This window comes from Burkholderia pyrrocinia (assembly GCF_003330765.1).
GTDB lineage: Bacteria > Pseudomonadota > Gammaproteobacteria > Burkholderiales > Burkholderiaceae > Burkholderia > Burkholderia pyrrocinia_B.
Genome location: NZ_CP024903.1, coordinates 2,283,145 through 2,339,105, shown reverse-complemented (window position 1 = coordinate 2,339,105; position 55,961 = coordinate 2,283,145). Strand labels below are relative to the sequence as shown.

54 protein-coding genes (2 of these 54 only partly in view) are annotated in these 55,961 nt (G+C 68.1%); 30 read left to right on the top strand and 24 right to left on the bottom strand.

Going from position 1 to position 55,961, the window contains the following annotated elements:
* The 7 genes from CUJ89_RS28195 to CUJ89_RS28165 all read left to right on the top strand — a co-directional run.
* A protein-coding gene (locus CUJ89_RS28195) for a YciI family protein (RefSeq protein ID WP_114180581.1) crosses the window boundary here: on the top strand, positions 1-291 show its 3' portion. It extends 132 nt beyond the left edge of the window; the window shows 291 of its 423 coding nt (coding positions 133-423); its start codon lies beyond the left edge, outside the window; the stop codon is at positions 289-291.
* Positions 292-317: 26 nt separating this feature from the next.
* Complete coding sequence (locus tag CUJ89_RS28190; protein WP_114180580.1) at positions 318-734, top strand: VOC family protein; 417 nt, start codon at positions 318-320, stop codon at positions 732-734.
* On the top strand, positions 731-1,999 hold the full coding sequence (locus tag CUJ89_RS28185; protein ID WP_114180579.1) for an RNA polymerase sigma factor: 1,269 nt from the start codon (positions 731-733) through the stop codon (positions 1,997-1,999). The genes CUJ89_RS28190 and CUJ89_RS28185 overlap by 4 nt, the downstream gene beginning before the upstream one ends.
* Before the next feature lie 238 nt (positions 2,000-2,237).
* Positions 2,238-2,660 carry a rubrerythrin family protein gene (locus tag CUJ89_RS28180; RefSeq protein WP_114180578.1) on the top strand — a complete coding sequence of 141 codons (423 nt, stop codon included), beginning with the start codon at positions 2,238-2,240 and terminating at the stop codon, positions 2,658-2,660.
* Positions 2,661-2,782: 122 nt separating this feature from the next.
* Positions 2,783-4,120 (top strand): heterodisulfide reductase-related iron-sulfur binding cluster, encoded by a 1,338-nt coding sequence (locus CUJ89_RS28175; protein ID WP_114181606.1) that lies wholly within the window; start codon positions 2,783-2,785, stop codon positions 4,118-4,120.
* Positions 4,121-4,151: 31 nt separating this feature from the next.
* Positions 4,152-4,733, top strand: a complete 582-nt coding sequence (locus tag CUJ89_RS28170; protein WP_114180577.1) for a DUF3501 family protein — start codon at positions 4,152-4,154, stop codon at positions 4,731-4,733.
* Positions 4,734-5,455: 722 nt separating this feature from the next.
* Positions 5,456-6,397, top strand: coding sequence for a transposase (locus CUJ89_RS28165; RefSeq protein WP_114180576.1), 942 nt, complete (start codon positions 5,456-5,458; stop codon positions 6,395-6,397).
* A gap of 123 nt (positions 6,398-6,520) precedes the next feature.
* Here CUJ89_RS28165 and CUJ89_RS28160 read toward each other — a convergent pair whose 3' ends face one another.
* Positions 6,521-8,047: a mannose-1-phosphate guanylyltransferase/mannose-6-phosphate isomerase gene (locus CUJ89_RS28160; protein ID WP_114181605.1), complete on the bottom strand. Its 1,527-nt coding sequence runs from the start codon at positions 8,045-8,047 to the stop codon at positions 6,521-6,523.
* 428 nt (positions 8,048-8,475) lie between these two features.
* Here CUJ89_RS28160 and CUJ89_RS28155 point away from each other — a divergent pair, with 428 nt between their 5' ends.
* The 10 genes from CUJ89_RS28155 (at position 8,476) to CUJ89_RS28110 (ending at position 21,297) form a co-directional block, all read left to right on the top strand.
* Entirely contained in the window at positions 8,476-9,849 is a 1,374-nt protein-coding gene (locus tag CUJ89_RS28155; RefSeq protein ID WP_114181604.1) for an undecaprenyl-phosphate glucose phosphotransferase, read from the top strand.
* 75 nt (positions 9,850-9,924) lie between these two features.
* Complete coding sequence (locus CUJ89_RS28150; RefSeq protein WP_114180575.1) at positions 9,925-11,337, top strand: UDP-glucose dehydrogenase family protein; 1,413 nt, start codon at positions 9,925-9,927, stop codon at positions 11,335-11,337.
* Positions 11,338-11,367: 30 nt separating this feature from the next.
* A complete protein-coding gene (locus CUJ89_RS28145) occupies positions 11,368-11,811 on the top strand; it encodes a low molecular weight protein-tyrosine-phosphatase (protein WP_114180574.1) in 444 nt (147 codons plus the stop codon).
* Positions 11,805-12,983 carry a polysaccharide biosynthesis/export family protein gene (locus tag CUJ89_RS28140; RefSeq protein WP_114180573.1) on the top strand — a complete coding sequence of 393 codons (1,179 nt, stop codon included), beginning with the start codon at positions 11,805-11,807 and terminating at the stop codon, positions 12,981-12,983. The genes CUJ89_RS28145 and CUJ89_RS28140 overlap by 7 nt, the downstream gene beginning before the upstream one ends.
* A gap of 50 nt (positions 12,984-13,033) precedes the next feature.
* Positions 13,034-15,259 carry a polysaccharide biosynthesis tyrosine autokinase gene (locus tag CUJ89_RS28135; RefSeq protein WP_114180572.1) on the top strand — a complete coding sequence of 742 codons (2,226 nt, stop codon included), beginning with the start codon at positions 13,034-13,036 and terminating at the stop codon, positions 15,257-15,259.
* Between the two features lie 62 nt (positions 15,260-15,321).
* Entirely contained in the window at positions 15,322-16,281 is a 960-nt protein-coding gene (locus tag CUJ89_RS28130; RefSeq protein WP_114180571.1) for a glycosyltransferase family 2 protein, read from the top strand.
* Between the two features lie 43 nt (positions 16,282-16,324).
* The gene (locus CUJ89_RS28125) at positions 16,325-17,473 is read left to right on the top strand and encodes a glycosyltransferase family 4 protein (protein ID WP_114180570.1); all 1,149 of its coding nucleotides are present in this window, start codon (positions 16,325-16,327) and stop codon (positions 17,471-17,473) included.
* Between the two features lie 10 nt (positions 17,474-17,483).
* The gene (locus tag CUJ89_RS28120) at positions 17,484-18,950 is read left to right on the top strand and encodes an O-antigen ligase family protein (RefSeq protein WP_114180569.1); all 1,467 of its coding nucleotides are present in this window, start codon (positions 17,484-17,486) and stop codon (positions 18,948-18,950) included.
* Positions 18,947-20,131, top strand: coding sequence for a glycosyltransferase family 4 protein (locus CUJ89_RS28115; protein WP_114180568.1), 1,185 nt, complete (start codon positions 18,947-18,949; stop codon positions 20,129-20,131). Before CUJ89_RS28120 ends, CUJ89_RS28115 begins: the two co-directional genes overlap by 4 nt.
* The gene (locus CUJ89_RS28110) at positions 20,131-21,297 is read left to right on the top strand and encodes a glycosyltransferase family 4 protein (RefSeq protein WP_114180567.1); all 1,167 of its coding nucleotides are present in this window, start codon (positions 20,131-20,133) and stop codon (positions 21,295-21,297) included. Before CUJ89_RS28115 ends, CUJ89_RS28110 begins: the two co-directional genes overlap by 1 nt.
* A gap of 131 nt (positions 21,298-21,428) precedes the next feature.
* Here the strand turns inward: CUJ89_RS28110 and CUJ89_RS28105 are convergent, their stop codons facing one another.
* Positions 21,429-22,661, bottom strand: a complete 1,233-nt coding sequence (locus tag CUJ89_RS28105; protein WP_114180566.1) for an MFS transporter — start codon at positions 22,659-22,661, stop codon at positions 21,429-21,431.
* 153 nt (positions 22,662-22,814) lie between these two features.
* On the opposite strand from CUJ89_RS28105, the gene CUJ89_RS28100 reads away from it, so the two are divergent.
* Entirely contained in the window at positions 22,815-23,285 is a 471-nt protein-coding gene (locus CUJ89_RS28100) for a winged helix-turn-helix transcriptional regulator (RefSeq protein ID WP_201752339.1), read from the top strand.
* 92 nt (positions 23,286-23,377) lie between these two features.
* Here the strand turns inward: CUJ89_RS28100 and CUJ89_RS28095 are convergent, their stop codons facing one another.
* The 3 genes from CUJ89_RS28095 to CUJ89_RS28085 all read right to left on the bottom strand — a co-directional run bounded on the left by CUJ89_RS28095 (position 23,378) and on the right by CUJ89_RS28085 (position 26,166).
* Positions 23,378-24,826: an MFS transporter gene (locus CUJ89_RS28095; RefSeq protein WP_114180564.1), complete on the bottom strand. Its 1,449-nt coding sequence runs from the start codon at positions 24,824-24,826 to the stop codon at positions 23,378-23,380.
* 198 nt (positions 24,827-25,024) lie between these two features.
* Positions 25,025-25,798, bottom strand: coding sequence for a helix-turn-helix transcriptional regulator (locus CUJ89_RS28090; RefSeq protein WP_114180563.1), 774 nt, complete (start codon positions 25,796-25,798; stop codon positions 25,025-25,027).
* Positions 25,799-25,824: 26 nt separating this feature from the next.
* The gene (locus tag CUJ89_RS28085) at positions 25,825-26,166 is read right to left on the bottom strand and encodes an FKBP-type peptidyl-prolyl cis-trans isomerase (protein WP_048250201.1); all 342 of its coding nucleotides are present in this window, start codon (positions 26,164-26,166) and stop codon (positions 25,825-25,827) included.
* A gap of 583 nt (positions 26,167-26,749) precedes the next feature.
* Between CUJ89_RS28085 and CUJ89_RS28080 the strand changes: the two genes are divergently transcribed.
* Together CUJ89_RS28080 and CUJ89_RS28075 are read left to right on the top strand one after the other, a co-directional pair.
* Entirely contained in the window at positions 26,750-27,667 is a 918-nt protein-coding gene (locus CUJ89_RS28080) for a metal-dependent hydrolase (protein ID WP_114180562.1), read from the top strand.
* A gap of 453 nt (positions 27,668-28,120) precedes the next feature.
* A complete protein-coding gene (locus CUJ89_RS28075) occupies positions 28,121-29,593 on the top strand; it encodes a sigma-54 dependent transcriptional regulator (protein ID WP_114181603.1) in 1,473 nt (490 codons plus the stop codon).
* Between the two features lie 1,079 nt (positions 29,594-30,672).
* Here the strand turns inward: CUJ89_RS28075 and CUJ89_RS28060 are convergent.
* Positions 30,673-31,455 carry an ABC transporter substrate-binding protein gene (locus CUJ89_RS28060; RefSeq protein WP_114181601.1) on the bottom strand — a complete coding sequence of 261 codons (783 nt, stop codon included), beginning with the start codon at positions 31,453-31,455 and terminating at the stop codon, positions 30,673-30,675.
* Positions 31,456-31,689: 234 nt separating this feature from the next.
* Here CUJ89_RS28060 and CUJ89_RS28055 point away from each other — a divergent pair, with 234 nt between their 5' ends.
* Positions 31,690-32,109, top strand: coding sequence for an MbcA/ParS/Xre antitoxin family protein (locus CUJ89_RS28055; RefSeq protein WP_114180560.1), 420 nt, complete (start codon positions 31,690-31,692; stop codon positions 32,107-32,109).
* 2 nt (positions 32,110-32,111) lie between these two features.
* Positions 32,112-32,807, top strand: coding sequence for an RES family NAD+ phosphorylase (locus CUJ89_RS28050; RefSeq protein ID WP_114180559.1), 696 nt, complete (start codon positions 32,112-32,114; stop codon positions 32,805-32,807).
* 37 nt (positions 32,808-32,844) lie between these two features.
* Here the strand turns inward: CUJ89_RS28050 and CUJ89_RS28045 are convergent, their stop codons facing one another.
* On the bottom strand, positions 32,845-33,576 hold the full coding sequence (locus CUJ89_RS28045) for a metallophosphoesterase (protein ID WP_114180558.1): 732 nt from the start codon (positions 33,574-33,576) through the stop codon (positions 32,845-32,847).
* Between the two features lie 137 nt (positions 33,577-33,713).
* Between CUJ89_RS28045 and CUJ89_RS28040 the strand changes: the two genes are divergently transcribed.
* On the top strand, positions 33,714-34,367 hold the full coding sequence (locus CUJ89_RS28040; RefSeq protein WP_114180557.1) for a DUF1345 domain-containing protein: 654 nt from the start codon (positions 33,714-33,716) through the stop codon (positions 34,365-34,367).
* Between the two features lie 6 nt (positions 34,368-34,373).
* Here CUJ89_RS28040 and CUJ89_RS28035 read toward each other — a convergent pair whose 3' ends face one another.
* On the bottom strand, positions 34,374-35,042 hold the full coding sequence (locus CUJ89_RS28035; protein WP_114181600.1) for a glutathione S-transferase: 669 nt from the start codon (positions 35,040-35,042) through the stop codon (positions 34,374-34,376).
* An 85-nt stretch (positions 35,043-35,127) separates the two neighbouring features.
* On the bottom strand, positions 35,128-35,835 hold the full coding sequence (locus CUJ89_RS28030) for a methyltransferase (protein WP_114180556.1): 708 nt from the start codon (positions 35,833-35,835) through the stop codon (positions 35,128-35,130).
* Positions 35,836-36,139: 304 nt separating this feature from the next.
* Between CUJ89_RS28030 and CUJ89_RS28025 the strand changes: the two genes are divergently transcribed.
* Complete coding sequence (locus CUJ89_RS28025; RefSeq protein ID WP_114181599.1) at positions 36,140-37,792, top strand: DUF3459 domain-containing protein; 1,653 nt, start codon at positions 36,140-36,142, stop codon at positions 37,790-37,792.
* Between the two features lie 71 nt (positions 37,793-37,863).
* On the opposite strand, the gene CUJ89_RS28020 is transcribed toward CUJ89_RS28025, so the two are convergent.
* From CUJ89_RS28020 to CUJ89_RS28000, 5 genes are all read right to left on the bottom strand, one after another.
* Positions 37,864-38,448, bottom strand: a complete 585-nt coding sequence (locus CUJ89_RS28020; protein ID WP_114180555.1) for a thiamine phosphate synthase — start codon at positions 38,446-38,448, stop codon at positions 37,864-37,866.
* Positions 38,449-38,470: 22 nt separating this feature from the next.
* Positions 38,471-39,814, bottom strand: coding sequence for a hemolysin family protein (locus CUJ89_RS28015; protein WP_114180554.1), 1,344 nt, complete (start codon positions 39,812-39,814; stop codon positions 38,471-38,473).
* Between the two features lie 76 nt (positions 39,815-39,890).
* On the bottom strand, positions 39,891-40,670 hold the full coding sequence (locus tag CUJ89_RS28010) for a sensor histidine kinase (protein WP_114180553.1): 780 nt from the start codon (positions 40,668-40,670) through the stop codon (positions 39,891-39,893).
* Positions 40,671-40,737: 67 nt separating this feature from the next.
* Positions 40,738-41,661 carry a DMT family transporter gene (locus tag CUJ89_RS28005; protein ID WP_114180552.1) on the bottom strand — a complete coding sequence of 308 codons (924 nt, stop codon included), beginning with the start codon at positions 41,659-41,661 and terminating at the stop codon, positions 40,738-40,740.
* A gap of 41 nt (positions 41,662-41,702) precedes the next feature.
* A complete protein-coding gene (locus CUJ89_RS28000; protein WP_114180551.1) occupies positions 41,703-42,560 on the bottom strand; it encodes a LysR family transcriptional regulator in 858 nt (285 codons plus the stop codon).
* 109 nt (positions 42,561-42,669) lie between these two features.
* On the opposite strand from CUJ89_RS28000, the gene CUJ89_RS27995 reads away from it, so the two are divergent.
* From CUJ89_RS27995 to CUJ89_RS27985, 3 genes are all read left to right on the top strand, one after another.
* A complete protein-coding gene (locus CUJ89_RS27995) occupies positions 42,670-43,053 on the top strand; it encodes a tautomerase family protein (RefSeq protein ID WP_047901420.1) in 384 nt (127 codons plus the stop codon).
* A gap of 126 nt (positions 43,054-43,179) precedes the next feature.
* Positions 43,180-44,796 (top strand): CHAD domain-containing protein, encoded by a 1,617-nt coding sequence (locus tag CUJ89_RS27990; protein ID WP_114180550.1) that lies wholly within the window; start codon positions 43,180-43,182, stop codon positions 44,794-44,796.
* A gap of 48 nt (positions 44,797-44,844) precedes the next feature.
* The gene (locus CUJ89_RS27985) at positions 44,845-45,681 is read left to right on the top strand and encodes a TOBE domain-containing protein (protein ID WP_114181598.1); all 837 of its coding nucleotides are present in this window, start codon (positions 44,845-44,847) and stop codon (positions 45,679-45,681) included.
* A gap of 171 nt (positions 45,682-45,852) precedes the next feature.
* Here CUJ89_RS27985 and CUJ89_RS27980 read toward each other — a convergent pair whose 3' ends face one another.
* The 4 genes from CUJ89_RS27980 to CUJ89_RS27965 form a co-directional block, all read right to left on the bottom strand.
* Positions 45,853-46,554, bottom strand: a complete 702-nt coding sequence (locus CUJ89_RS27980; RefSeq protein WP_114180549.1) for a sulfate/molybdate ABC transporter ATP-binding protein — start codon at positions 46,552-46,554, stop codon at positions 45,853-45,855.
* A gap of 64 nt (positions 46,555-46,618) precedes the next feature.
* Positions 46,619-47,296, bottom strand: coding sequence for a molybdate ABC transporter permease subunit (gene modB, locus CUJ89_RS27975; RefSeq protein WP_114180548.1), 678 nt, complete (start codon positions 47,294-47,296; stop codon positions 46,619-46,621).
* 10 nt (positions 47,297-47,306) lie between these two features.
* Positions 47,307-48,107 (bottom strand): molybdate ABC transporter substrate-binding protein, encoded by an 801-nt coding sequence (modA, locus tag CUJ89_RS27970; protein ID WP_114180547.1) that lies wholly within the window; start codon positions 48,105-48,107, stop codon positions 47,307-47,309.
* A gap of 136 nt (positions 48,108-48,243) precedes the next feature.
* Positions 48,244-48,942 carry a phosphatase PAP2 family protein gene (locus CUJ89_RS27965; RefSeq protein WP_114180546.1) on the bottom strand — a complete coding sequence of 233 codons (699 nt, stop codon included), beginning with the start codon at positions 48,940-48,942 and terminating at the stop codon, positions 48,244-48,246.
* Positions 48,943-49,190: 248 nt separating this feature from the next.
* On the opposite strand from CUJ89_RS27965, the gene CUJ89_RS27960 reads away from it, so the two are divergent.
* Positions 49,191-50,300 carry a PHB depolymerase family esterase gene (locus CUJ89_RS27960; protein WP_114180545.1) on the top strand — a complete coding sequence of 370 codons (1,110 nt, stop codon included), beginning with the start codon at positions 49,191-49,193 and terminating at the stop codon, positions 50,298-50,300.
* Positions 50,301-50,381: 81 nt separating this feature from the next.
* On the top strand, positions 50,382-50,558 hold the full coding sequence (locus tag CUJ89_RS27955) for a DUF3563 family protein (RefSeq protein WP_114180544.1): 177 nt from the start codon (positions 50,382-50,384) through the stop codon (positions 50,556-50,558).
* Between the two features lie 108 nt (positions 50,559-50,666).
* Here CUJ89_RS27955 and CUJ89_RS27950 read toward each other — a convergent pair whose 3' ends face one another.
* The 5 genes from CUJ89_RS27950 to CUJ89_RS27930 all read right to left on the bottom strand — a co-directional run bounded on the left by CUJ89_RS27950 (position 50,667) and on the right by CUJ89_RS27930 (position 54,180).
* Positions 50,667-51,086 carry an organic hydroperoxide resistance protein gene (locus CUJ89_RS27950; RefSeq protein ID WP_114180543.1) on the bottom strand — a complete coding sequence of 140 codons (420 nt, stop codon included), beginning with the start codon at positions 51,084-51,086 and terminating at the stop codon, positions 50,667-50,669.
* Positions 51,087-51,243: 157 nt separating this feature from the next.
* The gene (locus tag CUJ89_RS27945; protein ID WP_114180542.1) at positions 51,244-51,696 is read right to left on the bottom strand and encodes a MarR family winged helix-turn-helix transcriptional regulator; all 453 of its coding nucleotides are present in this window, start codon (positions 51,694-51,696) and stop codon (positions 51,244-51,246) included.
* A gap of 187 nt (positions 51,697-51,883) precedes the next feature.
* On the bottom strand, positions 51,884-52,693 hold the full coding sequence (locus CUJ89_RS27940) for a BPSS1780 family membrane protein (RefSeq protein ID WP_114180541.1): 810 nt from the start codon (positions 52,691-52,693) through the stop codon (positions 51,884-51,886).
* Entirely contained in the window at positions 52,684-53,682 is a 999-nt protein-coding gene (locus CUJ89_RS27935) for a homoserine kinase (protein WP_114180540.1), read from the bottom strand. The genes CUJ89_RS27940 and CUJ89_RS27935 overlap by 10 nt, the downstream gene beginning before the upstream one ends.
* Positions 53,683-53,784: 102 nt before the next feature.
* The gene (locus CUJ89_RS27930; RefSeq protein WP_114180539.1) at positions 53,785-54,180 is read right to left on the bottom strand and encodes a hypothetical protein; all 396 of its coding nucleotides are present in this window, start codon (positions 54,178-54,180) and stop codon (positions 53,785-53,787) included.
* A 129-nt stretch (positions 54,181-54,309) separates the two neighbouring features.
* Between CUJ89_RS27930 and CUJ89_RS27925 the strand changes: the two genes are divergently transcribed.
* Positions 54,310-55,836, top strand: coding sequence for an AMP nucleosidase (locus CUJ89_RS27925; protein WP_114181597.1), 1,527 nt, complete (start codon positions 54,310-54,312; stop codon positions 55,834-55,836).
* Positions 55,837-55,950: 114 nt separating this feature from the next.
* Here CUJ89_RS27925 and CUJ89_RS27920 read toward each other — a convergent pair whose 3' ends face one another.
* Positions 55,951-55,961, bottom strand: partial view of a hypothetical protein gene (locus CUJ89_RS27920; RefSeq protein WP_114180538.1) — the 3' end only. 289 nt of this gene lie beyond the right edge of the window; only the last 11 of its 300 coding nucleotides appear in the window; its start codon lies beyond the right edge, outside the window — the gene reads right to left on this strand; the stop codon is at positions 55,951-55,953.

Below are 55,961 nucleotides of genomic sequence, written 5' to 3'. Positions count from 1 at the left end.
GGGCTGAGACCGAGCGCGCGTGGCTGGCGCGTGCGCTATACGGGCGGCAAGGGCACGGTGGTCGACGGCCCGTTCACCGAAACGAAGGAGCTGATCGCCGGCTATACGCTGATCCAGGTGCGTTCGCGCGACGAGGCGCTCGAATGGACGCGCCGGTTTCCCGCGCCGTTCGGCGCCGAGATGGATTGCGAGATCGAGGTGCGGCCGCTGTTCGAGCTCGACGACCTCACGCCGAGCGACGCGGTCGAGCGGTTCCGCGAACTCCACGTTGGCCGCAACAACGCCGCCTGAATCCATTACCACCGGGAGCACCCGTCATGCACAAAATGATCTTCGTCAACCTTCCCGTGACCGACCTGCCGCGCGCGAAGGCGTTCTACCAGGGGCTCGGCTTCGAGGTCGTGCCGGCTTACACGAACGACCAGGCCGCCTGCCTCCGGATCAGCGACACGATCTTCGCGATGTTGCTCGTGCGGCCGTTTTTCCAGACCTTCACCGACAAGACCATCGTCGAACCCGCGACGCACGTGCAGGTGTTGTCGTGCCTGTCGTGCGAAAGCCGTGCCGAAGTCGACGAGGTCGTCGCGAAGGCGCGTGCGGCCGGCGGCACCGCGCCGCGTCCTCCGCTGGAGTATCCGGGCATGTACGGCCACGGGTTCACCGATCCGGACGGTCACGCGTGGGAGCTGATGTACATGGAGCAGGACGCGTCCACCCAGGGGCCGGCGTCGTGACGCATGAGGCGACTCATCGTGCGATCGAAGCGGTCTGGCGGATCGAGGCGCCGAAGATCATCGCGCGCGCCGCGCGCGTGGTGCGCGACGTCGGCGTGGCCGAGGAACTGGCGCAGGACACGCTCGTCGCGGCGCTCGAGCACTGGCCCGTCGACGGCGTACCCGACAACCCGGCCGCGTGGCTGATGACGGCCGTGAAGCGTCGCGCGCTCGATCGGGTCCGGCAGGAGTCGCTCCACGCGGCGAAGCGCGACCGGCTCGGCCACGAGATGGATGCGCTCGAAGCGCATGTCGTCCCCGACATCGCGGATGCGCTCGCCGACGCGAGCGAAGACGACATCGGCGACGATCTGCTGCGGCTGATCTTCACGTCGTGCCACCCGGTGCTGTCGACCGATGCACGCGTCGCGCTGACGCTGCGGCTGCTCGGCGGATTGACGACGGGCGAGATCGCGCGCGCGTTCCTGACGCCCGAGCCGACAATCGCGCAGCGGATCGTGCGGGCGAAGCGCACGCTTGCGGCGGCGCGCGTGCCGTTCGAGGTGCCGGCCGCCGATGCGCGGCCCGCGCGGCTCGCGTCGGTGCTCGAAGTGATCTACCTCGTGTTCAACGAAGGCCATGCGGCGACGGCGGGCGACGACTGGACGCGTCCGGCGCTGTGCGACGAGGCGCTGCGGCTCGGTCGCGTGCTGGCCGGGCTCGCGCCGGACGAGAGCGAAGTGCTCGGGCTCGTCGCGCTGATGGAACTGCAGGCGTCGCGCATGCATGCGCGCACCGATGCACAGGGCCGGCCCGTGCTGCTGCTCGACCAGGACCGGAGCCGCTGGGATCCGTTGCTGATCCGGCGCGGTCTCGCGGCGCTCGAACGGGCGACGAAGCTGGGCGGCGTGCGCGGGCCGTATGCGCTGCAGGCCGCGCTGGCCGCCTGCCATGCGCGCGCGCGTCGCGCGTCGGACACGGACTGGGCGCAGATCGTCGCGCTGTATGACGCGCTCGTCGAAGTCGCGCCGTCGCCCGTCGTCGAGCTGAATCGCGCGGTGGCCGTGGGGATGGCGTTCGGGCCGGCCGCAGCGCTCGAAATCGTCGACGTGTTGCGCGCCGATCCCGCGCTCGCGCGCTATCACTGGCTGCCGAGCGTGCGCGGCGACCTGCTGGCGAAACTCGGCCGCGCCGACGAGGCCAAGCTCGAGTTCCGCCGCGCGGCGGAGCTGACGCGCAACGAGCGCGAACGCGAGTTGCTGCTCAAGCGCGCGACGGATGCGTGACGCCTGACACGCGCGCGAGCGCGCTGCCCGGCGCGCCGAACCCGCCCTCCCGACGATCCCCGCTTCCCGTTTCCCGCCCGGCACTATCGCGCGGATTGAAAAAGTCTATTGGGGGATGCGAACGCGAGCGCCTAGATTAAAGAGCACGATGCGCGCGCCCCCGGCAAACGCATCGCTCCCCACATATATCATCGGCCCGGCTTCGCACGCGGCTGCGCCGACTCGAACGGAGGCGCAAATGGCTCAACTCAAGGGCAGCAAAACCGAAGAGAACCTGAAGGCCGCATTCGCGGGCGAATCGCAGGCGAACCGGCGCTATCTGTATTTCGCTTCGAAGGCCGACGTCGAAGGCCAGAACGACCTCGCCGCGCTGTTCCGCTCGACCGCCGAAGGCGAAACCGGCCATGCGCACGGCCATCTCGAATATCTGGAAGCTGTTGGCGATCCGGCCACGGGCTTGCCGTTCGGCTCGTCGCGGCTGAATCTCGAATCGGCGATCGCCGGCGAAACGCACGAATACACCGACATGTATCCGGGCATGGCGAAGATGGCACGCGACGAAGGCTTCGACGAAATCGCGAACTGGTTCGAGACGCTCGCGAAAGCCGAACGCAGCCACGCGAACCGTTATACGAAGGCGCTGGACAGTCTCGTCGATTGACGGGCCGCCGCAGGCCGCACGGCACGACCGTGTGACCGGCAAGCGGCCGGCTATTCGTTCATCGCTGCCCGCATCGCGCGGGCGGCGTGCTCGCGCGCATGCGCGCCACGCTGGAGCGCCCCATGCCCCACAAGGAAGGCAGTCTCGAAGCCCCGACCCGGCATCCGCTCGACTGGCAGTCCGATGCGTTCTACGACCAGGCCGCGATCGATGCGGAAATGACGCGCGTGTTCGACATCTGCGCCGGATGCCGGCGCTGCGTGTCGCTGTGCGGCGCGTTTCCGACGTTGTTCGATCTGGTCGACGACACGTCGATGGGCGACATCGAGGAAGTGCCGAAGGACGCGTTCGGCAAGGTCGTCGACCAGTGCTATCTGTGCGATCTCTGCTACATGACGAAATGCCCGTACGTGCCGCCGCACGCGTGGAACGTCGACTTCCCGCACCTGATGCTGCGCGGCAAGGCCGCGCGCTACCAGCGCGGCGAAGCGCCGCTGCGCGACAAGCTGCTGTCGAATACCGATGCGCTCGGCCATTTCGCGGGCATTCCGATCGTCACGCAGACGGTGAACGCGGTGAACCGCACGCCGCCCGCGCGCCATGCGCTCGAAGCGGCGCTCGGCGTCGACCGCAACGCGTGGCTGCCGGAGTTTGCGCCGCGCAAGTTCCGGCGCGCTGCGAAGCGCTCGGACAACCCGCCCGTGCGCGACGGCGAACGCACGCCCGGCAAGGTCGCGATCTACGCGACGTGCTACGTGAATTTCAACGAACCCGGCATCGGCCACGACCTGCTCGCGATTCTCGCGCACAACGACATCCCGTACGAACTCGTCACGCGCGAAGCCTGCTGCGGGATGCCGCTGCTCGAGCAGGGCAACCTCGCGGGCGTCGCCGCGAAGAAGGCCGTGAACATGCCGGTGCTCGAACGCTATGCGCGCGAAGGCTATGCGCTGATCGGCGCGATTCCGAGTTGCGTGCTGATGTACAAGAGCGAACTGCCGCTGATGTTCCCCGGCGACGAAGCCGTGCGCGCGGTGGCCGACGCATTCTGGGATCCGTTCGAATACGTGATCGCGCGGCATCGCGACGGGCTGCTGAAGACCGATTTCAAGACCGGGCTCGGCACCGTGTCGTATCACGTGCCGTGCCATGCGCGCGTGCAGAACATCGGCCGCAAGACGGCCGATGCGCTGTCGCTCGTGCCCGATACGCGCGTGAATGTCGTCGAGCGCTGCTCGGGCCACGCGGGCACGTTCGGCGTGAAGAAGGAATTCCATGCGGCCGCGATGCGGATCGGCGCGCCCGTGTTCAAGGCGATGGCCGAGCCGAAACCGGATTTCGTGTCGTCCGACTGCGCGCTGGCCGGCCATCACATCGTGCAGGGCATCGACGAGAAGGGCCTGCCGTCCGCGCCGCTCGCGCATCCGCTCACGCTGCTGCGTCGCGCCTACGGCATCTGAGCCGATGCCGGCCGACCCACGAGGACATCCCATGACGCTGACCCGCGACTCCCTGCTGACGCTCGAAGCGTACGCGAAGATCCGCAAGACCGAACACGCGCGGCTCGTCGCGTACAAGCGCCGCCGTGCGGTGGCGCTCGGCAACCACCTGCGTTTTTTGTTCGAGGACGAGACGACGATCCGCTATCAGATCCAGGAGATGCTGCACATCGAGAAGATCTTCGACCAGGCGGGCATCGAAGGCGAACTGGAAGCGTATTTGCCGCTCGTGCCCGACGGCACCAACCTGAAAGCGACGATGCAGATCGAATACGAGCACGAGATCGAACGGCGCGCGGCGCTCGCACGGCTGATCGGCGTCGAGGATCGCGTGTACCTGCGGGTCGACGGGCATGCGAGCGTCTATGCGATCGCCGACGAGGATCTCGAGCGCGACACCGCCGAGAAGACATCGGCCGTGCACTTCGTGCGCTTCGAACTCGACGCGCCGATGCGCGCGGCGCTCAGGGGCGGGGCGGCGCTGTCGATCGGCTGCGATCACCCGGCCTACGCGATGCCGCCGCAGCGCGTGGCGGCGGACGTGGCCGCATCGCTGGCCGGCGATCTGCACTGACGCAACCGTTGCGCGTCCTGCGCGCCGGTTTCTGCTTTTCCGTTCCGACCCGAAACAGGATTTCCGCACGCGATGCGGCGCGTGTGCTCGCCGGTCGCCGCGAAGATGTAACAGACGTCACGAGTTTGCATGCAAGGAAATAATTGCATCGCACGTCACCATGCTTTCATCACTCGCAGAGAAACAATAAAAAGATTGTGCACGGAGATAATCGGGTTGAACGGAAATCGAACGATTTACCGATTCGTGAATATATTGTTACGAAATTTCCCCTGATTTACCGATTTTAGGCAGCGATTCACGGGATTGTTTCGGCAAGGGTCGGAGCAGCCCGCAAAGGCCCGCCGGATGGCATTCTTCAGACCCTGCGGAGCCCCGCCAGACGGGGCTTTGCAGCGACAGGCATAAAGATCTCGCAAAAAAATTCAAGCGTAAATGGATTACGCATTCATGGCAGGTTGTTTCAGTGCGTAACATTAAGTCATTGTCATATTGAGATAAACCCTGAGGATGGTATGCTTCGTGCACAAAAATTCCCACATTGGAGTGAGACCGCGATTTGTGCGCCATTGCCGGGAATTGCGGCACCGTGAAAGTGCGGTGTCGTCCGGCATGCACAACACCGGATAACCATAATGTGCAACCTGGCCGCCCCGCGACGCGATGAGTCGCGACGGCGCCGCCAATCGCAGCCCCGGCCTGGCTGCGTGGAGAGATCTACTATGTTCTTCGATGAGCTTAACGATGAAGAGTGGTTTCGTCTTTCAACGCTGATCGCCGATGAACCCATCCGGCTGAACCGCCGTGGGCGTCCACGAGCCGAACCGCGCGTCGTTGCCAACGCGGTGCTCTGGATCCTGACGACCGGCGAAGCGTGGTCCAAGCTGCCCGGTCGCTATCCGTCCGGGCCGACGTGCCGTCGCCGCTACGAAGAGTGGCTCGCGACCGGTACGCTGCTGCAGATGATCGACGTGCTGACCCAGTTCAGCGGGCGCACGTTCGCGTATATTCCGCCGCCGCCGGTGCCGGTCGTTCCCGCGCGCCGCGCGGAGCCCATGCCTGACAACGATCGTTTGCGCGGCGTGTTCTGGCAGAACCCCGAATCGTGGCAATTGCCGGTTGCGCAGGCAAACGTTTGGGACGGCGAGGGCGCGTCGCTGACCGCGATGCCGGGCGAAGAAGCGGTCGTCCCGTCGGACGCGTCGTTCGTGGTGCCCGGTGCGCCGGCGGCGGAGCTGCGCCATGCGCATGCGCCGTCGGCGAGCTTCGCCGCGACCGAACCGCAAGTCGACGAGTATCGCGGCTATACGATCAGCGGCATTGCGCAGCCCGTGCAGAACCTGATGTATCGCGCATGGGCCGAGATTTCGCAGGGCGACCGGCGCGTCGAGCGCTCGGGCCTCATCGGTCCGCGCTTCACCGATGCCGAGGAAGCCGAGCAGTTCGCGCTCGACTGGGCGCGCCAGTGGATCGATCGCCACGGTGCGAGCGACGCGCCGGCGCGCGAGCCGCAAAGCGAGGTGCTGGCCGGCCTGTCCGCGCTGGCGCGCGCGGAGTCGGACATCAAGCGCTTCATCGCCGAGCGTCGCACCGGCGCGCTGTCCGAAAGCCGCAACGATCCCGTGCAGTCGGAGCGTCACGAATACGCGTACCGCGTAGGCTGAGCGCCGTTCCGATGTAAGGCGCGGGCTGTCGTGTGCCACGACGCCCGCGTGGAAATCCCGTCTCTTCATGTCTGCCTCGCCGGGGGCGCCGCAGTGGTTGCGGCGCCCCCGGCGCATGATGCGTTACTGCCGGCCGTAGGTATCGTCGAAGCGGACGATGTCGTCCTCGCCGAGATAGGCGCCCGATTGCACTTCGATCAGCTCGAGCGGCATCTTGCCCGGATTCTCCAGGCGGTGCGATACGCCGAGCGGGATGTACGTCGATTCGTTTTCGGACAGCAGGAACGTTTCGTCGCCGCGCGTGATGCGCGCGGTGCCGCGCACGACGATCCAGTGTTCGGCGCGGTGGTGATGCATCTGCAGCGACAGTTGCGCGCCCGGCTTCACGACGATGCGTTTCACCTGGAAGCGCTCACCCATGTCGACCGAGTCGTAGTGGCCCCACGGGCGATGCACCTTGCGGTGATCGGTCGCTTCCGCGCCGCGTTGCGCCTTGATGCGCCCGACGATCTTCTTCACGTCCTGCACGCGCGATTTATCCGCGACGAGCACGGCGTCGGGCGTTTCGACGACGACGAGGTTCTGCGTGCCGACGCAGGCGACGAGCCGGCTTTCCGAATGCGCGAAGGTCGATTCGGCGTCTTCGAACAGCACGTGGCCGCGGCCGACGTTCTTGGCATCGTCCTTCGCCGAGATCTGCCAGATCGCGTCCCACGAGCCGACGTCCGACCAGCCCGCGTCGAGCGGCACGACGACGCTCTCGCACAGTTGGGGCAGGCTCGCGAGCGGCTCCATCACCGCGTAGTCGATCGAGTTCGACGGCGACGCGGCGAACGCGTCGCGATCGACGCGGAAGAAGTCGCCATCGCCCTTGCCCTGTGCGACGGCCTGTTCGCAGGCCGCGTAGATCGCCGGTTCGAGCTGACGGATCGCATTCAGCCAGACCGATGCGCGAACGATGAAGATCCCGCTGTTCCACCAGTATTCGCCCGATGCGACGTACTGCTGCGCGAGTTCGAGATGCGGCTTCTCGACGAAACGGTCGAGGCGGCGCACGTCGAGGCTGCCCGTCGCGGCGTCGCCGAGCGGCGCGCCGACGCGGATGTAGCCGTAGCCGGTTTCCGCATGCTTGGGCACGATGCCCATCGTCGCGATCTTGCCTTGCGCCGCGCAGTGCACGCCGGCCGCGACGGCTGCGTGGAAGCGCGGCAGGTCGGCGACCGCATGGTCGGCCGGCATCACGGTCATCACCGCATCGTTGCCGTCGGCGACGAGCCGCAGTGCGGCGAGCGTCAGCGCGGGCGCGGTGTCGCGGGCGAGCGGCTCGAGCATGATCGTCGCGCGCTTGGCCGTCAGGCGCAGCTGTTCGGCGGTCGTGAAGCGGTGATCCTCGCCGCACACGATCAGCACGTCGTCGTTCAGCGGATGGTCGGCCGTCAGGCCGTCGAGGCGCAGCGCGGTCGATTGCAGCAGCGAATGATCGCCGAGCAGGCCGATCAGCTGTTTCGGAAAACGTTCGCGCGACATCGGCCACAGGCGCGTGCCGGAACCGCCGGCAAGGATCACCGGCTGCACGGCGAGGCGCGTGCCGGCGGCGGGTGCGGCGGAAGAGGAATGGCGCGTTTCGGCTGCCACGGCCGGAGCATTCATGATGACACTCTCCATGGTTGAAGTCAGTGCCTGACGTTGTAGCATGAAGTAAATCGACAATAAAACCTGGCCGATTGGCTGAGATTCGCCAGGCATTCATCTGGAAGAATTTTCAGCGATAGCATTGGATGCAAATAAAAAAGTAAAAAATAATTCCGATCGCCAACCGGACATGACCGCCCGCAAAGGGTGAGCGGGAAGCGTAAAGCTTCCGAAAACCTCTCGATTTCCGGTCGATTCGGGAAAACGTGCCGATTTAATTAAAAAAGATCGCGGCAAGATTTTCCGATTATTTTTCGAAATACTTGTGCGCTTGAGGACGAATTTTCTTACCGGTTCAATAGCGTCATGCAACGTTTGAATCGAATGTGCGGCACGGGTCGCGCAAGGAGCTGTTCGGCAAACGCCTGTTCAAAGAGGAAGCAGACATGTTGAGCGTGCTGGCGAGAGTCATCGATATCGCGATGGTCGTGGCGGGGGCGCTGATCGCCGCCGCGCTGCACGGCGGCAGCATCTGGCTCAACGACCTGCAGCGCACGACGGTGCTGTTCGACTGCCTGCTCGTCGTCGTGTTCTTTCCGGCCGTCGGCATTTACCAGTCGTGGCGCGGCAAGCGTCTCGTCGGGCTGGTGGGCCGGGTTGCGTTCGCGTGGCTCGTGGTCGAGCTCGCGGGCATCCTGATGAGTTTCAGCTTTCACCAGTCGGGCGAATTGTCGCGGCTGTGGCTGGGTTACTGGGCGCTCGTGACGATGGCGCTGCTCGCCGGCTCGAAGGCCTGCGTGCACGTCGTGCTGCGGCAACTGCGCCGCGGCGGCTACAACCTGAAGGCGGTCGCGATCGTCGGCGGCACGCCGGCGGCGCGGCGGCTGATCGCGCAGATGCGGGCGCGGCCGGAAGCGGGCTTCAACCCGGTGTGCGTGTACGACGAAAGCGAGGCGCCGGGCGAAGTCGCGCTCGACGACGTGCGCATCGAGCGGCAGTTCGAATCGCTGGTGTGGCTGGTGCGCAGCCGCGCGATCAGCGAGCTGTGGCTCACGCTGCCGGTCTCGGAGGAGCGCCGGATTCACCAGATCGTGACGGTGTTCCGCCACGACTTCGTGAATATCCGTTTCATTCCGGACGTGCGCACGTTGTCGTTCTTCAACCAGGAAGTGGTCGAGGTGCTCGGCGTGCCGGCGATCAACCTCGCGGCGTCGCCGATCACCGACGTGCGGATCCTGCCGAAGTTCGTGTTCGACCGGCTGTTCGCGCTGGCGGCGCTCACGGCGCTCGCGCCCGTGATGCTGCTGATCGCGGGCCTGATCAAGCTGACGTCGCGCGGGCCGGTGTTTTTCCGCCAGAAGCGCAAGGGCATCGACGGGCACGAGTTCGAGATCTACAAGTTCCGCTCGATGAAGGTGCACCAGGAAGCGGTGGGGCAAGTCACGCAGGCCACGAAGAACGACACGCGCGTGACGCCGGTCGGCCGGTTCCTGCGCCGCACGAGCCTCGATGAGCTGCCGCAGTTCATCAACGTGCTGAAGGGCGAGATGTCGGTCGTCGGCCCGCGCCCGCATGCGCTCGCGCACGACGACATCTACAAGGATCTGGTCAAGGGCTACATGTTCCGCTACCGGATCAAGCCGGGCATCACCGGGTGGGCGCAGATCAACGGCTTTCGCGGCGAGACCGACCAGATCGAGAAGATGATGGGACGCGTGAAGCTCGATCTGTACTACATGCAGAACTGGTCGTTCTGGCTCGACATCAAGATCGTCGCGCTGACGCTCTGGAAAGGCTTCACCGGCAGCAACGCGTACTGAACGTACTGAAGCATCGCCGCGCAGACATTCCGGTTTTACGAATTTCGAATCATTGGTCAAGGGGTCCGACACATCATGAATCTGACTATCATCGGCAGCGGTTACGTAGGTCTTGTCACCGGCGCCTGTCTCGCCGACATCGGGCACGACGTGTTCTGTCTCGATGTCGACCAGGCAAAGATCGACATCCTGAACAACGGCGGCGTGCCGATCCACGAGCCGGGCCTCAAGGAAGTCATCGCGCGCAACCGCTCGGCCGGCCGCCTGCGCTTCTCGACCGACGTCGAGGCGGCAGTCGCGCACGGCGACGTGCAGTTCATCGCGGTCGGCACGCCGCCCGACGAGGACGGCTCGGCCGACCTGCAATACGTGCTCGCGGCGGCGCGCAACATCGGCCGCTACATGACGGGCTTCAAGGTGATCGTCGACAAGTCGACGGTGCCGGTCGGCACCGCCGAGCGCGTGCGTTCGGCCGTTGCCGAGGAGCTCGCGAAGCGCGGCGGCGACCAGATGTTCTCGGTCGTGTCGAATCCGGAATTCCTGAAGGAAGGCGCGGCGGTCGACGATTTCACGCGGCCGGACCGCATCGTGATCGGCTGCGACGACGACGTGCCGGGCGAGCGCGCCCGCGAGCTGATGAAGAAGCTGTACGCGCCGTTCAACCGCAACCACGAACGCACGCTGTACATGGACGTGCGCTCGGCCGAATTCACGAAGTACGCGGCGAACGCGATGCTCGCGACGCGCATCTCGTTCATGAACGAGCTGGCGAACCTCGCCGACCGCTTCGGCGCGGACATCGAGGCCGTGCGCCGCGGGATCGGCTCCGATCCGCGCATCGGCTATCACTTCCTGTACGCCGGCTGCGGCTACGGCGGCTCGTGCTTCCCGAAGGACGTCGAGGCGCTGATCCGCACGGCCGACGAGCACGGGCAATCGCTGCAGATCCTGAAGGCCGTGTCGTCGGTCAACGCCACGCAAAAGCGCGTGCTCGCCGACAAGATCGTCGCGCGCTTCGGCGAAGACCTGACGGGCCGCACGTTCGCGATCTGGGGCCTGGCGTTCAAGCCGAATACCGACGACATGCGCGAAGCGCCGAGCCGCGAGCTGATCGCCGAGCTCCTGTCGCGCGGCGCGCGCGTCGCCGCGTACGACCCGGTCGCGCAGCAGGAGGCGAGCCGCGTGATCGCGCTCGATCTTGCGGATCACCCGAGCTGGCTCGAGCGCCTGAGCTTCGTCGACGACGAAGCGCAGGCCGCGCGCGACGCCGACGCGCTCGTGATCGTCACCGAATGGAAGGCATTCAAGAGCCCCGACTTCGTCGCGCTCGGCCGCTTGTGGAAGACGCCGGTGATCTTCGACGGCCGCAACCTGTACGAGCCGGAGACGATGAGCGAGCAGGGCATCGAATACCACCCGATCGGCCGGCCGGGCTCGCGCCAGGCCGTCGCCGCCCGCGTGCCGGGCACCGCGCGCGCGAGCGCGTAACCCGTTTCCCGTCACTCGTTAAGAGACGCCATGTTCCGGAACATCCTGATCGTCTGCCACGCCAACGTCTGCCGCAGCCCGGCAGCGGAAATGCTGTTCAAGTCGCACGCCGGGTCGCGCGGCGGCCCGCGCCCGACGTTCCACTCGGCCGGCGTGCATGCGAACGACGGCGACGGCATCGATCCGGTGATGCGACAACTGCTCGCCGAGCGGGGCGTCGATGCGACGCCCCACCGCTCGCGGCGGCTGTCGCGCCGGATCGTGCGCGACGCCGACCTGATTCTCGTCAGCGAGCGCCGACAGATCACGGCCGTCGAATCGGTCGATCCGTTCGCACGCGGCAAGGTCCACCTGCTCGGCAAGTGGGAAGGGGCCGAGATTGCCGATCCGCACGGCGGCCCCGAGGCCGATTACCGCGAGAGCTACTCGCAGATCGAACGTCTGGTTCAAGGATGGCTACAGAAATTATGCTGAAACGCCCGATGCGCCCGGTGGCGCTTGCCGTCGCGCTGACGACTTTCCTGTCAGCCTGTGCAACCGCACCCGGCAACTACCTCGATTCGTCGAACCTGAAGGACGAAGGCCGGAAGGAAGCGGCCGAGACCTATCCGGTTCATTTCATCGACGCCAAAGTGGTGATGGACCAGTTGCAGAAGCAGCAGGTCGACCATCCGCTGCCGCCTGGACGTTATACCGATCCGTCGCAGTACGTGTACCGCGTCGGCCCGCAGGACATCCTCGGCGTCACCGTATGGGACCACCCCGAGCTGACGACGCCGCAGGGCCAGTCGTTCTCGAGCGGCGGCAACACGACGCAGTCGGTCGCGGGCGCGCTGCAGCAGCCGTATACGACCGCGCTGCCGGGCCAGGCCGATCCGTACGGCCAGACGGTGGCCGCCGACGGCACGATCTTCTTCCCGTTCGTCGGCCGCGTGCGCGTGGCGGGCAAGACGGTCGCGCAGATCCGCGAGCAGATGGCGTCCAGTCTGTCGCACTACGTGAAGAATCCGCAGCTCGACGTGCGCGTGCTGTCGTTCCGCAGCCAGAAGGTGCAGGTGACGGGCGAGGTGAAGCAGCCGGGCCCGCTCGCCGTGAGCGACGTGCCGCTGACGCTCGTCGACGCGATCTCGCGCTCGGGCGGCTCGACCAGCGAGGCCGACCTGCAGCGCGTGCGCCTGACGCGCGACGGCAAGCTCTATACGCTCGACGCGAACGGCGTGCTCGATCGCGGCGAAGTGCGGCAGAACGTGATGCTGCAGCCGGGCGACATCGTCAACGTGCCGGACCGCAGCGACAGCCGCGTGTACATCATGGGCGAGGTCAAGACGCCGGTCGCGGTGCCGATGCTCAAGGGCAGGCTGACCATCGCCGACGCGCTGACCGCGGGCGGCGGCATCCTCGACACCGATGCGAACCCGCGCAAGATCTACGTGATGCGCGGGATGCGCGACAACCCGACGAAGCCTGAAGTGTTCCGTCTCGACATGACGCAGCCCGATGCGCTGATGCTGTCGAGCCGCTTCCCGCTTCAGCCGCTCGACGTCGTCTATGTCAGCACGGCCAGCTCGGTGCAGTTCAACCGTGTGCTGCAGCAGGTGCTGCCGACGATCCAGACGATCTTCTTCATGCGGCAAATCACGCGCTGATAGCCCGCCGGGGCGGCGCCTCCGCCCCGGCACCACTCAAGCGGGAATGAATGGTGAACACGCAAGCGAAACACTCCTACGCGGATCTGACCGCCAAAACCGAGGAAGAGGACTTCGTCCTCGGCCAGTTGCTCCAGGTGATCATGGACGACATCTGGCTGCTGTTCGGCATCGCGGTGACGGTCATCGCGCTCGCCGGTCTTTACTGCTACATCGCGAAGCCGGTTTACCAGGCCGACGTGCATGTGCGGGTCGAAGGCAACGACAGCACGTCGCAGGCGCTGACGCAGACGCAGACGGGCGCGACGATCAACAGCGGTCCGCAGCAGGCGCCGACCGATGCGGAAATCGAGATCATCAAGAGCCGCGGCGTCGTCGCACCGGTCGTCGAGCAGTTCAAGCTGAACTTCTCGGTCGTGCCGAAGACGCTGCCGGTGATCGGCAGCTTCGCCGCGCGGATTGCGACGCCCGGCGATCCGGCGCGGCCGTGGCTCGGCCTGAAGTCGTACGCATGGGGCGGCGAAATCGCCGACATCGACACGATCAACGTCGCGCCCGCGCTCGAAGGCAAGAAGCTGACGCTGACGGCCGGTCCGGAAGGCACCTATGCGCTCTCCAGCGAGAACGGCGGCCGGCTGCTGTCGGGCAACGTCGGCGAATCGGCACAGGGCGGCGGCGTGACGCTGTTCGTGAAGAAGCTCGTCGCACGCCCCGGCACGCAGTTCACGGTGGTCCGCTACAACGATCTCGACGCGATCAGCGGCTTCCAGACCGGCATCCAGGTGACCGAGCAGGGCAAGCAGACGGGCGTCGTGCAGATCTCGCTCGAAGGCAAGGATCCGGACCAGACCGCCGCGATCGCGAACGCGCTCGCGCAGTCGTACCTGAACCAGCACGTGGTCGCGAAGCAGGCCGAAGCGACCAAGATGCTCGACTTCCTGAAGGGCGAGGAGCCGCGCCTGAAGGCCGACCTCGAACGCGCGGAAGCCGCGCTGACGCAGTACCAGCGCACGTCGGGCTCGATCAACGCCAGCGACGAGGCGAAGGTCTACCTCGAGGGCAGCGTGCAGTACGAGCAGCAGATCGCCGCGCAGCGCCTGCAGCTCGCGTCGCTTGCGCAGCGCTTCACCGATTCGCACCCGATGGTGATCGCCGCGAAGCAGCAGCTCGGGGAACTGCAGGCCGAGAAGGACAAGTTCAGCAACCGCTTCCGCAGCCTGCCGGCGACCGAAGTGAAGGCCGTCCAGCTCCAGCGCGACGCGAAGGTCGCCGAGGACATCTACGTGCTGCTGCTGAACCGCGTGCAGGAGCTGTCGGTGCAGAAGGCCGGCACGGGCGGCAACATCCACCTCATCGATTCGGCGCTGCGTCCGGGCGATCCGATCAAGCCGAAGAAGGTGCTGATCCTGTCGGCCGCCGTGTTCCTTGGGCTGATCCTCGGCACGGGCGTCGTGTTCCTGCGCCGCAACATGTTCCAGGGCATCGAGGATCCCGATCGCATCGAACGCGTGTTCAACCTGCCGCTGTACGGGCTGGTGCCGCAGAGCGCCGAGCAGGTGAAGCTCGACGCGATGGCCGAGAAGGGCGGCGGCCGCGCGCGGCCGATCCTCGCGAGCCTGCGTCCGAAGGATCTCAGCGTCGAGAGCCTGCGCAGCCTGCGTACCGCGATGCAGTTCGCGATGATGGACGCGAAGAACCGCGTGATCGTGCTGACGGGCCCGACGCCCGGCATCGGCAAGAGCTTCCTGACGGTCAACCTCGCGGTGCTGCTCGCGCATTCGGGCAAGCGCGTGCTGCTGATCGACGCCGACATGCGTCGCGGCCTGCTCGACCGCTATTTCGGTCTCACCGCGCAGCCGGGCCTGTCGGAGCTGCTGAGCGACCAGTCGCCGCTCGAGGATGCCGTGCGCGAGACGCCGGTGCAGGGCCTGTCGTTCATCGCGGCCGGCACGCGCCCGCCGAACCCGTCGGAACTGCTGATGTCGACGCGCCTGCCGCAATACCTCGAAGGGCTCGGCAAGCGCTACGACGTCATCCTGATCGATTCGCCGCCGGTGCTGGCGGTGACCGACGCGACCATCATCGGCCGCATGGCCGGCTCGACGTTCCTCGTGCTGCGCTCGGGCATGCATACCGAAGGCGAGATCGCCGATGCGATCAAGCGCCTGCGCACCGCGGGCGTCGATCTGGAAGGCGGGATCTTCAATGGCGTGCCGCCGAAGGCGCGCGGCTACGGCCGCGGCTATGCGGCCGTGCATGAATACCTGAGCGCCTGACCGCATTGCACGCAACCGGGCCGGCGCAAGCGGCGCCCGCCCGGCCGACTGGAGAACCATCGATGAAAATTTCCGTGCTCGTTCCGACCTACCGGCGTCCCGCCGACCTCGCGCGTTGCCTGCTGGCGCTGCAGCGCCAGCAGCGGCTGCCCGACGAGGTGATCGTCGTTGCGCGCCCGGAGGACGACGCCACGCACGAACGACTCGCCGATCCGTCGGTCGGTGGCGCGCTGCCGCTGCGCATCGTGCCGGTCGACGTGACGGGGCAGGTCGCCGCGCTCAACAAGGGGCTCGACTCCGCGAGCGGCGACATCGTCGCGATCACCGACGACGATGCGGCGCCGCATCCCGACTGGCTCGCGCGCATCGAGTCGGTATTCCAGGCCGATCCGCGCGTGGGTGCGGTCGGCGGGCGCGACTGGGTGCACGAGAAAGGCCGCGTGCTCGACGAATCGCGCGAACTCGTCGGCCAGCTCACGCTGTCCGGCAAGATCGTCGGCAATCATCACCTCGGCGTCGGCGGCGCGCGCGAAGTCGACATGCTGAAAGGCGCGAACATGAGCTACCGCCGCGCCGCGATCGAACGGCTGCGCTTCGACACGCGGCTGCGCGGCACCGGTGCGCAGGTGCACAACGACATGGCGTTCAGCATGCACGTGCAGCGCGGCGGCTGGAAGCTCGTCTACGACCCGGCGATCGCGGTCGATCACTATCCGGCCGAACGCTTCGACGAAGACCGGCGCGATGCCGCGTCGCTGAACGCGATCAGCAACGGCGCGTACAACCTGCAGCTGACGCTGCGCGAGCATCTGCCGCCGGTACGGCGCGAGATCGCGTGGTGGTGGTGGGCGCTGGTCGGCACGCGCGTCTACCCGGGCTTCGCGCATGTGCTGCTGTCGCTGCATACCGCACGGCGCGGCCGCGTGCTCGCGCACTGGCGCGCGGTGCGCCGCGGCGCGCGCGATGCCCGCCGCACGAACCTTGCCCCCCACCGTGCGGCGATGCCGCCGGTGACGTCTTGAACGGGCTGCGCGCATCGCGCGCGGCCACCCCAGGAGGGCTCGCATGACTGCAACGAAAGCTGCAACGAAAGTTCACGTTCATCTGTTTTACGGCGCCGATCCGCGTACCTACCGGAAAGGCGAGAACATCGGCTGCCTGTATGGCTATCACCATGCCGAATCCGACGAATTCCGGCTGACCTATTCGCAGGACGGCGGCGAGAACCGCGTCGCCGGCCTCGTACGCCGCGCGCTGAAGGCGGCGCTCGGCTTCGACGTCGTGCATGCGTGGCGCAACCGCGCCGCGCTTCTGAACACCGACGTGATCTGGACGCACACCGAGCAGGAGCATCTTGCCGCTTCGCTGATCCTGAAGTTCGCCGGCTCGCACGGCAAGCGCCCGCTGCTGCTTGCACAGAGCGTGTGGCTGTTCGACAAGTGGGGCAGCTTCGGCGGCCTGCGCCGCTGGCTGTACCGCAAGCTGCTCGCGCGCGCCGACGCGCTGACCACGCTCGCCCGCGACAACGCCGAGCTGTGCCGCCGCTACCTCGGGCGCGATGCCGAGTTCGTCTACTACGGGCTGAACACGCAGGACTTCCCGATCACCGAGCCGCAGCAGTGGCAGCCGAACCGGCCGCTGCGGATCGCGGCGATCGGCAATGACCGCGACCGCGACTGGCGCACGTTCCTCGCCGCGTTCGGCGGCGACGAGCGCTACGAGGTGCGGCTCGCGACGCGGCGCCGCGTGCCGCGCGAGTGGCATGCGCCGAACGTGAAGATCGGCTCGGCGTCGGGGCTCGCGAAGCAGCACGAACTGTACGCGTGGGCCGACGTGATCGTCGTGCCGCTGCGGCCGAATTTCCACGCGTCGGGCATCACCGTGATGCTCGAGGCGGCAGCCGTCGGCAAGCCGATGATCGTGTCCGACGTCGGCGGGCTCAGCGATTATTTCCCGCACGATACGGCCGCCTATGTGCCGGCGTTCGACGCGCAGGCGATGCGCCAGGCCGCCGACCGCTTCGCGGCCGATCCGGTTGCGGCGCTCGATTGCGCGCGGGCTGCCGCCGCGTGCCTGCGCGAGCGCGACCTGACCACGCAGGCGTTCGCCGAGCAGCACGTGCGGATCACGCGCGACATGCTGCGCCGGCGCCGGACGCCGGCGGCCGCGGGCGTGACGATGCCGCTCGCGGATTCGCGTCCGTCGTCGCGGTGAGAGCGGATCGATGAGTACGATTACCGCCGAACGCGCATCGTCGCGCAACCGCAGCTGGTTCGCCGACCCGAAGCACTGGGCCGGGCAGGCCGGGCTGTGGACGTTTACCGCCGCGCTGATCGCCATCCACCAGGGCAAGGTGCTGACGCTCGCGTTTCCGGTGCTGGCCATCGGGGTCGGCATCTGGCTGTATTTCAAGAGCCCGGCGCGCTACGTCGGCTTCATGTGGTGGGTGTGGTTCCTGAGTCCGGAAGTGCGGCGTCTCGCCGACTGGTCGAAGGGCGCGTTCACGCCGACGAGCCTGATCCAGGTCGCGCCGCTTGCGGTGACGATGATCGCCGGCTTCGGGCTGATCCGGCATTACCGCGTGCTCGCGCAGCGGCGCGGGATACCCGTGCTGCTGATGCTGTTCGGGCTCGCGTACGCGTACCTCGTCGGGATCGTGTCGAGCGGCGTGATGGCCGCGACCTACGACCTGGCGAACTGGGTGTACCCGGTGCTGATCGGCTTTCACATCATGGTCAACGCGCGCGACTATCCCGAGTACCGCGACGTGCTGCTGTCCACGTTCATGTGGGGCATGCTCGTGATGGGCGTATACGGGGTCGTGCAGTACTTCGTGATGCCGCCGTGGGACGTGCTGTGGATGATCGGTTCGGACATGGGTTCGCAGGGCGAGCCGGTGCCGTATGGCGTCCGGGTATTCAGCACGATGAACTCGTCGGGGCCGTTCGCGTTCGCGATGATGGGCGCGCTGGTGTTCGTGCTCGCGGCGCCGCAGAAGATTCGCTGGTTCGCCGGTGCGGCCGGCTTCGTGTCGTTCGCGCTGTGTCTGGTGCGCTCGACGTGGGGCGGCTGGGTGATCGCGCTGGCGATCCAGCTCGCGCAGTCGAACAACCGCGTGCGGATGCGGATCCTTATCAGCGGCGTCGTGCTGGTCGGGCTATGCGTGCCGCTCCTGACCGTCGGGCCGGTTGCCGACCGTCTCGGCCAGCGTCTCCAGTCGATCACGAACCTGAAGGACGACCGCAGCTACGACGACCGCAACAAGTTCTACGCGACCTTCGCGCAGACGGCGTTCACCGACGTCGCCGGCGAAGGGATGGGCGCGACGGGCGCATCCACGAAGCTGTCGAGCGATAGCGGCGAGCTCGGCAAGTACGGCAGCTTCGACAGCGGCGTGATGAACGTGCCGTTCGTGCTCGGCTGGCCCGGCACGCTGCTGTACCTCGCCGGCGTCGTGATGCTGTTCGGCCGCACGCTGCGCGCGGCGTTCAAGCTGCGCAAGGACAAGTTCGTCGGCGCCTGCCTGAGCCTGTGCCTGTCGACGTTCGCGATGCTCGTGTTCACGAACTCGCTGATCGGCACGGGCGGCCTGCTGATGTTCACAGCCATTTTTTCGATTCTTTCCGCGGCGCACTGGCAGAAGGCACAGCGCCTGCTGGCCGCCGCGCGTTTACGGGGAGGCGACCATTGAGAATCGCTATCGTCACGCACGTCGTGCGACATAACGACGGGCAAGGCCGCGTCAATTACGAAATCGCGCGCGCGGCGCTGGCCGAGAACTACGAGGTCACGCTGGTCGCGTCGCACGTCGCGCCCGAACTGCTGGCCGACCCGCGCGTGCGCTGGGTGCCCGTGAGGGTCGGCGGCTTCTGGCCGTCGAATCTCGTCAAGCAGCAGGTGTTCGCACTGAAGAGCGCGTGGTGGCTGCGCGCGCACCGCAGCGAGTACGACGTGCTGCATGTGAACGGCTTCATTTCGTGGATCAAGGCCGACGTGAATACCGCGCACTTCGTGCACGGCGGCTGGTTCAAGAGTCCGTACTATCCGTTCGGGCCCACGAAGGGGATCTGGTCGGCTTACCAGTATGTTTATACGCGCGTGAACACCGTGCTCGAGCGCTGGGCGTACCGGCGTTCGCGTGCGATTACCGGCGTGTCGCAGAAGGTGGCCGACGAGATCGCCGGGCTCGGCATCGACAGCCGCAAGATCAGCGTGATCTACAACGGCGTCGACGGCAGCGCGTTCGCGGGCGCGCAGGCCGACCGCGCGGCGTTCAAGCTGCCGGACGACGCGTTCCTGCTGCTGTTCGTCGGCGACCTGCGCACGCCGCGCAAGAACCTCGGCACGGTGCTGAAGGCGCTGACGAAGCTGCCGGCGAACGTTCATCTGGCGGTGGCCGGGTATCTGCCCGGCAGCCCGTATCCGGAAGAGGCGCGCGCGCTCGGCATCGATTCGCGCGTGCATTTCCTCGGGCTGGTAAAAAACATGCCGACGCTGATGCGCTCGGTCGACGCGTATGTGTTTCCGTCGCGCTACGAAGCGATGAGCCTGTCGCTGCTGGAGGCGATGGCGGCCGGGCTGCCGGTCGTCACCGCGCGCACCGCGGGCGGCGCGGAAATCATTACGCGCGAATGCGGGATCGTGCTGGAGGACCCGGACGATCCGGCCGCGCTCGCGCAGGCGATCGGCTCGCTCGCGGCTTCGCGCGACACCTGCCGCGCGATGGGCGACGCGGCCCGCGAACTGATGACCCGTTTCGGCTGGGCGCACATGGGTGCCCAGTACGTCGCGCTGTATCGGCGCATCGGCCAACCCTCGCAGCCGTCCGCTTTCGAGCGGGTCGAGCATGCGGTCACGCAGGAGCAATCGTGATGTCTCAATCTTCCCGGCCGATCAAATCGTTGCAGATCGGCATGCACTGGTTTCCCGAACGCGCGGGCGGCCTCGACCGGATGTACTACTCGCTCGTCGGCGCGCTGCCGGGCGCGGGCGTCGAGGTGCGCGGGCTCGTCGCGGGCTCGCCGAAGGTCGCCGACGACACCGGCGGGGCGATCCAGGGCTTCGGTCCCGCGTCGCAGACGCTCGCGCGCCGGATGCTCGCCGCGCGGCGCGCGCTGCGCGAGGAGATCCGCAGCGAGCGGCCGGACGTGATTTCGTCGCACTTCGCGCTGTACACGTTCCCGGGCCTCGATGTGACGCGCGGGATTCCGCAGGTGTCGCACTTCCAGGGGCCGTGGGCCGACGAAAGCCAGGTCGAGGGCGCCGCGTCGCTCGGGCAGCGCGCGAAACGCTATCTCGAACAGGCCGTCTATACGCGCTCGTCGCGGCTGATCGTGCTGTCTCAGGCGTTCGGCCAGATCCTGACGAACCGCTACGGAATCGATCCGTCGCGCGTGCGCGTGATTCCCGGCTGCGTCGATACCGCGCAGTTCGACACGCCGCTCACGCCCGGCGAGGCGCGGCACAAGCTGCAACTGCCGCAGGACCGGCCGATCGTGCTGGCCGTGCGCCGGCTCGTGCGGCGCATGGGGCTGGAGGACCTGATCGACGCGATCGGCCTCGTCAAGCACCGTCACCCGGACGTGCTGCTGCTGATCGCCGGCAAGGGCAAGATCGGCGAGGAACTGCAGCAGCGCATCGACGCGGCGGGGCTGCAGGACAACGTGAAGCTGCTCGGCTTCGTGCCCGACCATCATCTCGCGGCGCTATACCGCGCGGCGACGGTCAGCGTCGTGCCGACGGTCGCGCTCGAAGGCTTCGGGCTGATCACCGTCGAATCGCTCGCGTCCGGCACGCCCGTGCTGGTCACGCCGGTCGGCGGGCTGCCGGAGGCGGTCGCCGGGCTGTCCAGCGATCTCGTGCTGCCGTCGACCGGCGCGGACGCGATCGCGGAAGGGCTCGGCGGCGTGCTGTCGGGCGCGATCGCACTGCCCGACGAGGCCGCGTGCAAGCGTTATGCGCGCGATCATTTCGACAACGCGGTGATCGCGCGGCGTGTCGCCGGCGTGTACGAAGAGGCGATCCAGGCAGCGGGCTGAGCCCCCCGCGGCGCGCAACCGGCGTGCCGCAGCGAAGGTCGAACCGCCGCGCGTGCGCGGTCGGTTCGCGCGCCGGCCACCCGAAGCGGGCGAGCCGGCTTTCCCCGTCCGATTCGCGTCGCCGGCACGCTTCACGCGCGCCTGAGCGTCGCGGCCCACCAGCCGAGCGCGGCCACGCTCACAGCCGCGCCGAGCACGCAGACGCCCGTCCATCCGGCGCGCGCATACATCATCGTCGACGCAATCGCACCGAGCCCGCTGCCGGCCGAGTAGAACAGCATGTAGCAGCCGACGAGGCGCGCATGCGCATCGGGCCGCGCGGCGAGAATCATGCTCTGGTTGACGACGTGGACGGCCTGCCCGCCGACGTCGAGCAGCACGATGCCGACGATCAGCAGCGCAATCGACGTATCGCCGAACGCGAGCGGCAGCCACGAGCACGCGAGCAGCGCGAGCGCGGCGCCGGTCGTCGCTTCGCCGCGCCCGCGATCCGCGAGCCGGCCTGCGCGCGCGGCAGCCGCCGCGCCCAGTGCGCCGACGAGGCCGAATGCACCGATCTGCGTATGCGACATCGAATGCGGCGGTGCGCTGAGCGGCAGCACGAGCGCGCTCCAGAAGATGCTGAACGCCGCGAACATCAGCAGCGCGATCGCGCCGCGCACGCGCAGCACGCGTTCATTGCGCAGCAGCGACACCATCGATCGCAGCAGTGCCGCGTAACCGAGCCGTTCGCGCGGTTCGTTCGTGTCGGGCAACAGCCGCGACAGCACGGCAAGCATGGCGATCGCGAGCGCACCCGAGACGAGATAGACCGCCCGCCATCCGGCGATATCGGTGACGACGCCCGCCAGCGAGCGCGCGGCCAGCAACCCGATCACGACGCCGCCCTGCGCGGCGCCCACCACGCGTCCGCGTTCGCCGGCGCCCGCGAGTGCGGCCGAGCACGCGATCAGCCCTTGCGTCATCGCGGTGCCGAGCAGTCCGACCGCGACCATTCCCGCCAGCAGCGCGATGCGCGTCGACGACGCGGCCACGCCGATGCAGGCCGCCGTCAGCAGCAGAAGCTGCACGGCGATCAGGCGCTTGCGGTTCAGCAGATCGCCGAGCGGCACGACGAACAGCAGCGCGAGCGCACAGCCGAGCTGCGTGGCGGTGATGACGCCGCCGACCGCGGCCTGCGACACATCGAAATCGCGCGCGATCGAATCGAGCAGCGGCTGCGCGTAGTAGACGTTCGCGACGCTCGCCGCGCAGCAGATGGCCAGCAGCGCGACGCGCGCCGCGGACAGGCGGCCGCCGTCGCCAGGATGCGCCGCGCGCGATGCATTCGACGGGACGGTGCTTGAATGACAGGAAGACGCCATGGGTTTCCTCACGCAAAGTAGTTGCAATTTGAAACTGGTGTGAGTGTAGGAAAAGTAGTTTTAAAATGCAACCTGTTGTGCGGCGGGCGACGGGCCTGCGCACGGATGGCTGGCGCGGCCGCGAGCGCGGCCGGCACGATTGCGGAGAGGAACATGGCCAGGCAGAAAAGTCTTGCGGATTCGCCGTGCCCGGTGGCACGGGCGACCGATATCGTCGGCGATCGCTGGGCGTTGCTGATCGTGCGCGATGCGTTCGATGGCGTGCGCCGCTTCGGCGATTTCCGCGCGAGCCTCGGTGTCGCGAGCAATATCCTGTCCGACCGACTCAGGATGCTGGTGGACGCCGGCGTGTTCGACGTCGTGCCGGCGTCGGACGGCACCGCGTATCAGGAGTACGCGCTGACCAAAAAGGGCGAGGGGCTGTTTCCGGTCATCGTGATGCTGCGGCAGTGGGGCGAGGCGAACCTGTTCGCGCGCGGCGAGCCGCATTCGGTGCTGGTCGACCGCGGCACGGGGCGCGCGATCCGCAAGCTCGCGCTGCGGCACGACGATGGCCGGCCCGTGAAGGCGGCCGACACGCTCGTGAGGAAGGTCGGCGACGAAGCGGGCGCGGCGCGGCGGTGAGCGCGGTGCGCGACGGCCGCGCTTCAAGCTCGACGTCTTTCCGTGGCGTCATCTGATCCAGCGCGATCCCGGCGAAGCATGACCGCACACGGTCAATCGGTAGCCCGCACCACCTGGCGGGCGGGCGATGCGCCGCGATGCGCATCGGGCCGGACCAGCGTCGCGAGCAGCGCGGCCGTGACCAGCAGCGCGACCGACACGGCCGTTTCGATCCGCAGCCCGTCCACGACCTGCCACGCGCCGCCGCCGCCGGCGAGCGCGCCGAACGCTGCGACGCCCATCGCGCCGCCGGCCTGTCGCGCGGTATTCAGCACGGCCGACGCGATACCGGCCCGCTCGGGCGCGACCGACGCGAGCACGGCGGTCGTCATCGCCGGCACCGCGAAACCCATGCCCGACGGAATCAGCAGGAACGGCACGAGCAGGGCGGCCAGCGGCGTCGACGCGTCGACGAAATGTAGCGACCCGTAGCCGAGTGCGGCGACCAGCGCGCCTGCCAGCATCGGCCCGCGCGAACCGTGACGCGCGACCACCCGGCCGCTCGCGAGATTCGACAGCAGGAAGCCGCCCGTCAGCGGCAGGAACGCGAGGCCCGCCTGCAACGCCGATTCGCCGCGTGCGCGCTGCAGGTAGAGCGCGAGCACGAACACGGTGCCGTAGTACGTGAGGTTCACGCAGATCCCGAACAGCACGGCCGCGCTGAACGTGCGGTGGCGGAACAGCGACAGCGGCAGCATCGGCGTGGCCGTACGCGATTCGACCGCGACGAACGCGAGCGCGGCCAGCGCCGCCATCGCGAAACCGCCGGCCACCACCGGATGCGCGAAGCCGAGCGGCCGCCATTCGATCACGGCGCCGGTCAGCGCGGTCAGCATCGCGATCGCGATGAGCTGGCCGCGCAGGTCGAGTGCGCGGACGGAACGGGATGGCGCGGCCGGCGCAGCCTTCCCGCGGTGCGCGGGCACCCACGCGAAGGCGGCCGCGAGCCCGGCCGCGCACAGCGGCAGGTTCACGAGGAAGATGCCGCGCCAGCCCCACGCCGCGATCAGCAGGCCGCCGACGACCGGGCCGGCCGCGATCGAGATCGAACCGGCCGCCGTCCACCAGCCGACGGCCCGCGCACGCAGGTGCGGGTCGTGCCGGCACGCGTCGTTGAGCAGCGCGAGCGAATTGGGCAGCATCGCCGCGGCGCCGACGCCCTGCAGCGCACGGGCCGCGATCAGCATCGCGGGTGCGACCGCGGCGCCGCACGCGAGCGACGCGAGCGCGAACAGCACGAGGCCCGCGACGTACAGGCGGCGCGCGCCGAAGCGGTCGCCGAGCGCGCCGCCCGACAGCATCAGCACCGCGAACGCGAGCGTGTACGCATCGACGACCCACTGCAGGCCGGCGACCGGCAGATGCAGGTCGCCGGCGAGATGTGCGAGCGCGATGTTGACGATCGTCACGTCGAGTTGCGTGACGACGAAGCCGATGCTGACGGTCGCGACGACGCGCGCGAGCGCGGGCGGGAAGGCGGAGGCGGGTGTGGTCGTATCCATGCGCCCATCGTAGGACGCGACGGGCGGGCGATGTTTCAGCGGGACGTGAAGCGTCGATACGTGCGACGCGATGCAGCGGGGCTGCGAGCGCGACAGAAGCGGGGAACACGAACGCCGAGACCGGGGCGACGCGGACGAGGTTTGCCGGCCTGTGCCGCCGCTACGTGCGTTGACGCGGGTTCAGTGAGGCGGGTTCGCTCAATGCCGTTCGCCGCGCCAGCGTCCCGGCGCAACGCCGAAGCGCTTCGTGAACGCATGCGTGAACGTGCTCTGGTCCGCGAAGCCGACCATGCCCGCGATGTCGACGAGCGGATGCCGGCCGTCGGCGAGCAGCACGACCGCCGCGTCGAGCCGCAGCCGCTGCAGGTAGCGATGCGGCGTTTCGCCGAATGCTTCGACGAACAGTTGATGAAACCGGCGCATCCCGTAGCCGCAGTGCGCGGCGAGATCGGCGATGCGCAGCGGCTCGGAGAGCCGCGCGCGCAGCCAGCGGTCGATGCGCGCGAAATCGAGACCCGACGCGGGCGCGGCGATGCCGGCGTCGTCGAGCAGCGCGCCGCACAGGCGCGCGGCGGCCTGCCACTGGAAACGGTGCGCGGCCGCCTGCCGCGCGTCGCCGGCCGGCGCATCGAGCTGCGCGGCGGCCGCTGCGACCTGCGCGACGAGCAACGTCAGGGCCGGATCGATCGACACGGCACGCGCGCGGTCGAACAGCCGCTGCGGCACCGCGAGCGACGCGGCGGGCAGGTCGATCACGAGCTGGCGATTGTCGCCGAGGCCCGCGTAGTCGTGGCGCGCGCCGGCCGGAATCAGCCAGGCCGCATGCCGGTCGATGCACCGGCCGATACCGTCCACCGCCATCACCATCGCGCCATCGACGCCGAGCACGACCTGGTGGAAGTCGTGCACGTCCGACGCTTCGCACGTGTCGTAGCGGCGCAGCGCGATGGCGGGGGAGGCGATGCGCTCCATTGGAAGGAACCCGGCCGGCTGCGTCGTCAGATGGCGAGCAGTTCGACTTCGAACACGAGCGTCGCGTTCGGCGGAATCACGCCGCCTGCGCCGCGCGGGCCGTAGGCGAGTTGCGGCGGGATCGTCAGGCGACGCACGCCGCCGACCTTCATGCCCTGCACGCCTTCGTCCCAGCCCTTGATGACCATGCCGCCGCCGAGCACGAACGCGAACGGGTCGTTGCGGTCCTTGCTCGAATCGAATTTCTGACCGTCGGTCAGCCAGCCCGTGTAGTGGACGCTGACGGTCTGGCCGGCTTGCGCTACGTCGCCGGTGCCTTCGGTCAGGTCTTCGTATTTGAGGCCCGATTCGGTCGTGGTGACAGACATGACTTCTCCTGAAAGTGGGTTGACTAAAAACGCTATTGTAGGCGAGCGCGCAGCGGGTCGTCGCGCATGGCTGGCCACCCCGTCGAACGTGCGTCAGGGGCGGCAGCCGGCAGGAGCGCCCCTGATCGCCCGAAACGCAAATGGAACGCGCGTTTGAATTTTTCGCGGGCCGCGCGGCTGAGGTTGCACCACGCGAGTGCGCCGCGCGTATGAATCGGTGCTGCCGGGGCGGTCGGCGGTGTGCTGCGCGGCGCCGCCGGATTCGTCAAAACACCCGCTGCACGGGGCTTTCGGGCCGGCGGCAGGACGCGGTGCCAACCGGCACGCATCGCTCGCTGGCCGGCGCGAGCGTTCGAATCGAGGCCCGTCCGGGCGCCATTCGAGCGCCGTTTTTTCTGCCTTTTCGACCGTGCCCTGTTTGGAAGCGCGCATCTACCGCGCGGCTTGCGCGCGCGGGCGCGGCCAGCCTATCTTTACATCTGTCGATGTCAAGATTTTGGCGGTGCGCGACGCGCTGCCCGGGCTGGAGCTGGTTGCGTCGGATGACGCGCCGGGCCGCTCCGGAACAAGGAGAACGAAAAACATGAAGTCAGCCGCTTCCGCCACCGCAGCCGGGATCATGCCGGTGCGCCGCGACCTGCGCTTCGACCTGCCGGTCGAACGCGCGAAGGACTGGCATGGCCTCGGGTCGCATGTGACCCATTTCTTCAACGCGCTGTCGCTGCTGTTCCCGGCTGGCGAGCGCTTCTTCATGGATTCGGTGCGCCATTACCGCGACCGGATCGACGATCCCGTGCTGAAGCGGCAGGTGCTCGGCTTCATCGGCCAGGAGGCGATGCATACGCGCGAGCACGCCGAATACAATGAGCTGATGCAGGCGAACCACCTGCCCGCGCGCAAGCTCGACAAGCGCGTGTGGGCGGTGCTCGGCTACATGAAGCGCAAGCTGCCGCATTCGGTGCAACTCGCGCACACGGTCGCGGCGGAACACTACACGGCGATGCTCGCCGACTGGCTGCTGCGCGATCCGACGCGCCTCGAAGGCTCGGTCGAGGGCTACCGCCAGATGTGGATATGGCACGCGCTCGAGGAAACCGAGCACAAGGCCGTGTCGTTCGACGTATGGAATGCCGCCATGAAGCCGGGGCTGCGCCGTTACCTGATCCGCATCGGCGTGTATCTGCTGACGACGCTGACGTTCTGGCCGACCGTGTTCCTGATCCATGTGACGCTGCTGTGGCGCGATCGCGGCGCCAGGCGTCACGTGCGCGGCATGCTGCGGATGATCGCGTTCCTTTACGGGCCGCGCCGCGGGCTGTTCCCGCGCATCGCCGGCGAATGGCTGAGCTTTTTCCGGCCGGGCTTTCATCCGTGGGATCACGACAACCACCACCATCTCGCGCGGGTCGACGCGCTCGCCGCCTCTTACGGCGAGCACGGCGGTACGCCGGCCGGCCGCGGCCGCGCGAACGCACCGGCGCCGCTCGCGTCGGTTCGCTGACCCGGCCGCCGCGCCACCCTGCGCGGCGTCGGGCCGCGCATGTTGCATTCCTGCATCATCCGGCTTCATCTGATGATTGAGCGAAGTCAATCGGAAGCGGTTACACGGGCGTTCGCGTGCCCGGCCGACCGGCCGCGCACGCGCATTCCGGCGAGCCGATTTCGCGTGCGCCGCATCGCACGCGAGCGCTGCGCGCCAGCACCGGCACGGCTTTGCGCGCAGGGCGTTCGCCCGTCACGGCTTCGCGCCGCGCATGCTACAGGGATAACACCCATCTAGTCGCACGCCCTCCGCATCGATATACCGTTCATGACAGCATCTGCCCTGGCGTGCGATTCGTGCGCAGGGGGATTTTATTCGGACGGAAATGCGGCCAATATGTCGGTTCGATCGAGGTCCGTCGTACGCGGCGGCGAGCCGGTGCGCGATACCAACGCCAAGCGGGGAACAATGATGGTTGCAAGGTCACCCGACGCAAACGGGCAAGCGGCGCCCGAGATGACGCACGTGTCCGTCACCGCTCCCGAGGCCGGCCGCAAGCTGTTCGTGATCATGCGTTCGCCCGACGAGCCGTTGCTTGCGCAACTGCGCGGGCTCGGCTGGGAGATCGCGGTCGCGAAGACGGCCGGCGCCGCGCAGAACATGACATCCGGCGTCAGCGTCGCCGCCGGGCTGGTCGATTTCACGGGGTTCACGTCGCGCGACTATCCCGCGCTGAAGGCGTGCCTGAGCCAGCCGGCAATCGGCTGGATTTCCATCGCGCAGGCCGGCATCACGATCAGTCCCGCCGTGCGCGAACTGATCCGCAGCTATTGTTTCGATTATGTGACGCTGCCGCTGCCCTACGAATGGATTTCGCACGTGCTCGGCCATGCGCGCGGGATGGCCGCGCTCGATCGTGTCGACGGCGCGGCCTATGCGGCGTCGATCGGCGAGCACGGGATGATCGGCAACTGCGAGGCGATGCAGCAGTTGTTCAGCACGATCCGCAAGGTGGCGAAGACCGACGCCAGCGTGTTCATTTCGGGCGAGTCGGGCACCGGCAAGGAACTGACGGCCCTCGCGATTCACGAGCGTTCCGGCCGCGGCAAGGGGCCGTTCGTCGCGATCAATTGCGGCGCGATTCCGCATCACCTGTTGCAGTCGGAACTGTTCGGCTATGAGCGCGGCGCGTTCACGGGCGCGAACCAGCGGCGCGCGGGCCGGATCGAATCGGCGAATGGCGGCACGCTGTTTCTCGACGAGATTGGCGACATGCCGGTCGAAAGCCAGGCGAGCCTGCTGCGCTTCCTGCAGGAGGGGAAGATCGAGCGGCTCGGCGGGCAGGAGTCGGTCGTGGTCGACGTGCGGATCATCTCGGCCACGCACGTGGATCTCGACAGCGCGGTCGAGGCCGGCCGCTTCCGCGCGGATCTCTATCACCGCCTGTGCGTGTTGCGCATCCACGAGCCGCCGCTGCGCGCGCGCGGCAAGGACATCGACATCCTCGCGCACTACGTGCTGCAGAAATACAAGGCCGACAGCGGCCGCAAGATCAGCGGCTTCACGTCGGCCGCGCTCGATGCGATGCGTCGCTACGAGTGGCCCGGCAATGTGCGCGAGCTGATCAACCGCGTGCGGCGCGCGATCGTGATGGCCGAGAGCCGGCTGCTGACGCCGCACGATCTCGGGCTCGACACGCCCGGCGAAACCGAACCCGTGACGCTCGAACAGGCGAGGGCGCTCGCCGAGCGCACCGCGATCGAGAACGCGCTGCTGCGCAACGATCACCGGATCAACCGGGCCGCAGCCGAACTCGGCATTTCGCGCGTGACGCTCTACCGGATGATGATCGAGCACGGGTTGAACGATCACGACAACAACGGCGACAACGGCGGGCACGACGGCGCGCCGTCCGGCGACGCGGGGCATCAGCGGGTCGGCTGAGCGGCGCGCGATGTGTGTGTGCCGGGTCAGCGATAGGTCCGGCGCCGGTTTCACCGATTAGCCGTGCGATCGGCCGGCCCGGCACGGGCCGAGCCATCCCGCGGACGCCCGCGACCCCATGCCGCCGGCGGCATGTAAAGCGCATGAAACACTTCGCCTCGGCAACCGGGCGAATTTTCGTGATGAATCGGGCCGAACGGCCGGACGCCCGTCGGTAAAAGTTCCGTGGCCCATTGTTCAGCCTTATCCGGCAAGGCTCGGCCGCCACGCGACCGGCGCATGCCGCGCGCCGCGTGTTTCAGTTTCGCAACCTCCGGCATTCCGCGCCCGTTCCGGCCACCCACTCACCCGACCAACGCCTTGTCCGGACGGGCTCGCGCGAAGCTGGCCCGCTCCTTGCGGATACGAGCGTACGAAAGTCGACGACGCGAGGTCCCGTCCGGTTTGGCAGCGAACCCTGTCAATACTGGCCAGGATGCAGTCCGCGGGGATGCGGCGGCGGAACGCGGCGCAGCAGCCGCGTTCCGGCGAGCACGGAACGTCGTCGCCTGGTCGTCGGGGCACCGGCATCGTCCGGTTGCCGGAACAAGAACCAGACTGAAAACGGGGTAGAAAAATGATCGATCGTCACATGCCGCGGCCGGCAAGCCGCGATCGCAGTGATCCGGAGCATCGCCGGTCGAACGTCGCTCTCGCAGCTGACCGGCATGCATCGACAGGCCATCTCTCCGCGCCCGGTGCGAGGCGGATCCGGCTGGTTGCCGGTCATCCGCGCCGGGTCGGCACTTTCCTGCACGCCAACCCGATTCGCAAGGGCATGTGCGCACGGGCGCCGGTACCCCGACGCCCGATCTTCGCGTACTGACTGAAGCCGCGCGGTATCCGGTTGTGTTGCCCATCGTTCCCGCGAACGATTGATCTGCAATCCGAATCATGCTCGAAGCAGCGGTGCTGCGCGTGCGACGGATGATGAATTCGATGTGACGGTAAACGGCGCAATGCCGTTGCCGTCCGGTGGTGAGGGGAGGGCGGTCGGACGCGCGCGACGGGAGTTGTGCCCGTACGCGCGCGACGCCGTTTCAACTGCCGTAGATGTCGAAGTCGAAGTACTTCGACGCGAGCCGCTTGTAGGTACCGTCCTTGACCATGTCGACGATCGCGCGGTCGATCTTCGCCTTCAGGTCGGCGTCCTCCTTGCGCAGCCCGATGCCGGCACCGATACCGAGCACCTTCTCGTCGACGAGTTCGGGCCCGACGAACTGGTAGCTCGCGCCGCGTGGCGATTTCAGGAAGCCGATCGCGGCCTGCACTTCATCCTGGAGCGCGGCATCGAGACGGCCCGAGGTCAGGTCCGCGTACACGCCGTCCTGGTTCTGGTACGAAACGACGTTCGCGCCTTGCTTGCCCCAGTACGCCTTCGCATACGTCTCCTGCGTCGTGCCCTGCTCGACGCCGATCGATTTGCCCTTCAGCGATTCGGCTGTCGGCAGCAGCGGCGAGCCCTTCTTCACGACGAGCCGCGTCGGCTGGTTGTAGATCTTCGTCGTGAAGCCGATCTGCTGCGCGCGCTGCGGCGTGATCGACATCGACGACAGCACCGCGTCGAACTTCTTCGCCTTCAGTGCCGGAATCATCCCGTCGAAATCATTCTCGAGCCACACGCACTTCGCTTTCAGGCGCGCGCAGATCTCGTTGCCGAGGTCGATGTCGAAACCGACGAGCTTGCCGTCGGGCGCCTTCGACTCGAACGGTGCGTAGCTGGCATCGGTGCCGAAGCGGAGCGTGGTCCAGTCCTTCGCGACGGCGGGGCCTGCGGATACCGCGAGCAGGGCGATCGAAACGGCGGCAATCAGTCTCTTCATGGTGTATTCCTTGGCGGGGTGCTTCCGGTTTCGGTGCGACACGGTTCCACGGACACGAACCGCGTCGGCGCGCGGTGTCCGCACGGCCATTAACGCAGAAAATAAAATAAGAGTCCAGAATGGACAAAAAATATCGTTTTGCCGGGTGCGTTGGCCGATCGGCGGGTGTCGACCCTTGCAAAAATACGAAAATGGACTAATCTTGTTAGTAAATTCATTTCGAGACTAACGATCATGTCACAGCCCGCCTACGATTCGCATTCCGCCCCGCCGCAGGCTTCGGTCGCGCAGATGTCGGCGGCCGGCCTGCGTGCGTTTTTCAACATCGCGCGCGACTGGGCGCTGACGATCGACGAGCAGATCGTGCTGCTCGGGTCGCCCGGCCGTTCGACGTTCTTCAAGTGGAAGGCCGCGCCAGAATCGGCACGCCTGCCGCGCGATACGCTCGAGCGGCTATCGCTGCTGCTCGGCATCTACAAGGCGCTGCAGATCCTGCTGCCGCAGCCGGCCGCGGCCGACGCATGGGTCAAGCGGCCCAACGACGCGGCGCCGTTCGGCGGCAAGCGCGCACTCGACCGGATGCTCGCCGGCAACGTCGGCGATCTGGTCGCCGTCCGGCAATATCTCGACGCGATGCGAGGTGGCTGGGCGTGACGATGCCGATCGAAGCAAAACAATGGCCCACGACCGCCGTCGACTGGGCACCTGCCTATCGCGTGATCCCCACCCGTTTTCCAGCCATCAACCTGTTCGACCGCGTGGCGTCGGCGGACGATTTCGACGCGCTTTACGCGCTCGAATCGCTGACCAACGACCGCATCCGCAACGAAGTCGGCACGCTCGACCTCGTGCCGCCCGCCGAGCGCCGCTACGGGCTGGGATGGGGGCCGATCATGGCCGCGTTCACGCACCTGAATCCGCAGGGCAGCCGCTTTTCCGACGGCAGCTACGGCGTGTTCTACTGCGCCCGCTCGCGCGATACGGCGATCGCCGAAACGCGTTATCACAGCGGGCTGTTCCTGGCCGCGACGCAGGAGCCGCCGATGCGTCAGCAGATGCGGCTCTACACGGTGTTCGCAGCAGGCGACGTGGCCGATGTGCGCGCGTGGCCGCAGCGCGATCCGGCGTTGCTGCATCCGCTCGATTACAGCGCCGGTCAGGCGCTCGGCCGCGCGGTGCGTAACGCGGGCGGTGCGGGGATCGTCTATCCGTCGGTGCGCGACCCGCGCGGCGAGTGTCTGGCGGCGTTCCGCACCGCGCTGCTGCGCGACTGCCATCACGCGGCCTACCTCGAATACAACTGGAACGGCTCGGCGGTCGATGCGGTGTTCGAACTGAGCCAGGTCGGCTAGCGCTCGCTCGCGAGCCGTTGCGGGCGTGAACAGCCTGCTAGGGCAGCGGCCAGTCGCCCGCGTGGCGTTCGCGCGCTTCGGCCTGCGTCATCGACCACGTGCTTCCGGTGCGCGGTTCGGCGAGCGTGAGCCGCCCGGACGGCGCGAACGCACCCGTGTCGATGAACCACTGCGCGCCGATCCGCTGCGGGGCGCGCACGGGCGTATGCCCGGTACAGGTCAGCGACAGCCCGGCCTGCCGCGCCGGATCGGCGAGCCCCTGGACGAGATCGCGGCCCCAGATCAGCCGCTCGCGCACGTCGTGCGAATAGCTGCCCGTGTCGAGATCGGCATCCGAGCCGAAGAATTCCGCATGCAGCACGTTGAAGCGCCCGGGCCCGTCGCCGATCACGCGCACCAGCGGCAGCGCGTCGACGCGCGCCGCATGCGCGCGCAGCCGTTCCGGCGGCAGGTCGGCGCCCCAGTCGCCGCCGATCCCGCGCCACGCGTCGGGCGACAGCTTGCCGCGCGACACGAGGCTCAGCACTTCCTCGTGATTGCCGCGCACGACGTGGCACCACGGGCGGTCGAGCAGGTCGAGCGTGGTTTCGGATGCGGGGCCGCGGTCGACGAGATCGCCGACCGAGAACAGGCGGTCGCGAGCCGGATCGAAGCGGATGTCGTGCAGCAGCGCGCGCAGCACGTCCACGCAGCCGTGCAGGTCGCCGACGACGAAGTCGCGGCCGGCCGTGTTCGCGGGATGGCGGCAGAGGGGGGCGGTGGCAGTCATCCCCCTATCTTAGGCGCTCGTGCCCATCGCCACGTCACGATGGAATGGCGATAATCGGGGCGGTACCCGCCGGTGCGGCGCAGCGGGCTGCCCCGCGCGCCGGCCGAACCCTTTCCATCCGCTTTCGGAATCCCACGATGACGTTTTATCCGCAGGTATTACGCAACCGGCCTCGCATGGTCGCGGCGTTCGCCGCCGGCTTGCTGTGCGCGGTGCTGCTGCCGTTTCCGCTGCGTCCGACCGTGCGTATGCTGATCGGCTGGGATTGCGCGATCTGGCTGTATCTCGCGCTGATGTGGGTGCGCATGGTCACCGCGCACCATCACAAGGTGCGCGACATCGCGATCCGCGACGACGAAAACGCGACGACCGTGCTGACCGTCATCTGCCTCGCGACCGTCGCGAGCGTGGCCGCGATCGCGATCGAGCTCGCGACCGCCAAGAGCGTCGGCTTCCGCGCGGGGCTCAGCCATTATGCGATCACGGGCGCGACGCTGTTCGGCGCGTGGTTCCTGATCCCGACGATCTTCACGCTGCACTATGCGCGGCTCTATTACGGCTCGCCGAGCAGCGACCGTGCGCTCCGCTTCCCGGACCGGAACCCCGAACCCGATTACTGGGATTTCCTGTATTTCGCGTTCACGCTCGCGGTTGCGTCGCAGACGGCCGACGTGTCGCTGGCGAACCGCTCCGCGCGGCGCGCGGTGCTCGCGCAGTCGATCCTGTCGTTCTACTTCAACATGGCCGTGCTCGGGCTGTCGATCAACGTCGCGGCGGGCCTGTTGAGTTGACGCGGCCTACTTGAGCAGTTCGTACGGGCCGCCGCGTTCCAGCGCACGCCGGTACGCGGGCCGCGCGTGGATCGTGTCGAGAAAGCGCGCGATCGCGGGATGCGGGCTGCGGCCCCCGCGCGCGGTCGCGGCTTCGAGCGGAAAGCTCATCTGGATGTCCGCCGCGCTGAAGCCGTCGCCGACGAACCAGCCGGTGCGGCTCAACGTGTCGTCGATATAGCCGAGATGCAGCGCGATCTGCGGATCGACGAAGCCCGACTGCAGCGTCGCGGCGATCTTGCGCGCGATCGGCCGCGCGAAGAACGGCATCGGCGCGTGCGCGATCCGCAACGCGACGAGCTTGAGCAGCAGCGGCGGCATCGCCGACCCTTCCGCGTAGTGGAGCCAGTACGTGTAGTCGTGCCGTTCGGGCGTGCCGGGCGGCGGCGCGAGGCGCCCGTTGCCGTAGCGTTCGACCAGGTACTCGATGATCGCGCCCGATTCGGCGAACGTGCGGCCGTCGTCGGTGACGACGGGCGATTTGCCGAGCGGATGGATCGCGCGCAGCGTGGGCGGCGCGAGCATCGTTTTCGGATCGCGCTCGTAGCGCACGATCTCGTACGGCACATCCAGTTCTTCGAGCAGCCAGAGCACGCGCTGCGAGCGCGAGTTGTTCAGGTGATGGACGGTGAGCATGTCGAGGCCGGAAGGGGGCGGGAACGACATCATACCCAGCGTGCGTGGTGCGCACGCGAATCGCGTTGCGCGCCGTGTCGAGCCGTCACGCGCGCCGCACCGCGATCCACGCGCCCCAGAACAGGCTCGCGAAAAAGCGCAGCGGCGCATCGAAGCCCGCATCGTGCAGCAGACCGGAAACGGCTTCCTCGGACGCGGGCGGATCGGCACCCTGCAGGATCTTCGCGAGTTGCGCGCGCACGGTGTCGGGCGTCGCGCCCTTCATGCGCCAGCGCTGCTGCCACGCGTCGAGCAGGCGTGGGTGGTCCGCATAGCGGCGATGGTTGCCGGCGAGCACGAGCGGCGCGCCGGGCTTCAGGCGTTGCGCGATCGCACTCAGCAGCGCGACCTTCGCCTCGTCGCTCGGGACATGGTGCAGCACGCCGATCAGCGTCGCGCCGTCGAACGCCGGTGCGTCGGGCAGCGCATCGACGCCGTCCTCGACGAACGTCGTGCGCGCGCCGAAGCCCGCGGCTTCGACGTTCGTGCGCGCGAGCGCGAGCATCGGCGCGGACGGGTCGACGGCCGTGAACCGCCAGCCCGGCTCGAGCGCGGCCGACACGCAGATTTCCTGCCCGGTGCCGCCCGCACCCGCGACGAGTATCCGCGCATCGGGGGCGCCGATCGCCGACGCCAGCATGCACGCGGTGAGTTCATGGCAGGCGTCGTAGCCGGCGAGTGCGATGCGGGATTGCTCGGCGTATGCGTGCGCGCGTGACGGATCGAATTTCGCGGCGCTGACAGGAAGCGACATGGCGGGTTCCTTGGGTCGGACGCGGACGACGTGTCCGCGAGCATGGCGCAGAGCGTAAGCGGGCGCGGCCGACGCAACAAGGCGAGCGGTCATTCCGGTATGCCGACTACCCGACTCGGCACGTGCCGGCCTGCCGGTTTTCCGGGGGTCGATTCGCATTTAAAAATGTCTATACATGATGCATCGCGGTGGCGAATCCGGCGCATACTCGTTTCTCTCCCCCCGCCTGGCCATCGCATGCCGGGCCCCGATGCGCCGCGCCGCTGGCGTGGCCATGCCGCTCGGCACGTACGAGGAGCGCATGATGTCCGATTGTCCGCACGATCCGTATGCGCAGCACTACATTCATTGTTTGCCGTTCGGCGCGCAGCCCTGTGGCGCGCTCAGCGCGACGCCGCGCACGCATTTTCGCTTGTGGGCGCCGGGCAGCACGCAGGTCCAACTCGAACTCGATACCGGCTACGGCCCGACGCTCGTCCCGATGATGGCCGCCGGCCCGAACTGGTTCGAAGTCTTCGCCGACTGCGGCGCGGGTGCGCGCTACCGCTATCGCCTCGACGATGCCGTGTCGATTCCCGATCCCGCGTCGCGCTCGCAGCCCGAAGGGCTCAACGGCCCGAGCGAGGTCGTCGATCCGCGCGCGTTCACGTGGCGTAACACGTTCTGGCGCGGGCGCGCGTGGGAAGACATCGCGCTCTACGCGATCCGCCCGCACGCGGTGGGCGGCTTCGACGGCGTGCGCCGCCGCCTGCCGCAACTCGCGCGCCTCGGCGTGACCGCGCTGGAGTTGCTCGCATCGCCGCACGACAGCCTGCCGTTCGCGCCGCTTGCGGCCGAAGGCGGTCCCGATGCGCTGAAGGCGCTGATCGACGACGCGCACGGCTACGGTCTCGCGGTGCTGCTGGAGGTCGACTACGCGCGCTTCGGCAGCGGCACCGATGCGCTGCGCCACTACGCGGCGCCGTTCTTCCACACGCGCGACGATCCGCTTCAGCCGCAGCCGCTGGCGCTCGATCATCCGGAAGTCTGCGATTTCTTTTGCGACAACGCGCTGTACTGGTTCGACGAATACCGTTGCGACGGGCTGCGCCTGCGCGAAGCCGACCGGATCGGCGTGTCGTGGCTGCGCGAGATCGCGGATCGCGTGCGTGCGGCCGTGCCGGCCGACCGGCTCATCCATCTCGTACTCGGCAGCGAGCGGCATCCGGCGCATCTCGCCGATACCCATTTCGATGCGCAATGGAACGGTTGCGGCGAGCGCGCACTCCACCGGCTGACGGGGCGTGACACGTCGGCCCATGAAGGCATTTCCACGCACCAGTCGATCCACACGCTCGCCCGCGCGCTGACCGCGGCCGGCGCGGCGTTCCAGCCGGCCCCGTCGGGAGAAGGCATGGCCGCCGACAGCGGGCTGTCGTTGACGTCGCTCGTGCTGTCCGATGGTGCGTGGCGCGACAGCGGCCAGGGCGCCGGCGGGCAGGAGGCCGGTCTGGCCGCGCTCGCGCTGTCGCTGCTCACGCCGCAGATCCCGCTGATCTTCGACGAAACCGCGCGCGATGCCGATCGCGCGCATTTCGTGCAGTCGGCGCTCGCGGTGCGCGCGAAGCTGATCGCGCCGCGGCTGTCCGATTGCCGGCCGCAGGACGCGCATGCACTGAAGGCGGGCGGCGACGGCGATGCCGACGCGCTGCTCGCCTCATGGCGGCTCGCCGACGACGAGACGCTGACGATCGCGTTGAACCTGTCACCCGATGCGCTGCCGTTCGACGCGCCGAGAGGAATGGTCGTGTTCGAGACGCCGGCGCGTGCGCGCGACCGGGTCGATGAAGGGGAGTTGCCGCCGTATTCGCTCGTCGCGTGGCTGACGGGCGACGTCAACCGGTACGCGCTCACACACGACGCGCGTCGCATCGACGACGGCTCGTGGCGCGGCATGCGTCCGAATCTGAACGCATGAGCGTATGAAAGCGTGAATGTCCGAACGGCCGGGCGCATCCGCGCCCGACTGCGCTGCCGGAACACCCTGAACTACCAGAATCCGCGAATGCCTGCGATTCCGTACGCGCCGTGGCGGCGCGCATCGTCGAGATGTGCGCGCGTCATCCCGCCGAGCGCGTAGACGGGCATCGCGGCCTGCGCGGCCAGCGCGTCGAACTGTGTCCAGCCGAGCGTCGGCGCACCGGGATGACTGAGCGTCGGCAACACCGGCGACAGCGTGACGAAATCCGCACCGGCGCGTGCGGCCAGCAGCAGGTCGTCGTGCGTGTGGCATGCGGCGGACACCCATCGTCCGGCCGGCAACGGCCGCTGCGCGGCGGCGCGCAATGCGGCGCCGTCGAGATGCCAGCCGGCGCCGTCGAGCCGCATTACGCCGGCCGCATCGATCGGGCCGTTCAGCATCAGGTGCGCGCCGGCCGCGTCGCAGCGCGCGAGCGCCGCGGCGGCGAGCCGCGCGAACGCGGCCGCGTCGAGCGATTTCACCCGCAGTTGCACGAGCGTGTCGCCGCGCGCGAGCACGGCCGACAGCCGGTCGAGGAACGCCGCGCAATCGGCCGCCGACGCGGACGCCGGTTCCGGCGTGATCACGCAGCAGCGCGGCAGCGTCGCGGTCATCGCGCGCGGCGATGCGAGGCCGTCATTCGTCGGCCTCTTTCGCGATCTTCGGGTAGACGCGCACGAGCACGATGCGCGGCCCGTTCATCTTCTTCACGACGACGTCGAAACGGTCGAACGACACGCGCTGCCCTTCGGTCGGCAGGTCGCTGAGCGCCTGGATCACGAGGCCGCCGACCGATTCCGCGCGGCCTTCGTCGATGTCGATGCCGAGCGCCTGCTCGAGCGACACGACGGGCAGGCTGCCCTTGCCCATCAGCGTGCCGTCGTCGAGGCGGCTCCAGTCGGCGTCGCCCTGGCGGAACTCGTCGTGGATCTGGCCGACCAGCGCGCCGAGCAGGTTGTCGAGCGTCAGGAAGCCGATCGGCTTCTCGCCCTTGTTGCCGACCAGCGCGAAGTGCGGCGCGCCCTTGCGGAAGCGGCGGAACAGGTCGAGCGCCGGTGTGTCGGGCCGCACGTACTGCACCGGGCGCACATAGTCGGACAGGTCTTCCAGCGCTGCGCCGGCGTGACGCGCGAGCAGCAGGTCCTTCAGGTGGATCAGTCCGTTCACCTGTTCGCGTGACGCATCGTCGAACAGCGGATAGCGGCTGAAGCGGTGCCGCGCGACGATCTCCATGTTGTCGGGCAACGGCAGGTTGCGCCGCAGGCCGATCATTTCATGGGCCGGCCGCATCAGGTCCGACACGGTCATCGACGAAAAATCCAGCGAATGCGCAAGCGTGTTCCACTCGTCGTTGCTATACGTGCCGCGTGCCGGCTGCGCCGCATTGCCGGCCGTGCTGCGGCGACCGCGCAGGATCAGCTTCAACTCGTCGGTCGAATAGTGCGCGTCGCCGCCGTGGTCGGCCGACAGCCCCGCGAGCCGCAGCACCGCGTTGGCGCTGTTGTTGAGCAGCCAGATCGCCGGATACATCGCCCAGTAGAACGCATACAGCGGCAGCGCGACCCACAGGCCGACCTTCTCGGACTGGCGGATCGCCATCGATTTCGGCGCAAGCTCGCCGACGACGATGTGCAGGAACGAGATCAGCGAGAACGCGAACACGAGCGAGATCAGGTGCACGAGGCGTTCGGAATGCACGCCGATCACGTCGAGCAGCGGGCCGATCAGTTGCGCGAAGGCCGGCTCGCCGACCCAGCCGAGGCCGAGCGACGCGAGCGTGATGCCGAGCTGGCACGCGGAAAGATATGCGTCGAGGCGGCCGTGCACGATGCCGAGGATGCGGCCGCGCAGGCCGTGCTTGCGGGCCAGTGTCTTGACGCGCGTCGCGCGCAGTTTGACGAGGCCGAATTCGGCCGCGACGAAAAACCCGTTCAGGGCCACCAGGAACAACGCGCCGATGAGCGCGAAGATCTGTAACAAAGAATCGCTCCAGTTATGACAGGCCCGCCAGTATAGAGCCAGAAAGGAATATGTAATGTATCGGGCGGCCGATCGCTTACACCGGCGCCTCGCAGGGGACGGAGAACGTGATGGCGGCCGTCGCGCCGCCGGCGAATGCGCCATGCGAGAACGTGCCGCCGTGCGCGAGCGCGACGCGCTGGCAGAGCGCGAGCGTCCAGGCGCTCCGCTTCGCGTCGCGCTCGCGCAGCATCTCGCGCCGCGCGAACGATTCGAACGCGTGCGGCTGCGCGGGATCGGCGAGCGCGTCGGCGCTCACGGTGCACGTGGCGCGCGCGACGAACTGCGCGCCGTCGCGCGAGCACGCGAACGTCACGCGGCCGCCGGCGGCGCTGGCCTCGACGGCCGCCGTCAGCATCGTCCAGAGCGCCTGCGCGATGCGTTCGCGGTCGGCGGTCAGCGACGGCTCGCCGTCCGGCAGCGTCACGTCGAGCGCGACCTGCCGTGCATCGGCGAGCGCAAAACGGACCAGCGCGATCGTGTCGTCGAGCAGCGCGCGCAGTGCGAACGGCCGCGGCGTGATCGCGAGCGTGCGCGTTTCCGCGCGCGGCGCGTCGAGTGCGTCGTCGATCAGCGAGACCTGCTGGTCGATCCCGGTGCGGATGCCCGCGAGCGCACGCTGCAGGTTGGGGTCGGCGTTGGCGAGCTGGCGCTCGAGCACGTACGCCCAGCTATGCATCGCGTTCAGCGGGCTGCGCAGGTCGTGCGACGCGGTGGAGAGCGCCTGGTCGCGCAGGAACAGCGCCGCCTGGGTGGCGTAGTGCGCTGCGCGTTCGCGCAGCAGGTCGGCGGCGGGATCGACGGAAGTGGACGTCACGGAGCAGGCCTGTCGGAAGCGGTTGGCGTGGCAGTCACGCGAACCGCCATTATAGGGACGGTGCGTGTCAGGCCGGCAGCGCGTCTTCGTCCTTTTTCCGTGCGTCGCCGTTCGGCAGCAACTGGCACGCGAGCAGGCCGGCCAGCATCAGCGCGCAGCCGAAGAGCGCGCGCAGCGTCAGCGTTTCGCCGAGCGCGGCCCAGCCGGCGATCGCCGCGAACACGCCTTCCATGCTGAAGATCACGGCCGCGTGTGCGGGTGCCGCGTCGCGTTGCGCGACGACCTGCAGCGTATAGCCGACGCCGACCGACAGCAGCCCGCCGTACAGCAGCGTCGGCAGCGCGCCGTGCAGCATCGCGACGCTGACCGGCTCGACGGCGAGGCCGACCGCGAGGCACGCCACGCCGCATACGGCGAACTGCAGGAACGCGAGCACGAGCGGATCGTGGCGCTTGGCGAGATGGCCGACGGCCATCACGTGCGCGGCGATGATGACGGCGCCCGCGAGCTGGAACCAGTCGCCGTAGAGCACCGAGAAATGCTCGTCGATGCTGAGCAAATACAGGCCGATCGCCGCGAGCAGCGCGCCGAACCACGTGCCCGCACCGATCCGGTGGCGCGCGAACACGCCCATCAGCGGCACGATCACGACGTACAGCGAGCTGATGAAGCCCGCGTTCGCGACCCGCGTGTACTGCAGGCCGAACTGCTGCAGCGAGATCGACACGGCGAGCAGCCCGCCGAGCGCGAGGCCCGGCAGCAGCAGCGCCGGATCGCGGCGGATCGCCGCGAGTTGTGCGCGCGACGCCGTGTTGAGCATCAGCAGCGGAACCAGCACGAGCGCGCCGAGCAGGAAGCGCAGCCCCGTGAACAGGAACGGCCCGATCACGTCGAGGCTCAGCCGTTGCGCGACGAAGGCCGTGCCCCAGATCGCGGCGGCGGCGAGCATCAGCAGGTTGGCGCGGAGGTGCTTGCGGGCTTCGGGCTTCATCGGAATTCGTCTGGAGATTGCTGGCGGCGAAGCCAGACAGTTTACGCCGAGATTGCAAGGCTGTCGGCAAACCTGCGCAACGCGGCGGCCGCACGTGCGTCGCGCACGCGCGAGTACAGCACGACCTGCGACTGCGGCAGCGGCGGCAGCCCGAATTTCGCGCCGACGTCGATCAGCGTGCGCGGCGCGACACGCCGCGCGAGCGGGCAGACGGCGAGCCCCGCCGCGGCGGCGGCCGCGACCGCCGCAACACCGCCGCCCGTGAAGCGTTCGCGCCAAGGCCGCCCCGCATGGTCGAGCGCGCGCAGCGCGGCGGCCCGCACGCCGCACGGGCCGGCCAGCACCGCGAGCGGCAGCGGCTCGCCCACGCGCGGCGACCAGTCCGGCGCGGCAAGCCAGGCCAGCGGTTCGGCAAACAGCAGCGTGCCGTCTTCGCGCGGCGGGTCCTCGCCGGGCTCGTGCCGCACGATCGCCGCGTCGAGCCGGCGTTCGTCGTATTGCGCGAGCAGGCTCGACGACATCCCGAGATGCATTTCCAGCAACAGCCCCGGATCCTGCCGATGCAGGCTTGTGAGCACGGCCGGCAGGTCGGGCACCGCGACGTGCTCGCTGACGCCGAGCGACAGGCGGTGCGTGCCGGCCGAAATCGCGCCGAGCGCGTGATCGTGCGCGTCGAGCAGCGCCCGGGCGGCCGGCAGGAAGTTCTCGCCGTCGGCGGCCAGCTTGACGACGCGCGGCGTGCGCGCGAGCAGTGGCTTGCCGAGGTGCGCCTCCAGCCGCTTCAGCTTCAGGCTGACGGCCGATTGCGTGGTGCCGAGCGCATCGGCGGCGCGCGTGAAGCTGGCGAGATCGGCGACCAGCACGAACGCGCGCACCGCATCGAGGTCGAGTACTTTCATTTCTGATGTAAATAGATGAAATATCAGTCGATGACTGTTTATTATAGATCGGCGGGCCTAACCTGATGCCGTGTTTCCGTTCTTCAACGTTACCGACAGGAGCAGGACCATGCCATTCACCCGTATCGCAGTGCGCGAAGGCAAACCGGCCGCCTACCGTGCGGCACTCGTCGACGGCGTGCATCGCGCGCTGATGCACACATTCAACGTGCCCGAGGACGACATCTTCATGGTCGTGACCGAGCATGCGGCCGAGAACTTCGTGTTCGGCCGCCATTACCTCGATATCGAACGCAGCGACGATCTCGTGATGATCCAGATCACCGCGAACAACACGCGCACGCTCGAGCAGAAGCGGGCGCTGTACCGGACGATCGCGGAGAACCTCGCGCAGCAGCCCGGCGTGCGGCAGCAGGACGTATTCATCAGTCTTGTCGAGGTGCTGAAGGAGGACTGGTCGTTCGGCAACGGCATCGCGCAATACGCCGTTTGATGTGCGACAGCGCGACAGGGCCGGATCGTCGCCAGAGGGTTTTGGCGGCGTGTACTATGGAAGTTGCTTCACGGGCGACGCCGGCGCGGTCGATGCGCCGGCGATTCTTCATGTGCAGGAGCCTCCATGTCGCGTGTGCTGGAAATCGTGTTGTCGCTGTCGCTGGATGGTTGGCCGGTCAAGGCTGCAAGTCGCGCCCGTGGCGCGCAGCGCGACTTCGGCACCGAACTCGTGCGCGCGTGGCGGATCTGCCCGCAGGTCCGGATGCGTCGGGGCCATGAGCGCGTGACGATCGAGCCGTGCCAGGTCGAGGAGGCCGAGCCGAGCCCCGGCGCGAGCTGGTGGACCTGGGTCGAGTCGAATGCGCACGGAAGGCGGGTCGTCGCGTCCCGCAGCAAGGCGTTCGCGCCAGGCGTCACGCAGCGCGAACTGTTCGACGCGGAGCATGCGGGCATCGTCGTCGCAATGCCGCTACCCGTGCCCGCGACGGCCGCCGCGCCCGATGCCGACGCGCCGATCGGCGAAGTCGACGGCGTCGCGCCGGACACCACCGCGCAGCCCGAACCGTCGGCCCTGCGCCTCGTCAGCGAACGGCGGCGCGGGCGGTGGGCCGACGACAGCGGCGTCGTGGTCGAGATGACGCTTGACGACGTCACGCTGTACGGCGGTGGCGAGCCGCCGCGCCGCTACGTCGAGCTGCGTCTCACAGCGCCCGACTGGGAAACCTTCGCCGCGCGCACGGCCGCGCTGCACGCGCTGTTTGCCGCGGCGCGCGAACTGAGCGGCGCGTGGCCCGCATTCGTGCAACTGACGAGCGTGATCGACCGCGCATGTGCGGGCGAAGCGGTGGCCGCCGGGCCGGTCAAGGCGCAACTCGTCGACCTGACCGGCATCCGCTCGCAGCGCGCCGCGCTGTTCGCGCTGTCCGGCGACATCGTCGCGCAATGGCTCGGCAACGAGGGCGGTGTGCTCGATCGCGACGATCCCGAATTCGTGCACCAGATGCGCGTCGCGCTGCGCCGCCTGCGCACGCTGATGCGCTTCTTCCCGCTCTTTGCCGACCGCCAGTGGCAGGACACGTTCGGTGTCGACCTGCGCTGGCTCGCCGCGCTGCTCGGCACGGTGCGCGACTGGGACGTGTTCTCGACCGAAAGCCTGCCTGCGCTGATCGCGGCCGACGGCGGCGGCGCCGACTGGAACGGCACGCTCGACGCCGCGCGCGCGCAATGCATGACGGCACGCGTCGAACTGCGGCAGGCGCTGCATTCGGCCCGCTACGCGCGGCTGACGCTCGGCTGGCTCGAATGGCTGAGCACGCTCGCGCTGCCGCCTGCCGACGGCGGCGACGCGCCATCGCTGCGGCGTCACGCGACGAAGCGGGTGCGTCGGCTGTTCGGCCATCTGTACGCATCGCCGTCGCTCACTTCGCTCGACACGGCTGCGCGCCATCGGGTGCGGATCGATGCGAAGCGGCTGCGCTATGCGCTCGAATTCTTCGCGTCGCTGGCGTCGCGCCGCACGCGCAGCGAGACCGTCAAGACGCTCGCGCGTGTGCAGAGCGTGCTTGGCGAAGCGAACGACACGATGGTCGCGCTGCATCATCTCGAGCAACTGGCCGCGCCGCCGTACCAGCTCGGCTTCGTGCGCGGCTACGGCGCGGCGCTCGAGCAGCGCGCGGCGCGCGACGCCGAGACGCTGCTGGCCAGCCTGCGTCCGCCGAAGCTCGACGGCAAGTCGGGCTGAGCGGCGCGCGCTGACTATAATGGCCGCCCGTTTCCTGCACGCATGCCGATGACCGACGCACCGCATTCTTCCCCGTCCGCCGAACCGCTCGAACTGGGCGGCGAGCTGTGGCTGCGCGCGGGCGAGCAGACGCTCGGCGGCGCCACGCGCATCGCGCTGCTCGCGGCGATCGGCGATACCGGTTCGATCACGCGCGCGGCAAAGGCCGTCGGCCTCAGCTACAAGGCCGCCTGGGATGCGGTCGACACGATGAACAATCTCGCCGGCGAGCCGCTCGTCGCGCGTTCGACGGGCGGCAAGGGCGGCGGCGGCACCACGCTGACGCCGCGCGCGACGTCGCTGATCGCCGCGTTCCGCACGATCGAGCGCGAGCATCGCCGTTTCATCGAGGCCGCGAGCGCGGCCGTTGCCGGCTTCGACGTCGACTGGGCGCTGATCGGCCGGATCGGGATGAAGACCAGCGCGCGCAACCAGCTGTTCGGCAAGATCGTGTCGATCGTGCGCGGCACGGTCAACGACGAGGTGACGCTCACGCTGCCCGGCGGGCAGCCGGTCGTTGCCGTGCTGACGCACGAAAGTGCCGATGCGCTCGGCCTGCAGGCTGGCGCGGACGCATGCGCGCTGGTGAAGGCGTCGTGGGTCGTGCTGGCGGTCGACGATGGCGGGCCCGAACTGAAAGTGTCCGCGCGGAACCGGCTGCGCGGCAGCGTCGAATCCGTCGCGGCGGGCGCGGTGAATAGCGAAGTGACGCTGGCGCTCGACGGCGGCGGGACGCTGACGGCCGTCGTGACCAACGACAGCGTCGCTGCACTGGAACTCGACGCCGGCCGGCGGGCGATCGCGCTGTTCAAGGCGTCGAGCGTGATTCTTGCAGTGACGGGTTGATGGGCTGACGGCGCGAACGGACGCGCTTCGACCATCGCACGCGAGGCGGAGCGAAGCCGGCATCGCGCAGCATCTGCGCGGCACCGGCTTCGTTTCCGTTTTCAGCTTATGCCGCGACGCGCGGCTTCTCTCAGGCTCCTGCGGGACTGCCACGACCACGGCCTCGCGCGCTCAAGCGACGCGCGTCGGCCACTCGGCGTGCGGCGGTGTCGCCAGCACGCGTCCTTCGCTCAACTGCACGACCTGGTCGCCGAACGCGGCGACGTCGTCGGGGTCGTGCGAGATCAGCACCATCGGGATATCGAGCCGCGCCTGCAGTTCGGCGAGCTCGTGGCGCATGCGCTGGCGCATTGCGCCGTCGAGCGCCGCGAACGGTTCGTCGAGCAGCAGGATCCGCGGTTGCGCGACCAGTGCGCGCGCGAGCGCGACGCGCTGCTTCTGCCCACCCGACAGTTGCGACGGATACTGCCCCGCAAGCGCTTCGAGGTCGAACGCGCGCAGCCAGTACGCGACTTCGGGTGGCGCCGTCTTCGCGCGCGGGTTGCGCAGCCCCGACGTGAGCCCGAACGCGATGTTCTGGCGCACGTTCAGATGCGGAAACAGCGCGTAATCCTGGAACAGGTACGCGACGCGGCGTTCGCGGGTCGGCACGTCGATGCGGCGCGCGGCGTCGAACAACGGTTCGCCGTTCAGCGTGATCGTGCCTTCGTCGGGCGACAGCAGGCCGGCGATCGCCTGCAGCGTCATGCTCTTGCCTGCGCCGGACGGCCCGAACAGCACGACGCGCTGCGTCGTCGCCGTGAACGACATGTCGAGCGTGAAGCGGCGCTCGGCGTTCGCGTAGGTCTTGCGGATGTCGACGACGAGGCTCATGCGGGCCTCCGCCGAAGCAATCCGGCTGCCGAACGAGGCAGGCGATACGGGCGAGACGGGCGCTTCATGTCAGCTGGCTCCGCCGGGCGCGCGACGGCACGAGCCAGCCGGTCGCGAGCAGCACGAGCACGCAGGTGATCGATGTCACCAGCACGAGGAAGTTGGCCGTGCTGTCGTCGCCGGCCTGCACGGCCGCGTAGATCGCGACCGACAGCGTCTGCGTGCGGCCGGGCAGGTTGCCCGCGATCATCAGCGTCGCGCCGAACTCGCCGAGCGCGCGTGCGAACGCGAGCAGTGCGCCCGCAAGGATGCCACGCGTGGCGAGCGGCAGCGTCACGCGGAAGAACACCGCGGCTTCGCCGAGCCCGAGCGTGCGCGCGGCGCGTTCGAGATGCGGATCGACGCCTTCGAACGCGGCACGTGCCGACTTCAGGATCAGCGGAAACGCGACGACCATCGAAGCGATCACCGCGCCTTGCCACGTGAAGACGAGCTCGATGCCGAGCGTGTCGAGCCAGGCGCCGAACACGCCGCGCCGGCCGAGCAGCACGAGCAGGTAATAGCCGAGCACCGTCGGCGGCAGGACCAGCGGCAGCGTCAGCAGCGAATCGACGACGTCGCGCAGCGGCGAGCGCCAGCGCGCGAGCGCGAACGCGGCCGCGACGCCGAGCACGATGTCGAGCGCGGTCGCCCAGCCGGCAACCTTCAGCGACAGCAGCAGCGGTACCCAGACGTCTTGCATCGCGATGCGCTCACTTGCCCGCAGGCTTGAAGCCGAACGTCGACAGCACGGCCTGGCCCTGCGGCGACGAGACGAAATCGACGAACGACTGCGCCTGCGCGGCGTGGCGGCTGTCCTTGACCACGGCGATCGGATAGGTGATGGCCGTCTTCGTCGGCACCGTCAGCGCGACCTTCACGCGGCCGGGCATGATCGCGGCGTCGGTACCGAACACGAAGCCCGCGTCGACCTCGCCGCGCGCGACGTAGTCGAGGCTCTGGCGCACGTTGGCGGCCAGCACGCCCTTCGCGCTGACGGCGTCCCACACGCCGGCCGCGCGCAGCGCGCCTTCGGTGTAGCGGCCGACCGGCACCGATGCCGGGTCGCCGTACGCGATGCGCTTCACGCCGGGCGCCGCCAGGTCGTTCAACGACGTCGGCACGGCCGCGTGGCTGTCCGCCGGCACGATCAGCACGAGCGAGTTCGCCGCGAAATCGCGGCGCGTGCCGGGCACGATCACCTTTTCGTCGGCCGCACGATCCATCGCCTTCTGGTCGGCCGATGCGAACACGTCGGCCGGCGCGCCCTTGGCGATCTGCTGCATCAGCACGTCCGACGCGCCGAAGTTGAACAGCACCTTGGTGCCCGGATGCTGCTTCTCGTACGCGTCGCCCACGGCCTTGAACGCGTTCGTCAGGCTGGCGGCGGCCGACACGACCAGTTCGTCGGCGGCGCAAGCGGGCGCGCTGAACGCGATGCCGGCGGCGGCAAGCGTGGCGATCGGCAGCAGGCGGAGCAGGGTACGGCGAAGCGGACGGACGGTTGAGCGCATGGTGGATTCGTTTGAATGGGTGGAAACCGTAATCGTAATATAGGGTGGGTTATAACGCTCGACATACCGCTCATGCGACGGTGCGCATGAAATGGTCAGACCTGAAGAGGGGCGGGCGTGACGGCCGGGCGGCCCGTCACGCGTGGAGCGTGTGCGGCGACGATTCGGTGCGCTGCAGCGACGACGGTTGCGACGCCGGGCGGTAGTTCGGATTGGCCTTCCAGCGCGCACGGACGAACGGGCGTTCGTGGCCCGACAGTTGCAGCGCAACCTTGGTGACCCAGCGATGCGACGGGACCGCGATGCCGTGCAGCGCGACGGTAACGAGCGCGAGGCTCGCGATGACCGCGGGCACCGACCAGCGGTGCGGCACCGCGCGCCACGAGCCGGCGATGAACGCCAGCGCGGCGATCGCGCCGACAATGCAGCCGGTGATCGATTCGGACGGCGAATGCGCGTCGAGCGCGACGCGCGACACGCCGACCGCAACGCCGGCCGCGAGCCCGAGCGCAATGCCGACGATCCGCACCGGCGTGCGCGTGCGGATCAGCATCAGGAAAATCGCGACCGGATAGACCGACGTCGACAGCATCGCATGGCCGCTGAACCCCGTGAAATCCCACTTGCGGATGCCGATGCCCCAGCCGAGGAACGCGATCTTCGTGAGCGCGACCACGCCGATCGCGGCCGCGAGCACACCGAGCCACGCGGTCGCGCGCTGCCACGAGTAGCCGAGCGCGAGCCAGACGGCGATCGTGATCGCGAGCGGCAAGGTCAGGCCGGCGCCGCCGAACGCGGTGATCATGATCCACAGGTGAGACGACAGGTCGAACATCGGGAAGGGGACGAACGGAGCCGGGGACGATGCTTAAATCAACGCGCGAGCCGGGAAGAACGACTACAACGGATACAAGCGGCGAAGCCCCAGTATAGCGCCGCGTGCGTTCGAGGCCCGTTTTTTGCGCCGCCGGGAACTATCGGCGTGCAGGAAAAATCCCAGAAACAATGTTATGGTGCATTGCACAAAGCCAAACGATGCATCCGTTGTGGTGCCCCTATTTTTCCTGACTGCGAGCCCGATCGATGACCAAAAGTCTGACCAAGGTGTGGCTGGGCGGCATGAAACGCATGCTGTCACCGGCCGCCAAGCGTGCGGCGCGCGATGCGCAGCGCATTACACGCGACGTACTCGAGGCCGCCGCCTCTCCCGCCGTATCCGATTTGTCCCCGCCGCGCGAATCGCGCGTGCGTCCGCGTGCGGCCGCATGGGCGGCAGGTGAGTGGACGCGCGGCGAGCATCCGATGGCGCCCGCGCTCGGGCGCCTCGTCCAGAATCTCGCGTATGGCCTCTACGTGCCGCCCGGCCGCCGGCGCGGTGCGATGCCGCTCGTCGTGATGCTGCACGGCTGCCAGCAGTCCGTCGACGAATTCGTGCAGGGCACGCGGATGAACCTGCTGGCCGACAAGCACGGCTTCGCGGTGCTGTATCCGGAACAGTCGCAGCGCGCGCACGCGCACGGCTGCTGGCACTGGTATGAAGACACCGAGCGCGCGGGACGCGGCGAGGCGAACGCGGTTGCGTCGCTCGTCGACGCGCTCGTCGACGAACACGGTTTCGACGCATCGCGCGTCTACGTCGCGGGGCTATCGGCCGGCGCGGGCCTCGCGTCGCTTATTGCGCTGCACCATCCGGACCGCTTCGCGGCGGTGGCGCTGCACTCGGGCCCCGCGCTCGGCGAGGCGAATTCCGGCATCACCGCGATGGACGTGATGCGGCGCGGCGTGCGGCAGAACCCGGCCGCGGCCGTCGATGCGCTGGTCGATGCCGGCGCGTATCCGGGCATGCCCGCGCTGATCGTCCAGGGCGACGGCGACCATGTCGTCGCGCCGAAGAATGCCGACCAGCTGACGGTGCAGTTCATGCGCCTGAACGGGCTGGCCGACAGCCGCGGCGCGCTGCGCGGCGGCGAGCGGGTCGAGACGCGCGACGCGGGCGCACAGATCACCGATGTCTGCCGCGACGGCGAACCGGTCGTGCGGCTCTGCCATGTGAAAGGGCTCGATCATGCGTGGGCCGGCGGCGACGAAGCCGTGCCGTTTCATGCGGCTGTCGGCCCCGACGCGAGTGCAATGATCTGGACCTTTTTCGAAACACAGCGCCGCGCTGTGGCGGCGGAACGACGCATCGTCTGATCGACGCTAGCCAAAGACTAGGGTTTTCCCTATAATTCGGGAAAACCCTAGTCAAAGAACCTTTGGATTGCGAGATCGAACATGTACCTGCTGAGCCACCTCTTCCTGATGCTGACCAAGAACGCTGAAAAGGCCGCGAAAGAGCGCGCCGAGGCGTACCTGTCCGAAGCGACCGACATCTACGATCTCGAATTCCGCATGCGCAAGATCGATCGCGAAGCGTCGATCAACCGCCCGTATTCGATCGGCGCGCGCTAAGCAGCGCAGGGCGGGCCAGCCGGGCCGCCGTTCCGGCGAGTCACGCAAAAGGGCGCGTGCGGCATGTAGCCGCACGCGCCCTTTTTGCATGCGTGATCCTGCGTCGCGTCAGACGACCGTCAGGCGCACCGGCACGTTGTTGCGCGTCGCGTTCGAATACGGGCACACGTGGTGCGCCTTGTCGACCAGCGCCTGCGCGTCGGCCTTGTCGAGCCCCGGCAGCGACACGCGCAGCTCGATGTCGAGCCCGAAGCCGCCTGCGTCGTTCGGGCCGATACCCACTTCCGCCGTGACCTGCGTATCGGCCGGCAGCGCCTGCTTGTTCTGGCCGGCGACGAATTTCATCGCGCTCAGGAAGCAGGCCGAGTAACCTGCGGCAAACAGTTGCTCCGGATTCGTGCCTTCCGCGCCCGTGCCGCCGAGTTCGCGCGGCGCGGCCAGCTTCACTTCCAGCTTGTTGTCGTCGGATACCGCACGGCCGTCGCGGCCACCCGTGCTCGTAGCGCTGGTCTTGTACAGAATGTTCATCGTGCAGCTCCTGTCGGGAAAAGGGGAGAAAAGCGGCCCGGTCGAACGGGATGTCGCCGGCCACGAAGAAAATATAGAACACAAATCATTAGTGTGCAAATGAAATTTTAAAGAAAAAGCCCGACAGTGCCGGGCCGGTCGGCCGACGCTCGGCTTGTCAGCGTTCGTTGGCGGCCGACAGCGCGTCGCGCAACTGCTGGAGATCGGCGCGCAGCCTGACCAGGAACTCGGGCGTCTGCTGCATCGCGCAAAAGAGATCGGCGGGCACCGAGCGCGCCTTGTCCTTCAGCGCGCGTCCTTCCCGCGTCACGCGCACGTTCACGACGCGCTCGTCGGCCGCGCTGCGCACGCGTTCGACATAGCCGAGCGCTTCCAGCCGCTTGAGCAGCGGCGTGACCGTGGCCGGGTCGAGGTCGAGCCGCGCGGCGATGTCTTTCACTGCGATGTCGTCGCGCTCCCACAGCACGAGCATGGCGAGATATTGGGGATAGGTCAGCGACAGCTTGTCGAGCAGCGGCTTGTACGTCTTCGTCATCGCATGCGAAGTCGAGTAGAGCGCGAAGCACAGTTGCTCGTCGAGCGTCTGGGGCAGCGGGGGCGGGCGGTCCATGATTCGGAAGGCGCGGCGAACGCGCGAACAATTTGTACGCAAATTATTTTGCGCGCAAAAGATCGGGTTGAACAGGGGAGACCGGTGACGGATGCCGGGAAGGGGGCGCGATCGGGAGATGCGCCGGGAGGCAACCCGGCGCGGGGAACAGCGTGACGGCCGGCGACGCGCGCCGGCCGGGGAGGCTTCAGCGGCCCGACGTGGTGGTCGTCGCGCCCGGCTCCTGTACGCCGAAGCAGCCGCGATAGGTCGCGTAGAACGAGCAGTACAGCATCGTGACGATGAGGATCGTCACCGGCATCATGATCGTCAGCGCATAGGCACCGGCGCCGAGCGCCTGCAGCAGCAGCGACAGCGCGAGCGACGTGCCGAGCGCGACACCGAACCACAGCACGCCGTACACGGCGAACGCGCCGCGATTGCGCCAGCAACTGACGACGCTGAAGAACATCGCCTTGGCGGGCGGCACGTCATGCCACGCGACGAGCACCGGCGCGAACCAGAACAGCATCGAGACCGGCAGATAGAGCAGCGTCGCGAAGAACAGCGCGCCGAGCGTGCCTTGCGCGGCGAGCGTTTCCGGCGTCGTGCTCGCTTCGTCCGCCGCGCCCATCATCACGTGGAACAGCGCGCCGCCGTCCACGAACGACGAAGCGGCGAACACGAGCACCATCGACGCGACGTAGATCACGCCGAGCACGAGCAGCCGTCGGGTCGCAATGGTGCCGTACGAGCGGAAGCCGTCGATGAGGATCGTCGGCATCACGGGCTTGCCGGCCACCGTGTCGCGGCACGCGGCCATGAAGCCGACCGCGATGCCGGGAATGAACACCAGCGGCAGCGCCGAGCCGACCAAGGGCACCATCGACACCAGCGTGATCGCCAGCAGGTACGTGAAGAACAGCGTGATGAACGCGAGCGGGTTCCTGCGGAACAGCCAGATGCCTTGACGGAACCAGACATAGCCCGTTTTGGCGGGCACTTCGATCAGTTGCATGCGGTTTGGATCTCGGGAAGCGCGGGCGTATGCGCGATACGCTCACGCAGAATGCGTTCGAAATGGCCGGGGTCGTGCGGCTTGAGCATCTCGGCCGTGCGCGGCAGGTGGAAGTCGTACAGGCGCGACACCCAGAAGCGGTACGCGCCCGCGCGCAGCATGTCGCTCCAGTGGCGGCGTTCCTCGGCCGTGAACGGCCGCACGGTCTGGTATGCGCGCAGCAGCGCATCGGCGCGCGCGAGGTCGAGCACGCCGGTCGCGAGGTCGACGCACCAGTCGTTGACGGTTACCGCTACGTCGAACAGCCACTTGTCGCAGCCCGCGAAATAGAAATCGAAGAAGCCGCCGAGCCGCACGTCGTGGCCGGTGCCGGGCGCCGCGTGCGCGAACAGCACGTTGTCGCGGAACAGGTCGCAATGGCACGGCCCGGCCGGCAGCGCCGCGTAGTCGTCCGACGCGAAGAAGCTCGCCTGGTGCGCGAGCTCGCCTTCGAGCAGCGTGCGTTGCGCGTCCGTGATGAACGGCACGATCGCCGGCACGTTGTCCTGCCACCACGGCAGGCTGCGCAGGTTCGGCTGGTTGCGCGGATAGTCGCGTCCCGCGAGGTGCAGGCGCGCGAGCATCTGCCCGACCTCGATGCAGTGTTCGACCCCCGGCGCGAGTTCGGCTGCGCCGTCGAGCTTTGTGACGATCGCGGCCGGCTTGCCGTGCAGTGCGCCGAACAGCGCGCCGTCGTCACGCGGGACCGGATCCGGCACCGGCACGCCGTGGCCGGCCAGATGGCGCATCAGGTCGAGGTAGAACGGCAGCTGTTGCGCCGTGAGCTTTTCGAAGATCGTGAGGACGTACTCGCCGCGCGTCGTCGTCAGGAAGAAATTGCTGTTTTCGATACCGGACGGAATGCCGCGGAACGCAAGCACGTCGCCCAGTTCGTAGTGGCGCATCCATTGCGCGAGATCGGAGTCGGAAACAGCAGTGAAAACGGCCATGCGGGATGCGTCAGGTCAGGGTGTCGGCACGCGAACAGCGTGCGGCGCGACAGCAGGTGAAGGGGAGGCGGTGCGCCGCGATCGACGCGGCGCGCCACGGAATCAGTAGCGCAGGTTCAGCGACGGCAGGCGCGTGATCGGGATGCCCGCGTCGTGCGGCTTCGGCGACGTGTCAGGCGTCGAGCTCATCTGGTAGCGCGTGCCGAAGTTCGACTTCACGTCGATCTCGACCGGCTTGCCGCGGTCGCGGTACTCGGTGACCTCGGTGCCGTTCTTGCTCTTTTCGTGGAAGCTCGGCGTACGGCGGATGTTTTCGAAGTCGACTTTCGACGTGACTTCGGCGCCCGGCCGGTTGATCTTGCGGAGATCGGGCAGGCCGGCGGCTTCGTTGGCCTCGGCCCGGGCCTGCGCGTCGGCGTCAGGCTTGGCGCCGGCGGCGTGGGCGCCGCTGGCGGCGGCAAACGCGGCGGCAGCGACGACGAGAATGAGCGGCTTCATGATGAGTCTCCAGTGAACCCACCGATTTTAGCAAATACTGCGCACCATCCGGCCCCCGCGTGCGTACGGGCAGCCACGAGGGTGACAGGGTTCCGTGGTAATGTCGTCGGATCAGACGAGGTAATGAAAATGAAGAACGATTTGAGCCGCCGGCACCGTGTGCTGACGCCCGAAAGCCCGTCGATCGAGGCTTTCGACGATTCGATCGCTGCCGTCGCGCGGCTGTCCGCCATCTACGACACGAATACGGGCTTCCTGCGCGACGCATTCGCGCGCTATCGCCGCCACGAACCGATCACCGAGCACGTGCGCGCGTGCTACCCGTTCGTGCGGATCCGCACCGATGTCAACACGCACGTCGATTCCCGTCGCTCGTACGGCTTCGTCGCCGGCCCCGGCGTGTTCGAGACGACGGTCACGCGCCCCGATCTCTTCGCGAATTACTATCGCGAGCAACTGCGCCTGCTGGCGAAAAACCACCACGTCAAGATCGAGGTCGGCGTGTCGTCGCAGCCGATTCCGATTCATTTCGCGTTTCCGGAAGGCATCCATCTCGAGGGCGAGCTCGACCGCGATCGCCTGCTGGCGATGCGCGACATCTTCGACACGCCCGACCTGTCGTATCTCGACGATCGCATCGTCAACGGCACGTTCGAGCCGGCGCCGGGCGAGCCGCATCCGCTCGCGCTGTTTACGGCCGCGCGCGTCGACTTCTCGCTGCACCGATTGCGCCACTACACGGCGACGTTGCCGACGCATTTCCAGAACTATGTGCTCTACACGAACTACCAGTTCTATATCGACGAGTTCGTGAAGCTCGGCCGCACGATGATGATGGAGAGCGACGATCCCGAGGTGCGCGCGTACCGCAGCCAGTACAGCGCGTTCGTTGAACCGGGCGATGTCGTCACGTACAACGAGAACCTGGGCAGCGAGCCGTCCGAAGGCGTCGCGCCGCCGCGTCTGCCGCAGATGCCCGCCTATCACCTGAAGCGCGCGGACGGCAGCGGGATCACGATGGTCAACATCGGCGTCGGTCCGTCGAACGCGAAGACGATCACCGATCACATCGCGGTGCTGCGTCCGCACGCATGGGTGATGCTCGGCCACTGCGCAGGGCTGCGCAACACACAGCGTCTGGGCGATTACGTGCTCGCGCACGGTTACGTGCGCGAGGACCACGTGCTCGACGCCGATCTCCCGCTGTGGGTGCCGATTCCGGCGCTCGCCGAAGTGCAGCTCGCGCTCGAGCGCGCGGTGGCCGACGTCACGCAGCTCGAAGGCGTCGAACTGAAGCGCGTGATGCGCACGGGCACGGTCGCGAGCGTCGACAACCGCAACTGGGAGTTGCGCGACCATCGCGAGCCGGTGCAGCGGCTGTCGCAGAGCCGCGCGGTCGCGCTCGACATGGAAAGCGCGACGATCGCCGCGAACGGCTTCCGCTTCCGCGTGCCGTACGGCACGCTGCTGTGCGTATCGGACAAGCCGCTGCACGGCGAGCTGAAGCTGCCGGGCATGGCCGATCAGTTCTATCGCGGGCAGGTCGATCAACATCTGCAGATCGGCGTGAAGGCGATGGAGATCCTGCGCACGAACGGGCTCGACAAGCTGCACAGTCGGAAGCTGCGAAGCTTTGCGGAAGTGGCGTTTCAGTAACGGCACGGCGTGGCGGCGCCTGCAACGACAAAGGCCTCACGCGAACGCAGGTTCGCGTGAGGCCTTTGTCTTTCCGCTTCAGCGCCAGGGCCAGACGGCCCGATGGTCATACGCTCAGCACTCGC

Bases quoted from the DNA above. Each gene is read 5' to 3' on its own strand.
- CUJ89_RS28110 (WP_114180567.1), top strand. From the start codon at position 20,131: ATGTCTCAATCTTCCCGGCCGATCAAATCGTTGCAGATCGGCATGCAC.
- CUJ89_RS27925 (WP_114181597.1), top strand. From the start codon at position 54,310: ATGAAGAACGATTTGAGCCGCCGGCACCGTGTGCTGACGCCCGAAAGC.
- CUJ89_RS28135 (WP_114180572.1), top strand. From the start codon at position 13,034: ATGGTGAACACGCAAGCGAAACACTCCTACGCGGATCTGACCGCCAAA.
- CUJ89_RS28090 (WP_114180563.1), bottom strand. From the start codon at position 25,798: ATGGAGCGCATCGCCTCCCCCGCCATCGCGCTGCGCCGCTACGACACG.
- CUJ89_RS28075 (WP_114181603.1), top strand. From the start codon at position 28,121: ATGGTTGCAAGGTCACCCGACGCAAACGGGCAAGCGGCGCCCGAGATG.
- CUJ89_RS27935 (WP_114180540.1), bottom strand. From the start codon at position 53,682: ATGGCCGTTTTCACTGCTGTTTCCGACTCCGATCTCGCGCAATGGATG.
- CUJ89_RS28180 (WP_114180578.1), top strand. From the start codon at position 2,238: ATGGCTCAACTCAAGGGCAGCAAAACCGAAGAGAACCTGAAGGCCGCA.
- CUJ89_RS27945 (WP_114180542.1), bottom strand. From the start codon at position 51,696: ATGGACCGCCCGCCCCCGCTGCCCCAGACGCTCGACGAGCAACTGTGC.
- CUJ89_RS28130 (WP_114180571.1), top strand. From the start codon at position 15,322: ATGAAAATTTCCGTGCTCGTTCCGACCTACCGGCGTCCCGCCGACCTC.
- CUJ89_RS28045 (WP_114180558.1), bottom strand. From the start codon at position 33,576: ATGACTGCCACCGCCCCCCTCTGCCGCCATCCCGCGAACACGGCCGGC.
- CUJ89_RS28145 (WP_114180574.1), top strand. From the start codon at position 11,368: ATGTTCCGGAACATCCTGATCGTCTGCCACGCCAACGTCTGCCGCAGC.
- CUJ89_RS28125 (WP_114180570.1), top strand. From the start codon at position 16,325: ATGACTGCAACGAAAGCTGCAACGAAAGTTCACGTTCATCTGTTTTAC.
- CUJ89_RS27950 (WP_114180543.1), bottom strand. From the start codon at position 51,086: ATGAACATTCTGTACAAGACCAGCGCTACGAGCACGGGTGGCCGCGAC.
- CUJ89_RS28080 (WP_114180562.1), top strand. From the start codon at position 26,750: ATGAAGTCAGCCGCTTCCGCCACCGCAGCCGGGATCATGCCGGTGCGC.
- CUJ89_RS28120 (WP_114180569.1), top strand. From the start codon at position 17,484: ATGAGTACGATTACCGCCGAACGCGCATCGTCGCGCAACCGCAGCTGG.
- CUJ89_RS28155 (WP_114181604.1), top strand. From the start codon at position 8,476: ATGTTGAGCGTGCTGGCGAGAGTCATCGATATCGCGATGGTCGTGGCG.
- CUJ89_RS28100 (WP_201752339.1), top strand. From the start codon at position 22,815: ATGGCCAGGCAGAAAAGTCTTGCGGATTCGCCGTGCCCGGTGGCACGG.
- CUJ89_RS27965 (WP_114180546.1), bottom strand. From the start codon at position 48,942: ATGTTCGACCTGTCGTCTCACCTGTGGATCATGATCACCGCGTTCGGC.
- CUJ89_RS28020 (WP_114180555.1), bottom strand. From the start codon at position 38,448: ATGACCGCGACGCTGCCGCGCTGCTGCGTGATCACGCCGGAACCGGCG.
- CUJ89_RS27995 (WP_047901420.1), top strand. From the start codon at position 42,670: ATGCCATTCACCCGTATCGCAGTGCGCGAAGGCAAACCGGCCGCCTAC.
- modA (WP_114180547.1), bottom strand. From the start codon at position 48,107: ATGCGCTCAACCGTCCGTCCGCTTCGCCGTACCCTGCTCCGCCTGCTG.
- CUJ89_RS28160 (WP_114181605.1), bottom strand. From the start codon at position 8,047: ATGAATGCTCCGGCCGTGGCAGCCGAAACGCGCCATTCCTCTTCCGCC.
- CUJ89_RS27980 (WP_114180549.1), bottom strand. From the start codon at position 46,554: ATGAGCCTCGTCGTCGACATCCGCAAGACCTACGCGAACGCCGAGCGC.
- CUJ89_RS28050 (WP_114180559.1), top strand. From the start codon at position 32,112: ATGCCGATCGAAGCAAAACAATGGCCCACGACCGCCGTCGACTGGGCA.
- CUJ89_RS28040 (WP_114180557.1), top strand. From the start codon at position 33,714: ATGACGTTTTATCCGCAGGTATTACGCAACCGGCCTCGCATGGTCGCG.
- CUJ89_RS28060 (WP_114181601.1), bottom strand. From the start codon at position 31,455: ATGAAGAGACTGATTGCCGCCGTTTCGATCGCCCTGCTCGCGGTATCC.
- CUJ89_RS27940 (WP_114180541.1), bottom strand. From the start codon at position 52,693: ATGCAACTGATCGAAGTGCCCGCCAAAACGGGCTATGTCTGGTTCCGT.
- CUJ89_RS27960 (WP_114180545.1), top strand. From the start codon at position 49,191: ATGACCAAAAGTCTGACCAAGGTGTGGCTGGGCGGCATGAAACGCATG.
- CUJ89_RS28190 (WP_114180580.1), top strand. From the start codon at position 318: ATGCACAAAATGATCTTCGTCAACCTTCCCGTGACCGACCTGCCGCGC.
- CUJ89_RS27985 (WP_114181598.1), top strand. From the start codon at position 44,845: ATGACCGACGCACCGCATTCTTCCCCGTCCGCCGAACCGCTCGAACTG.
- CUJ89_RS27990 (WP_114180550.1), top strand. From the start codon at position 43,180: ATGTCGCGTGTGCTGGAAATCGTGTTGTCGCTGTCGCTGGATGGTTGG.
- CUJ89_RS28035 (WP_114181600.1), bottom strand. From the start codon at position 35,042: ATGCTCACCGTCCATCACCTGAACAACTCGCGCTCGCAGCGCGTGCTC.
- CUJ89_RS28005 (WP_114180552.1), bottom strand. From the start codon at position 41,661: ATGAAGCCCGAAGCCCGCAAGCACCTCCGCGCCAACCTGCTGATGCTC.
- CUJ89_RS28025 (WP_114181599.1), top strand. From the start codon at position 36,140: ATGTCCGATTGTCCGCACGATCCGTATGCGCAGCACTACATTCATTGT.
- CUJ89_RS28095 (WP_114180564.1), bottom strand. From the start codon at position 24,826: ATGGATACGACCACACCCGCCTCCGCCTTCCCGCCCGCGCTCGCGCGC.
- CUJ89_RS27955 (WP_114180544.1), top strand. From the start codon at position 50,382: ATGTACCTGCTGAGCCACCTCTTCCTGATGCTGACCAAGAACGCTGAA.
- CUJ89_RS28170 (WP_114180577.1), top strand. From the start codon at position 4,152: ATGACGCTGACCCGCGACTCCCTGCTGACGCTCGAAGCGTACGCGAAG.
- CUJ89_RS27930 (WP_114180539.1), bottom strand. From the start codon at position 54,180: ATGAAGCCGCTCATTCTCGTCGTCGCTGCCGCCGCGTTTGCCGCCGCC.
- CUJ89_RS28150 (WP_114180575.1), top strand. From the start codon at position 9,925: ATGAATCTGACTATCATCGGCAGCGGTTACGTAGGTCTTGTCACCGGC.
- CUJ89_RS28175 (WP_114181606.1), top strand. From the start codon at position 2,783: ATGCCCCACAAGGAAGGCAGTCTCGAAGCCCCGACCCGGCATCCGCTC.
- CUJ89_RS28085 (WP_048250201.1), bottom strand. From the start codon at position 26,166: ATGTCTGTCACCACGACCGAATCGGGCCTCAAATACGAAGACCTGACC.
- CUJ89_RS28105 (WP_114180566.1), bottom strand. From the start codon at position 22,661: ATGGCGTCTTCCTGTCATTCAAGCACCGTCCCGTCGAATGCATCGCGC.
- CUJ89_RS28030 (WP_114180556.1), bottom strand. From the start codon at position 35,835: ATGTCGCTTCCTGTCAGCGCCGCGAAATTCGATCCGTCACGCGCGCAC.
- CUJ89_RS28055 (WP_114180560.1), top strand. From the start codon at position 31,690: ATGTCACAGCCCGCCTACGATTCGCATTCCGCCCCGCCGCAGGCTTCG.
- modB (WP_114180548.1), bottom strand. From the start codon at position 47,296: ATGCAAGACGTCTGGGTACCGCTGCTGCTGTCGCTGAAGGTTGCCGGC.
- CUJ89_RS28000 (WP_114180551.1), bottom strand. From the start codon at position 42,560: ATGAAAGTACTCGACCTCGATGCGGTGCGCGCGTTCGTGCTGGTCGCC.
- CUJ89_RS28140 (WP_114180573.1), top strand. From the start codon at position 11,805: ATGCTGAAACGCCCGATGCGCCCGGTGGCGCTTGCCGTCGCGCTGACG.
- CUJ89_RS28165 (WP_114180576.1), top strand. From the start codon at position 5,456: ATGTTCTTCGATGAGCTTAACGATGAAGAGTGGTTTCGTCTTTCAACG.